The sequence below is a fragment of the Dactylosporangium sp. CS-047395 genome (genome assembly GCF_050942185.1).
Classification (GTDB): Bacteria; Actinomycetota; Actinomycetes; order Mycobacteriales; family Micromonosporaceae; genus Dactylosporangium.
Genome location: NZ_CP192015.1, coordinates 1,990,722 through 2,047,616, shown reverse-complemented (window position 1 = coordinate 2,047,616; position 56,895 = coordinate 1,990,722). Strand labels below are relative to the sequence as shown.

Genomic DNA, 56,895 nt, shown 5'->3' with positions numbered 1-56,895 from the left:
CCAGGTGCGCAGCTTCGGCGCCTCGCCGTCGATGGCCGTCTTGGCCGTGCGCAGGAAGTTGGCCACGGACACGCCGGGGACCTCGACCGGGTACTGCATCGCCAGGAACAGCCCGGCCCGCGCCCGCTCGTCGACGGTCATGGCCAGCACGTCCTGCCCGTCGAGGGTCACCGAGCCGCCGGTGACCTCGTAGCGGGGGTGGCCGGCGATGGAGTACGCCAGGGTGGACTTGCCGGAGCCGTTCGGCCCCATGATGGCGTGGGTCTCCCCCGCCCGGACGGTCAGGTCGACGCCCGCGAGGATCGGCTTGAGCTCACCGTCGGGCAGCTTGACCGAGACCTGCAGGTTGCTGATCGAAAGCTCGCTCACTTCATGACTCCGTTGCTCGGGTTCAGATCGATGTAGACGTCGCCGTCGCGGACCTCGACCGGGTAGACCGGCACCGGCTCGGTGGCGGGCAGCCCGCTCGGGGCGCCGGTACGCAGGTCGAAGCGCGAGCCGTGCAGCCAGCACTCCAGGGTGCAGCCCTCGACCTCGCCCTCGCTGAGCGCGACCGCCGCGTGCGAGCACTCGTCGTAGGCGGCGTAGAAGTTGTCGTCGTCGGCGTGCACGAGCGCGATCTCGGTCCCCTCGACCGTGACCTGGACGACCTCGCCCTTGGCCACCTCGGCGGCCGAACAGACCTTGATCACGCTGCAGCCTCGCTTCGCTCGGAACCAGCGTGATCCGGATGCTGTGCTAGCTGGTGAGCGGCCTCTTCGCTCCGCTGCGAGCCGCTCACGTGCCGGCCTCTTCCAGCCGCCCGTCGATCGCGTCGCCGAGCCGGTCGCGCAGGTCCTCGACCGGGATCTTGGCCAGCAGCTCGTGGAAGAAGCCGCGCACGACCAGCTTGCGGGCCTGCTCGTCCGGGATGCCCCGGGACATCAGGTAGAACAGCTGCTCGTCGTCGAAGCGGCCGGTGGCGCTGGCGTGCCCGGCCCCCGCCACCTCGCCGGTCTCGATCTCCAGGTTCGGCACGGAGTCGGCCCGGGCGCCGTCGGTCAGCACGAGATTGCGATTGATCTCGTACGTGTCCGTGCCCGTCGCCTCCGCCCGGATCAGCACGTCGCCGACCCACACCGTGTGCGCGTCGGCGCCCTGCAGCGCGCCGCGGTAGGCGACGTAGCTGCGGCAGTCCGGCACCGAGTGGTCGACGAGGAGCCGGTGCTCGAGGTGCTGGCCGGCGTCGGCGAAGTACAGGCCGTACGCGTCGATCTCCCCGCCGCGGCCGGCGTAGTCGACGCTGGTGTACTGCCGGACCAGGTCGCCGCCGAGGGTGACCTGCACGTGCGTGACCTTGGCGTCGCGGCCGATCCGGAAGCGCACGTGCTGCGCCTGCACCGCGTCGGGCGCCCAGTCGGTGACGGTGACCAGCGTGAGCTTGGCCCCGTCGGCCACGAGCACCTCGACGTTGTCGGCCAGCGTGACCGAGCCGGTCTGCTCGAGCACCACGACGGCCTCGGCGAACCGGCCCACCTCGACCACGGTGTGCCCGAACGAGATATCCGTGTTCGAACCGACAAGCCGTACAACCGCGGCGTCTGACAGAACCGCATCGGGAGCCACCGCGATCAGCAGCGCGTCCGCGGCCGACCCGGCAGCGAGCGCGCTGATGCGATCGAACGGCGTCAGCGCAGAACCGACTCGCGGGTCGGTGCGGTCGATGGTGGCCACGGTGACGCCGTCCGGGAGATGACCCGGGTCGACCTTGGGAGCAGGAGCGCCCTCACCGAGGAAGGATTCAAGCCCACGAAGACGCTTGAGCGGGGTGAAGCGCCACTCCTCCTCCCGGCCGGTGAGGGCCGGGAAGTCGGCGACGTCGAAGGAGCGGACCTGCTGGGCGCGCGTCTTCGGGGGGACCAGGGAGGGAGCGCTCATCCGACCGCGCCCTCCATCTGCAGCTCGATGAGCCGGTTGAGCTCCAACGCGTACTCCATGGGCAGTTCCTTGGCGATCGGCTCGATGAAGCCGCGCACGATCATCGCCATGGCCTCGTCCTCGGTGAGGCCGCGCGACATGAGGTAGAAGAGCTGGTCGTCGCTGATCTTCGAGACGGTCGCCTCGTGCCCCATGGAGACGTCGTCCTCGCGGATGTCGACGTAGGGGTACGTGTCCGAGCGGGAGATCGTGTCGACGAGCAGGGCGTCGCACTTGACCGTGGACTTCGAGTGGTGCGAGCCCTCCAGCACCTGCACGAGGCCGCGGTACGAGGTGCGCCCGCCGGCCCGCGCGATCGACTTCGACACGATGGTCGAGGAGGTGTGCGGCGCGGCGTGCACCATCTTGGCGCCCGCGTCCTGGTGCTGGCCCTCGCCGGCCATGGCGACGCTGAGGACCTCGCCCTTGGCGTGCTCGCCGGTCATGTAGACGGCCGGGTACTTCATGGTGACCTTGGAGCCGAGGTTGCCGTCGATCCACTCCATGGTGGCGCCCTCGGAGCAGACCGCCCGCTTGGTGACCAGGTTGTAGACGTTGGTCGACCAGTTCTGGATGGTGGTGTACCGGCAGCGGGCGTTCTTCTTCACCACGATCTCGACGACCGCGGAGTGCAGCGAGTCCGACGAGTAGATCGGCGCGGTGCAGCCCTCGACGTAGTGCACGTAGGCGCCCTCGTCGACGATGATCAGGGTCCGCTCGAACTGGCCCATGTTCTCGGTGTTGATCCGGAAGTACGCCTGCAGCGGGATCTCCACGTGCACGCCCTTCGGCACGTAGATGAAGCTGCCGCCGGACCAGACCGAGGTGTTGAGCGCGGCGAACTTGTTGTCGCCGACCGGGATCACGGTGCCGAAGTACTCCTTGAAGAGCTCCTCGTGCTCCTTGAGCGCCGTGTCGGTGTCGAGGAAGACGACGCCCTGCTCCTCGAGGTCCTCGCGGATCTTGTGGTAGACGACCTCGGACTCGTACTGCGCGGCCACGCCCGCGATCAGCCGCTGCTTCTCGGCCTCGGGGATGCCCAGCTTGTCGTACGTGTTCTTGATGTCCTCGGGCAGCTCGTCCCAGCTGGCCGCCTGCTTCTCGGTGGAGCGGACGAAGTACTTGATGTTGTCGAAGTCGATGTGCGACAGGTCGGCGCCCCACGACGGCATCGGCTTGCGGTCGAACAGCCGCAGGCCCTTCAGCCGCAGGTCCAGCATCCACTGGGGCTCGGATTTCTTCGCCGAGATGTCGCGCACGACGTCCTCGTTGAGACCGCGGCGCGCCGAGGCACCCGCGGTGTCCGAGTCGGCCCAGCCGTACTCGTACCGGCCGAGACCGGCCAGCTGATCGGCAGTCGTCATCTCACGATCCTTTGCCTATCGGGACGGGCTCCGGGTTGGACCGGGGCCGGTATGTGGGTGGTGCAGACGCCATCGCCGTTGGCGATGGTGGCGAGCCGCTGGACGTGCGTGCCGACGAGCCGCGAGATCACCTGGGTCTCGGCCTCGCACAGCTGGGAGAATTCGGCGGCGACGTGGGCCACCGGGCAGTGGTGCTGACACAGCTGCCCGCCGGTGGCGATCGTCGTCGCGCCGGCAGCGTAACCCTCCGCGGTCAGGGCGCGGGCGAGGGCCTCGGCCCGGGCCAGCGGATCCTCGCCCGCCTCGGCCATCGCCGACTTGCAGCGCTCCTCGAGCCCCTCGACCTGGGCGGCGGCGAACGCGGCGACCTCGGCCGGGCCGCCGTGCTCGGCGATCCAGCGCAGCGCGGCGGAGGCGAGCCCGTCGTAGGTGTGCGGCAGCGTCTCGCGCGCCGCGGCGGTCAGCGTGAACACGCGCGCCGGACGGCCGCGCCCGCGGGGACCACGCTCCGTGCGCTCCCGGCCCTCGACGAGGCCCTCGGCCTGCATGGCGTCGAGGTGGCGGCGCACGCCGGCGGGGCTCAGCCCGAGGGCGAGCCCGAGTTCGGTCGCGGTGGCGGAACCCTCCTGCAGCAGCAGGTCAATGACGCGGTCACGGGTCCGCACGTCCAGCGCGGCGTCCACCCGCACTGGTGCTTCGCCGTTTTTCACAACACCAACGTTACGTAATTCACGGTGCGCGAGCAAACCACCGCCCGGGTGATCCACCGCACGGAAGGTAACCCTAACCAAACCAGGAATTCAGTACTTCACCTCGTCCCGGTGCGCCTCCAGCGCCCGCTGCAGGGCGCGGCACACCTGGCCGAACTCCGTCTCGTCGCGCGAGGCCCATAACGGCACGACCTCGCCGCGGTAGGTGCCCCAGAGCTCCCACGAGCCCGAGCGCCGCACGTCGGCCAGCTCCCGCAGGTCGTACTGCTCGCCGTGCACCGACAGATAGTCCGAGGTCACGGCCACGCCGCGGCGCATCGGATAGTAGGTCCTGCTCGAGCTACCCCTCGCGGTCATGCCGCCTCCTGCGCGCTGGACACCTCGACCTCCAGCGTCGATGGGTGCCCGCACCGTGTCAACGCGTATTGCCGCAACGCCGCGTGCGGTCCGATATGTAGCCTGGCGTAGTATCGCCCGCGTGAGCTGGGTTTTGGAGTGGCTGGACCGGCCGGCGACGCTGCGCAGGGCGGCCCTCGCGTCGCTCGTGGCCAACATCGTCATCGTGGGCACGGGCGGCCTCGTGCGCCTGACCGGCTCCGGGCTCGGCTGCCCGACCTGGCCGCGGTGCACCGACGACTCCTACGTGACCACGGCCGAGATGGGCCACCACGGGCTCATCGAGTTCGGCAACCGCACGCTGACCAGCGTGGTCAGCATCTGCGCGATCCTGGCCCTGGTGGCCGCCTGGCGGCAGCGGCGCCGGCTGCCGCGGGCGCTGCCGGCGGGGATCGGGGTGCTCCTGGGCGTGGCCGCGCAGGCCGTGCTCGGCGGCATCACGGTGCGCATGGCGCTCAACCCGTGGACGGTCATGGCGCACTTCCTGCTTTCGATGGTGCTCATCGCGCTGGCGTTCGTGCTGTACGACCGCACCCGCGAGGAGCCACCGCGCTGGACGGCGCCGCGGGCCATGCGCGCCGCCGGCGTCCTGACCACCGTGATCTCGGCGATCGTCCTGGTCCTGGGCACGATCGTCACCGGCAGCGGCCCGCACTCGGGCGACACCAAGGCCGCCCGCACCGGCTTCGACCCGGAGTCCGTGTCACAGCTGCACACCGACGCCGTCATGGTGCTCGTCGGGCTGTCCGTGGCCATGTGGTTCGGCCTGCGCGCGCTCGGGGCGCCGCTGCGGGTCACCCGGGCCGCGGCGATCCTGGTCGGCGCCGAGCTGGCGCAGGGTGCGATCGGGTTCGTGCAGTACTTCACCGGCCTGCCCTGGTACGTCGTCATCCTGCACATGCTCGGCGCCTGCCTGGTCTGGACGGCGACGCTGAACCTGCTGGCCCGGGTGACGACCCGGTCCGATCAGTCGGTGGCGAAGGCCGAGGACCACTCGCTGGCCAGCACCGCGTAGCGCAGGTCGTCGGTCCACTCGCCCTTCCACCATTGGCTCTGCAGCTCCAGGCCCTCGCGCCGGAAGCCCAGCCGCTCCAGCAGCCGGGCCGAGCGCCCGTTGCGCGCGTCGACCGAGGCGTGCACCCGGTGCAGGCCCTCCTCGGCGAGCAGGTGGTGCACCATCCGCCCGACGGCCTCGGCGGCGTACCCGCGCCCCTGGTGGGCCCGGTCGAGCGTGAAGCCGATCTCGGCCTGGCGCCCCTCGTCGTGCCGGTTCACGCCCACGTCGCCGATCATCGTGCCGGCGTCGCGCAGTTCGACGGCCCACTGGAACCAGCCCTCCGCCCGCGGATCGCGCCCGTCCAGCCCGGCCACGAACCCGAGCGCGGACGCGAGCGGATAGGGCGCGTCCCAGCCCTGGTAGCGGGCCACCTCGGGATCGGATCGATAGGCCGACAGCACGGGGGCGTCAGCGGCGCGGAACGGCCGCAGCAAGAGGCGCTCGGTCTGCAACACGCTGCGACTGTACGGCCAATGCCCCCGCCAGCAGCGCCAGCGACCCGGCGACCATGAGCCGGACGAAGAACACGTGCAGGTGCCCGACGTAGTACTGCCGGTCGTCGAGCACCCAGGTGAGCAGGAGACCGGCGGCCAGCGCGGCGGCCGTCACGCTCCAGAACCGGGCCGGGCGCACCGGCACCTCCGGCGGCGGACCGTGCCACTGGCGGAGCTTGCGGCGCTGCCCGACGTACACGATGAAAACCGGCAGCAGGAAGACGGCCGCGGTGTCGCTGGCCTCCCGGATCGGCCACCAGGCGGCGACCGGGCCGGGATGGGTGACCAGGTCCCACAGCAGATGGCTGACCGCGCCCAGCAGGGCCGAGGACGCGGTGATCCACCACCGGTGCCGGGCCGGCCCGAGCACGCCGAAGTCGCGCAGGGCGAACCACGGTGGCAGGTGCGCGGCCACCGCCGGGGCGCCCCAGCGGCACAGCTGGGCCACCACGAGCGCGGTCGGCAGGCTCCACCACAGCAGGGCCGGGATGGTGTGGCTGGGGATGCGGATGCCGGGGCCGTCCAGGGCGTACGCGAAGTCGGGTGCGCACGCCCCGGTGGCCAGGGCGACCCCGTCGAACCAGCGGGGGCGCCACAGCTTCAGCGGCAGGACGGCGAGCGGGTGCGTCGGCAAGGTCGAGGGCACGGGCCGATGCTGCCCCGCGAAGGCGGCTCCAGCGGCCGTCTCCACCGGATCATCACGAAGCCCTCACCCATCGCCACGGGTCACGCCTTCACGCGGAGCCACGGGTTACGCAGAACTCGTTTCCCTCCGGGTCGCCCAGCACCGCCCAGCCGGCGTCGGGGCCGGCGCGGTGGTCGGCGACCATGGTCGCGCCCAGCCCGAGCAGGCGCGCGACCTCCTCGTCGCGGGTGCGGTCGCCGGGCGCCAGGCAGACGTGCACCCGGTTCTTCACCGTCTTGGCCTCGGGCACGGTCTGGAAGAACAGCCGCGGCCCGCCCGGCTGTTCGATGACGACCTCCTCGTCGCCGGGCGCGCACTCCGGGTGCACCGGATGCCCGACGACGCCGCTCCAGAACTGCGCAAGTGCATATGCATCTGCGGCATCGAACGACACGTTACGGATGAACGCGACCATCAGCCCCACCCATCATTGCCAAGTTGTAAATTCATCTGCACTTTCTATGGTGCCGCTTGCCCCGTGTGCAACTCTTCTGCAATGGGGCACACGGAACCGCTCATCATGCAGATCTACTGCCGCCTGGAGGTTGCGGTCACCGATCCGGAGACCGTCGCGAAGCTGGCCGGTCAGCAACTGCGCGAGGCAGACATCGACTGGTCAAGGCGGGAGGAGGACCTCGAAGAGGCGGTCCACCAGCTTGAGTCAGACCTGAGCCAAGCATTGGCGTGTGTGATTGAACACGATCGCATGATCGAACACCTGCCGGGTGTGGAGCCGCGCGGCGGTCTCGCGTTCACGGCATTCGGCAAGCCCGATGACCGTTTCCGACCGGGATTCACCGACTTCCTCTAGCCGCACTTCCCCGGGCGCCGGCCCCACCGTCGGGGCCGGCGCCGGGGTCGTTTCAGAACGGGTACTCCGGAATCGACCCGCGCATGGTGATCCAGCGCAGATCCGTGAATGCGTCCACATTGCCCGAACCGCCGGCGCGCGCCCCCGTGCCGGAGTCGCGGACCCCGCCGAACGGGGCCACCGCCTCGTCGTTGACCGTCTGGTCGTTGATGTGCACGATCCCGGTCGGGATCCGCTCGGCCAGCGCCAGCCCGCGCATCGCGTCGCCGGTGAGGATGCCCAGCGACAGCCCCAGCTCGGAGTCGGCGGCCAGGGCGACCGCCTCGTCCTCGGTCGCGAAGCGGACCACCGGCGCCACCGGGCCGAAGATCTCGTTCGCGTACGCCGGCGCGCCCGTCGCCACGCCGTCGAGCACGGTGGGGCGGTAGAACAGCCGGTCGTACCGCCCGCCCGCGGCCAGTCGCGCCCCGCCGTCGACGGTCGCGGTGACCAGCGCGTGCACCTTGTCCCGCTGCCCCTCGTCGATCAGCGGCCCGAGCGCGACCGGTTCGGTGTGCGGGTCGCCGACGGGCAGGGCCTCGGCGTGGGCGGCGAGGCGCTCGACGTAGTCGTCCGCGATCGACTCGTGCACCAGGTGCCGCCCGGTCGTCATGCAGATCTGCCCGGCGTGCAGGTACGCGCCCCACGCCCCGGCCGAGACCGCGCGGTCCAGGTCGGCGTCGGGCAGCACGATGAGCGCCGAGTTGCCGCCCAGCTCCAGGTGCACCCGCTTGAGGTGGCGCCCGGCGAGCTCGGCGACCTTGCGCCCGGCCGCGGTCGAGCCGGTGAACGCGATCACCCGCACGAGCGGCTCCTCGACCAGGGCGGTACCGACGTCGGCGAAGCCCGGCAGCACGTGCAGCAGGCCGTCGGGCAGCCCGGCCTCCCGCAGCAGGGCCGCGATCGCGAAGCCGCCACCGACGGCGGTGCGCGGGTCCGGCTTGAGCACCACCGCGTTGCCGACCGCCAGCGCCGGCGCGACCGCGCGGATGGCGAGGATCAGCGGGAAGTTGAACGGCGCGATCACCCCGACCACCCCGACCGGCGAGCGGCGGGCCAGGCTCAGCCGCGGCAGCGCGCTGGGCAGGATGTCGCCGAGCGGCCGGGAGGCCAGGGCGGCCGCCTCGTAGCACTCCTGGGCGGCCACGTGGGTCTCGACGCCGGCCTTGGGCGGGATCGAGCCGGCCTCGCGGACCAGCCACTCCTGCACCTCCTCGGCCCGCGACTCGAACAGCGCCCCGGCCCGGCGCAGCACCCCGGCGCGCTCCTCGAACGGGGCGGCGGCCCAGGCCCGCTGCGCCTCGGCCGCCTGCCGGGCGGCCCGCGCCACGTCGCCGGGCGCGGCCAGCCCGACCGTCCCCAGCACGGCCCCGGTCGCCGGCTCGATCACGTCCCGCGTCCCGGCGCCGAGCGGCCGCTCTTCCAGCAAGCTCATCCGAACCTCCTTGTTCGTACCCCCGTGTTCGTATAGCGCACAATTGTTCGCAGACGTGGTCAGGGCCGCAAGGTTCGGCAAGGTGGCCGAGTGGGCAGTGGCGGGTCGATAGCATTACGTGCTGCACGTACAGACAGGCAGGGAGCGCATGGGACCCACTTCGAGCCTGTTCGGCGGGGTGCTGGCCCGCGGCGCCGTCGCCGCGGCGGTCGCCGACGACGCCTGGCTGACCGCGATGCTCCAGGTCGAGGCGGCGCTGGCCGAGGCTCAGGCGTTCACCGGCCTGCTGGACCAGGCCGCGGCCGACGCGATCGGGGCCGCCTGCGCCCGTCCCGAGTCCTTCGACGCCGCGGAGCTCGGCCGGGCCGCGGCGGAGAGCGGCAATCCGGTGGTACCCCTGGTGCAGGCCCTCCGCCGCGCCGTGCCCGACCACGCCGAGGCGGTCCATCGGGGCGCGACGAGCCAGGACATCCTCGACACGGCGGGCATGCTGGTCGCCGCCCGGGCGCTGCGCCCCCTGCTGGGCGATCTGCGGGCGTGCGCCGACCTCACCGCGCGCCTCGCCCGCGAGCACCGCGACACGGCCATGATCGGTCGTACCCTGCTGCAGCAGGCCGTCCCGACGACCTTCGGCCTCAAGGCGGCCGGCTGGCTGGGCGGCCTGGACGCGGCCCGGCGCCGCCTCGACCAGGTGCGGGCCGAGCGCCTGGCCGTGCAGTTCGGCGGCGCGGCGGGCACCCTGGCCCCGTTCGGCGACGCCGGCCCCGATCTCGTGGAAGGCCTGGCGACGGTACTGGGCCTGCGCGAACCGGCGCTGCCCTGGCACACCGAGCGCACCCGCATCGCCGACCTGGCGGGCGCCCTGGGCTCGGCCGCGGGCGCGGTGGCGAAGGTCGCCCGGGACCTGACCCTGCTGGCCCAGAACGAGGTCGACGAGGTCTCCGACTCCTCCCCCGGCGGCTCCTCGGCCATGCCGCACAAACGCAACCCGATCGCCGCGGTGTGCGCCCTGGGCTGCGCGGCCTCGGCGCCGGGCCTGGTCGCCAACCTGCTGGCCGCGATGGCCCACGAGCACGAGCGCGCGGCGGGCTCGTGGCACGCGGAGTGGCGCCCGCTGCGCGACCTGCTCGTCTCGACCGGCTCGGCGGCGGCGTGGCTGCGTTCGGCGCTGGAGCGGCTGGTGGTCCATCCTGACGTGATGCGTGCGAATCTCTCCCGGAGCGGCCTCACCGGCGACCTGACCGCGACGGGCCTGCTCGTGGACCGCGCCCTGCACGACTTCGGGACCAAGCGGTGACCGACTCGCTTGCCGACCGCGGGGCCGCGGTTCGCCGGGAGGTGCTGGGACCGCGGGCCGAGCAGCCGCCGACGCCGTTCGCGGAGCCGTTCCGGGAGTGGGTGCTGACCGCGGCCTGGGGCGCCGTCTGGGACCGCCCGGGCCTGGACCGGCGCACCCGCAGCTGCGTCACGCTGGCCGTGCTGGCCGCCCTGCGCTGCGAGGACGAGCTGGCCATGCACGTCGAGGCCGCGCTGCGCAACGGCGTGACCCGCGAGGAGATCGCCGAGGTCCTGCTGCACGCGTCGGTCTACGCGGGCGCCCCGGCCGGCAACGCCGCCTTCGCCGTCGCGAGCAGCGTGCTGGACCAGCTTCCGTGAGCGACCCGCGCGGTGCCGACTTCGTGCAGTCGCTGGAGCGCGGGCTGGCCGTCATCCGCGCGTTCGACGCCACCCGCCCGGAGCTGACGCTGAGCGAGGTGGCCACCCTCACCGACATGACCCGCGCGGCCGCGCGCCGGTTCCTGCTCACCCTGACCGAACTCGGCTACGTCCGCAGCGACGGCCGCCAGTTCTCCCTCACGCCGAGGGTGCTCGAGCTCGGCTACGCCTACCTGTCCGGCCTGTCCCTCCCGGCGATCGCCGAACCCCACCTGGAGGCCCTGGTCGCCGAGGTCAACGAGTCGTCCTCGGTCTCGGTCCTGGACGGCACCGACATCGTCTACGTGGCCCGGGTCCCGACCTCGCGCATCATGACCGTGATGATCTCGGTCGGCACCCGCTTCCCCGCGTACGCCACGTCGATGGGCCGCGTCCTGCTCGCCGGGCTGTCCCCGGCCGACCTCGACGCGTACCTGGCCGCGGTGAAGCCCGAGCCGCTCACCCCGCACACCGTGGCGACCCCGGCCGACCTGCGCACCGCGATCGAGCGGGCCCGGGATCAGGGCTGGGCCCTGGTCGACCAGGAGCTGGAGGAGGGCCTGCGCTCGGTCGCGGCCCCGATCCACGATCGCACGGGCCGGGTCGTCGCCGCCCTGAACCTCTCCACCGCCGCCAGCCGCCGCGACGCCGCCGCCGTCCGCCGCGATCTGGTCCCGCCCCTGCTGGCCGCGGCGGCGCGGATCGAGGCCGACCTGCCACCGGGCTCGCGCTGAGCTCAGCTCAGCAGCTTGACCAGCAACGGCGCCAGGACGGCCGGGTCCACGTCGTGGGTCTGGCCCTCCAGCACCTCGAAGCGCGCGACCGGGATCGCCCCGGCGGTGGAGCGGGCCGCGTCGACCAGGAACGCCGGGCTCGCGCCGCCGGCGATGATCGTGGTCGGCACTTCGATCGCGGCCGCCACCTCGGGCCGCACGTGGCCCGGCTGGAGCACCGCGTCGTCGTAGGCGAGCGTCGGCGCGATCCCTTCCAGCACCGCGAACCCCGGCGAGGCCCGGAACGCCGCGATCGCGCCCGGCGGCATCCCCACCTGCTTCTGGAACCGCGCCACCGCATCGCCGCGGCGGCCCTCGGCGAGCAGCTCGACCAGCTCCGCGCTGTAGCCGGGCGTGGGACCGACGAAGGGCGGCTCGTACACCGCCAGGGCCCGGACCGCGGCGGACGCGGCCGCCGCGGCGAGGCCGATCGCCCCGCCCGAGGACATCGTGTAGACGCTCGCCTCGCCGCCCGCGGCGCCGATCACCGCGAGCAGGTCCTCGACCTCGCGCGCCGGTGCGTAGGGCAGGGTGTCGGTGCTCTCGCCGCGGCCGCGGCGGTCGTAGCAGTACACCGTGAAATGGTCTTGCAGGACAGCGGCCAGCGGGCGCATCGGGCCACCGGCGCGGAAGCAGCAGGCGCCGTCCACGAGGACGACGGCGGGGCCCGAGCCGGTCGCCTCGTAGGCGATCGTCGTGCCGTCGGCGGAAGCAACAGTCGGCATGGTCACTCCAGGGTGGCGAGGTAGGTGTCGAAGCGGTCGAGGCTCGTCGCGAAGCCCGCGCGGGCCTCGGCGGTGCGGTAGGCCTCGGGCACGTCCGTCTGGTGGGTGACGACCTCGGTCCGGCCGTCGCCGAGGTCCACGAACGTGACCTCGGTGCGCATCCGGCTCTCGGCCTCGATCCAGACCAGGCGGTGCGGGCGGTCGATCTCGGCGTAGACGGCGCGCATGGTGTAGGCCGAGCCGTCCGCGCCCACCATGGTCGTCTCGAAGCGGCCGCCTGGGCGGAGCTCGACCACGATGCCGTCCAGCGGGGTCGTGGTGCCGGTCAGGCCCCAGAAGTGGGTGAGGTGCGCGGGCGTGGTCATGCAGTCGAACAGCAGCTCCGGCGAGGCCCGGTGGACCCGCGTGAAGATCACAGCTCCTCCAGGTACGACGCGAGCCGGTCGTGGCGGTCCGCCCACAGGGCCCGGTTGCGCTCGATCCAGTCGACCGCCTCCGCCAGGCGCTCGCCCTCCAGGACGCACGGGCGCGCCTGGGCGGCGCGGGTGCGCGAGATGAGCCGCGCGTTCTCCAGCACCTTCAGATGCTTCGAGATCGCCTGCTGGGTCATCGCGAAGGGCTCGGCCAGCTGGTGGACCGTGGCCTCACCGGCCGTGAGCCGCTCCAGGATGGCCCGCCGCGTCGGGTCGGCCAGGGCCGCGAAGACGAGACTGAGCTCGTCGGTGACAACCGCCATGCCTGCGACGGTACCGACAACTCAGCGGTTTAACAACCAGAAGGTTGTCTAAGCCAGCCGGTGCGTGACCCCCTCGGCCCGCGCCAGGGCCTCGAACCGCTCCGGGTCCGTGTTGGCCGCGAGCACCACCGACGCGCCCACCGACAGCGGCGCGAGCAGCCACTTCAGCGGCTGCTCCTCCGTCGCGGCGTCGACCAGCAGCCGGTCGCCGGCCCGCAGCCCGATCCGGTCGGCCAGTTCGGCGGCGATCGCCCCGAAGGCGCCGAAGCTGGTGCCGTCCGGCGTGACCGCGTCGCTGGCCCGCGTGCGCGCCGGCGAGGGCACGTGCGGCGAGTACTCGTCGAGGGCCGATTCCAGGTCGCGGTACCCCGGCGGCGGCTCCTCGGTGAACAGCGAGAACCGGTGCTTGGCGTCGGGGATGTTCTCCAGCCACGAATCGATCCGCTCCGCGGCGACGAACAGCACGTCGTAGGGCGTGTCCGCGCCCGGCTCACGCACCTCGAGCCCCGCCGTCGCCCAGCCCTGCAACGACAGCTGCAGGCCGGCCGACCAGGCACCCAGGAGCACCGCGGCGGTGATCCAGTGCGGCGGCAGCAGGACCGCGGCCCGGCCGCCCTCGGCGATCCCGCACCCCTCACGCAGCAGCCCGGCGACCTGAGCCGCGCAGCCGCCGAGTTCGGTCGCGGTCAGCGTGACGTGCTCACCGGTGGCGCCGTCGTGGAAGGTGATCAAGGACGGCTCGGCGAGCTCCGGTGCGCGGTGGGTACCCATGCCCTAGAGCATGACGGTCGCGTCGCTGCGCGCCACCTCCGGGGCGATCGGTGGCAGCGACTCGTACTTGCGCAGCCGCGCGTGCACGACGAAGACGTACGGGACGCCCGAGGTCAGGCCGGTGACGGTGGTGCTGACCCGGGTGCAGCCGGTGCCCTTGGCGACCGTCTGCCAGGTCCAGGCGGGCGGCACGCCCTGGTACAGCTCCTGCGACACGGCCGTGATCTGGTACTCGACCAGCGTCGGGTCGCCGATGTTCCACCAGCTGACCTCGGCCGAGGTGGTGCCCGGGACGACGTCGGCGCCGTTGATCACGCCCTGGCGGTAGACGCCGGTGCACTCGGTCGGGCTGTAGCTCGGGGTGGCGGTGGCGGCCGTGCGGGACGCGAACGGCGACAGCGACGCGATCGGGCCGCGCACCGGGGCGCCCGTGGTGTCCCCGGCCGAGGGGTTCACGGCGTCGCCGCGGGAGTAGACGGTGTTCTCGGGCAGCTGGACGACCTTGCCGGAGCCCTTGTCCGTGCCGCCGGTGCCGTCGTCGGTGCCGGAGCCGTCGAGCCCGGGCAGCATGCCGCATCCGGCCACCCCGGTCGTCAGGGCGGCGAACAGGGCCAGGCCCGCGCCGATGCGCCGCTTCACACCCGGAACATCGGCACGGGGAGCGGCTATGTGAGCCGGCGCGCCACGGCCGCGGCGAAGCGGTCCGCCGAGCCGTCCGCGAAGCCGAAGAACAGCGACGGCTCGGTCAGCTCGACCTCGATCACCACCGGCCCGTCCGGCGAGGGCAGCAGATCCACGCGGGTGTACAGCAACGTGCCCGCACCTCCCGGAAGCGCCGCCAGCACCCGCGCGGCGAGCGCGTGCTCCTGCGCCGACGGCTCGCGCGCCGAGATGTTCTCGTTCTGGTACAGCAACCCGCCCTCCTCGTACGGCCCGGTGAGGATGGCGCCCTTGCGGATCGCGTGGCTGAAGGCGCCGTCGATGAACAGCAGCGCCGTCTCCCCGGCCGTGTCCACCGCGTCGAGGTACGGCTGGATCATCACCACCCGCCCGTCCTCCTGCAGCCGCCGCACGTGCGCCGCGGCCGCCGGGGCCTGGGTCATGAGGTCGTACCGCCCGGTGTCGATGCTGCCGGCGCTCACCGCGGGCTTGACCACGATCTCGCCGCGGCCCTCGGGCACGAACGCGTCGCCCGGCTCGACCCACGTCGTCGGCACGACGGGGATGCCGGCCGCGGCCAGCTCGCGCAGGTACCGCTTGTCGGTGTTCCACTCGATGACCGCCGCCGGGTTGGCCAGCCGCGGCACCGAGCGGGCCCACCGCAGGAACTGCTCGCGCCGCTTGGCGTAGTCCCACGTGTCGCGCACCACGACCAGGTCGTAGCCGGCCCAGTCGACGTCGCCGGCGTCCCAGATCGCGGGCTCGGCGGCGATGCCCAGCGCGGCCAGGGCCGGCAGCAGCGCGCGGTCGTCCGGGTCCAGCTCCGGCAGGTCGGCACAGGTAACGAGAGCGACCCGGGCGGCGGCCCGGGTCGCATGGGAATGGGATGTGTCGGTCTGTGGATCTTGGCTCACGCGGCGACGATACCTGTGTGCGGGACAGGGACGCCGCTACCGCGCGTCGGCCGTAATCCGGGGCACGCTAGCGGGAGAGCGTGCGGCGCCCCATGGAGCGCCAGAGGTCGTTGCTCGGGCGCATGTGCTCGAGGAGCTCGCGCTCCCAGGCGTTCTCGATCGTGACCCCGGCCTGGGCGCAGGCGGACCGTGCGATGTCCGTGCCCTCGGCGAACTGGTCGCCCCAGACGCCGTCCTCTCCGACGAGCACGATGCGGGCACCGCGCCGGCCGACGTACTCGATGACCGCCTTCGCGCCGCCGTGGTCGTCCGCGAAGGACTTCAGGCCGGCGATCAGACCACCCGGGACCGGGCGGTTGAGGGTCATCGTCGTATCGGAACCATCTGCCATGACGGCCACACTAGAGGGACCAAAAGCCACCTGCGGGTGAACTCGGCCCCTCTTGTGATCGTTCTTACCAACGGGTTTAGCGTTGACGGCTACCGATTTGCCCGGCCGTGTCGGTAAATATCCGGATTTTCTTCGGGATTGACATCCGCCGGAAAGCGAGACTCTTGTCACGTCGGGTGAACCCTGAAGGGTGTGCCAAGAAATTCGGGCGTTTCTGGCTTAAGTTTCGCTTAGACCCCCATATCACCGGGGGTTCCGGCCCCCGGTGACGGCCGCGAAACTTACTGGATGAGCGCGTCCACCGCGACGGCGACGAACAGCAGCGTCAGGTACGTGACCGACCAGTGGAACAGCCGCATCGGCTTGAGCGGCTCCTCGCGGCGGGCCCGGCCGTGGAGGCGGTGCGCCTCGACGAGCAGCAGCGCGCCGGTGACGACGGCGACGACGCCGTAGAGCGGGGTCATGCCCATCGGCCAGAGCGCGACCGAGGCGCCGACTGTGAGCCAGCTGTAGATCACCGTCTCCAGCCCGACCCGGCGCAGGCTGCGCACCACGGGCAGCATCGGGATGCCGGCCCGGGCGTAGTCGTCCTTGAACTTGATGGCGAGCGCGTAGAAGTGCGGCGGCTGCCACAGGAAGACCACGGCGAAGAGCACCCACGCGGTCCACGAGAGCCCGCCGGTGACCGCGGCCCAGCCGATCAGCACCGGGGCCGCCCCGCACGCGCCGCCCCAGACCGTGTTCTGCGGCGTGGTTCGCTTGAGCCACATCGTGTACACGAGGTCGTAGTAGGCGATCGCGCCGACGGTCAGCAGCGTGGCCAGCAGGTTGGTGAACGTGGCCATGAGCACCGTCGACACCGCGGCCAGCGTCAGCCCGAAGATGAGCGCGCTGCGCGGCGACACGGTGTGGGTGGCCAGCGGGCGCCGCGACGTGCGCTTCATCAGCTGGTCGATGTCGCGGTCGATGTAGCAGTTCAGCGCGTTGGCCGCGCCGGCCGCGAGCGAGCCGCCCACGAGCACGACGAGCACCAGCCACAGCGACGGCAGGCCCTTGTCGGCCAGGAACATCACCGGGACGGTGGTGACCAGCAGGAGCTCGACGATGCGCGGCTTGGTCAGCGAGACGTAGGCCTTGACCACCGCGCCGAGACCGGCCCGGCGCGCGGCGTCCTCGCGCTGCTGCAACCGGGCGAGGGCAGCCGCCGTGGTCGGGCGCACCGGGGCGGACGTGAGCTGGTCAGCGACACCGGGGTCGACGAGTTGCGTCACGTCTGGTTTGCCACCTTCCCGGGGCGAGGCCATGCGGCGGAGCGGGGATCCCGCCGAGATCAGCGGGCTCCCGCATCGTAGAACAGGATCAGAGCAGGTCGGACGGCGACCCCGGGGACCCGATCGAGAGGACCGTCCCGCGATGAGAAATTTCGCTCAGGGCTGAATCGATCCAGGGCGTGTCCGGCTCGCCGGCATTGCGGCTCATCCGGCCGGGAGGCCGGATGACGCCATCGACTACCGTTGCCGCGGCAGTGTCGCCGATGTCCGAAACATGGTCGACTGCGCGTGGCGCCACCCGATCGTGGGTAGGGTCGACTTGATAACCCTTTCGCGATTTTCACAAACTCGCCGTTCGACAGGAGCAGCACCGCCGTGAGCGATGAGAAGGTCAAGGGTCCCGAGCTTTCCTGGTCCGACGTCGACCGGCGCGCCGTCGACACGGTCCGGGTGCTCGCGATGGACGCCGTCGAGAAGGCCGGCAACGGCCACCCCGGCACCGCGATGAGCCTGGCACCGGCCGCCTACCTTCTGTTCCAGAAGGTCATGAAGCACGACCCCACCGACCCGAACTGGCTCGGCCGCGACCGGTTCGTGCTCTCCTGCGGGCATTCCAGCCTGACGCTGTACATCCAGCTGTACCTGGCCGGCTACGGCCTGAGCATCGACGACCTGAAGTCGCTGCGGCAGTGGGGCTCGCTGACCCCGGGCCACCCCGAGCACGGCCACACCGCCGGTGTCGAGACCACCACCGGCCCGCTCGGCCAGGGCATCGGCAACGCGGTCGGCTTCGCCATGGCGGCCCGCCGCGAGCGCGGCCTGTTCGACCCGGAGCCGGGCATCGGGCAGAGCCTCTTCGACCACGACGTCTACGTGCTGTGCTCCGACGGCGACATCGAGGAGGGCATCAGCCACGAGGTCAGCGCGCTCGCCGGACACCAGAAGCTGGGCAACCTGACCGTCATCTACGACGACAACGAGATCTCGATCGAGGACGACACCAAGGTCGCCAAGAGCGAGGACGTGGCCAAGCGCTACGAGGCCTACGGCTTCCACGTGCAGGTCGTCGACTGGCGCAAGGGCCACGACGCCGGCGACGGGGTCTACCAGGAGGACGTCCACGCGCTGTGGGACGCGATCCAGGCCGCCAAGGCGGTGACCGACAAGCCGTCGTTCATCGCGCTGCGCACCATCATCGGCTGGCCGGCCCCGAAGAAGCAGAACACCGGCAAGATCCACGGCTCCGCCCTCGGCGCCGACGAGGTCAAGGCGACCAAGGAGGTGCTCGGCTTCGACCCAGCGCTGACCTTCGAGGTGGCCGACGACGTGCTCGCGCACGTCCGCGGCGCCATCGAGCGCGGCAAGGCCCAGCACGCCGAGTGGGACAAGGGCTTCGCGCAGTGGCGCGAGGGCGCGGGCGAGCGGGCCACGCTGCTCGACCGCCTGCTCGCCGGCGCGCTGCCGGACGGCTGGGAGAAGGCGCTGCCGGAGTTCCCGGCCAGCGAGAAGGGCGTGGCCACCCGCAAGGCGTCCGGCGACACGCTCGGCGCCCTGGCCGGGGTGCTGCCGGAGCTGTGGGGCGGCTCGGCCGACCTGGCCGAGAGCAACAACACGACGATGGAGGGCGAGCCCTCGTTCCTGCCGTCGGAATACGCGACCAAGGCGTTCCCCGGCAACGAGTACGGCCGCACCCTGCACTTCGGCATCCGCGAGCACGGCATGGGCTCGATCCTCAACGGCATCAAGCTGCACGGGCCGACCCGCCCCTACGGCGGAACGTTCCTCGTCTTCTCCGACTACATGCGCCCGGCGGTCCGGCTCGCCTCGATCATGAAGCAGCCGGTCATCTACGTGTGGACGCACGACTCGATCGGCCTCGGCGAGGACGGCCCGACGCACCAGCCGATCGAGCACCTCTCGGCGCTGCGGGCGATTCCCGGCCTCGCCGTGGTCCGCCCGGGCGACGCCAACGAGACCGCGCAGGCCTGGAAGGCGGCCCTGGAGCGCAAGGACCAGCCGGTGGCGCTCGCGCTCACCCGGCAGAACCTGCCGACCCTGGACCGCACCGTCTACGCCCCGGCCGAGAACGTGGCCAAGGGCGGCTACATCCTCAAGGACGCCGCCGACGGCCAGCCCCAGGTGATCCTCATCGCCACCGGCTCCGAGCTGCAGCTCGCGGTCGAGGCGCAGAAGCGCCTGGAGGCCGACGGCACCCCGACCCGGGTCGTGTCGATGCCGTGCCAGGAGTGGTTCGACGAGCAGGACGCGGCGTACCGCCAGCAGGTCATCCCGACCGGCGTGAAGGCCCGCGTCACCGTCGAGGCCGGCATCGCGATGTCCTGGCAGAAGTACCTCGGCGACAGCGGCGAGGCCGTGAGCATCGAGCACTACGGCGCGAGCGCCCCCTACACGGTGCTGTTCGAGCAGTTCGGCTTCACCGTGGACGCTGTCGTCGCGGCCGCGCACGCCTCCCTCGCCAAGGTCGGCGAGATCACCGGCAGCACCACCGGCAACTGAGTAAAAGGAGAACCGCGATGAGTTCCGATCGGCTGGCCGAGCTCGCCGCCGCTGGTGTGGCGATCTGGCTCGACGACCTCTCCCGGCAGCGGCTGAGCAGCGGCGGGCTGGACAAGCTCCGCCGCGAACAGCACCTCGTCGGCGTGACCAGCAATCCGACCATCTTCGCCAAGGCCCTCAGCGCCGCCGAGGACTACGCCGACCAGGTCAAGGACCTCGCCCTGCGCGACGCGCAGGTCAACGAGGCGATGCGCGCCATGATGACCTACGACGTGCGCTGGGCCTGCGACGTGATGAAGCCCGCCGCCGACGCCAGCAAGGGCGTCGACGGCCGCGTCTCGATCGAGGTGGACCCGGGCCTGGCCGCGGACACCGCCCGCACCATCGCCGAGGCCAAGGCGCTGTGGTGGCTGGTCGACCGCGACAACCTGTTCATCAAGATCCCGGCGACCAAGGAGGGCCTGCCGGCGATCACGGCGACCCTCGCCGAGGGCATCAGCGTCAACGTCACGCTGATCTTCTCGCTGGAGCGCTACGAGGCCGTGATGAACGCCTTCTTCGAGGGGCTCGAGCAGGCCAAGGCGAACGGCCACGACCTGTCCAAGATCGGCTCGGTGGCGTCGTTCTTCGTGTCCCGCGTGGACACCGAGTACGACAAGCGCCTCGACAAGATCGGCACCGACGAGGCCAAGGCGCTCAAGGGCAAGGCGGCCATCGCCAACGCGAAGCTCGCGTACAAGCTCTACGAGCAGCTGTTCTCCTCGGAGCGCTGGCAGGCGCTGGCCGACGCGGGCGCCCAGCCGCAGCGGCCGCTGTGGGCGTCGACCTCGACCAAGAACCCGGAGTACCGCGACGTCATCTACGTCGAGGAGCTCGTCGCCCCGGGCACGGTCAACACCATGCCGGAGCCGGTGATCCACGCCTTCGCCGACCACGGCGAGGTGCGCCTGGACGCCATCACGGGCAGCTACGACGAGGCCCAGCAGGTCATGGACCGGCTGGCCGCGCTGGGCATCGACTACAACGACGTGGTCGAGGTGCTCGAGCGCGAGGGCGTCGAGAAGTTCAACGTGAGCGGCAAGGAAATGATCGAGACCGTCCAGAAGGCGTTGGACTCCGCGTCCTGACGTTCACGCGTTCTTGCCGCGCCCGTCCCGTACGGGCGCCAAGATGAGGGCATGCAGGGGGTGGCGGGTGTCTGATCTGCTCGACGACGTCGTGGCGGCGGCCGGACTCACGGTGTTCGGGGTCACCGCGACCGCGCGTCCGGCGGACGCACCCGCCCCCTTTCCGTTGCTCCCCGGCCCCGAGCTGACCGACCAGATCGCCGCGGTCCGCGCGCGCGGCCTGGACCGGGTCGTGCTCTGCGGGCCGGGCACCGGGGCCGCGGCGATCGCCGCCACCCTGGGCCTCGACCTCACCGTGCTCGACACGGCCGATCCGCACCAGGTGCGCGCGGCGCTGTCCGATCGGCTGGAGCGGACGGTGGTCGTGCTGGCCGCGCCGGCACCGACGGCCGTGGTGGACGCCCATCGACGGGCGTTCCTGCAAGCGTTCGAGGACGCCGGCCTGCACGATGCGGGCCGGCGTTTCGTCGTCGTGACGGCGCCCGACTCCCCGCTCGCGACGTTCGCGCGGGAACTGGGTGCGCCGCTGTTCCTCGCCCCGCCCACCACTTCCGCGCTCAGCGCGTATTCGCTCGTCCCGGCCGGGCTGGCCGGCGCCTCCCCCGCCGCGCTCCTCGCGGAGGCCCGCGCGTTCATCGCGCCGGCACCGGCGCAGCGCAGGCCGGCGGGCTTCGGGGCGGTGGCCGAATCGGCCGACGTCTCCGACGTGCCCGTGCTGCCCGGCGTCGCGCTGGGCGAGGCCATCGCCAAGGCCGTCGGAGCGGGCCGCGACAAGCTCGCCGTGGCCCCCGACGGGACCGGCATCGACGGCCTGGGACCGTGGATCGAGCAGCTGTTCGGCGACGCGCTCACCACCGTCGCCCTGGAGAACCCGTCGTCCTGGGGCCACGAGGGCCCCGACGTGCTCGGCGTGACCGTCGGCGGCGTCCTCGGCCGCGCGATCATGCCCGGCGGCGGCATCCGCCCCGACATCTCCGTCAACGGACCGCTCGGCGCGCAGCTGCTCGCCTGGGAGCAGGCCGCGACGGTCGCCGGGGCCCGGCCGCGACCGGCACCCGAGGCCGACGACCGCCTCCTGCGCGTGCTGGAGAGCGGCCGCCCCGAGCGCGCCCCGTCCCTGGTCGAGGGCAGCATCCAGGTGTACGGCCAGACGGGCGCCACCACCCTCATCGGCGCGATCGACGCGCTCGCCGGCGCCGTCCCGCCCGGCGGCCGGATCGCGATCGAGGCGCATCTCGACCCGCGCGGCGACGTCGCGGCGGCCGGGGTGCGCGACGCCCTCGGCGGCCGGGTCGCCCGGGCCGTCACCTTCGGCTGGGGACCGCGCTCGGCCCCCGGCTCGGGCGCCACGCTGCTGATCACCGGCGCGGTGACCGGCGACGTGCGGGTGCCCGGCCGGCCGTACACGTTCGGCGAGCTGCAGGCCGCCGGCGCCGCGGCTGCGGAAACCGCCCCGGGTGACGGGCCGTGGCTGCGTTTGCATCTGACCGACCGGGCAACCGGTATTGAGGAACTGTTGGCCGCCCTCGGAGGGTGAGAACTGATGACCAATCCGCTGCGGGACCCGCAGGACCGGCGACTGCCTCGGATTCCCGAGCCGTGCGCGCTGGTCATCTTCGGCGTCACGGGTGACCTGGCCCGCAAGAAGCTCATCCCGGCCGTCTACGACCTGGCCAATCGGGGTCTGCTGCCGCCGAGCTTCGCCGTGCTCGGCTTCGCCCGGCGCGACTGGGGCGACGGCGACTTCGAGGACCTGGCGCGCAAGGCGGCCCAGAACGGCGCCCGGACCACGTGGCGGGAGGAGGTGTGGTCGCGGCTGGCCGGCAACATCAAGTTCGTGCCCGGCTCGTTCGAGGACGACCAGGCCTTCGACCACCTCGCGCAGACGCTCGACGACCTCCACGAGGAGTCCGGCATCCCGGGCAACGCGGCGTTCTACCTGTCGATCCCGCCCTCGGCCTTCCCGGTCGTGCTCAAGCAGCTCGAGCGCACCGGCATGTCGGACAACGCGAAGTCCGGCGGCTGGCGGCGGGTCGTGGTGGAGAAGCCGTTCGGCTACGACCTGGGCTCGGCCAAGCAGCTCAACGACCTCGTCGACGACGCCTTCACCGCCCAGGACGTGTTCCGCATCGACCACTACCTGGGCAAGGAGACCGTCCAGAACATCATGGCGCTGCGGTTCGCCAACAACCTGTTCGAGCCGGTGTGGAACTCCAACTATGTCGACTCGGTGCAGATCACCATGGCCGAGGACGTCGGCATCGGCACCCGGGCCGGCTTCTACGACAAGGTCGGCACCGCCCGCGACGTGCTGCAGAACCACCTGCTGCAGCTGCTGGCCCTGGTCGCGATGGAGGAGCCGACGGCGTTCGACGCGGATGCCATCCGTACCGAGAAGCTCAAGGTCCTCAACGCCATCAAGGTGCCGACCGACGTGTTCACGAACACGGTCCGGGGGCAGTACCTGACGGGCTGGGTCGCCGGGGAGCGCGTCCCGGGGTACCTGGAGGAGAAGGACGTGCCGTCGGACTCCAAGACGGAGACCTACGTGGCGACCCGCCTGGGCATCCAGAACCGCCGCTGGGCCGGGGTGCCGTTCTACATCCGGGCCGGCAAGCGCCTCCCCCGGCGCGTCACCGAGCTCGCGGTGCTGTTCAAGAAGGCGCCGCACCTGCCGTTCCACGACGCCGACGTGGAGATGTTGGGCAACAACCAGCTCGTGATCCGGGTCCAGCCGGACGAGGGCGTGATGCTGAAGTTCGGCTCGAAGGTCCCGGGCACGACGATGGAGGTCCGCGACATCGCGATGGACTTCCAGTACGGCGAGGCGTTCACCGACGCCAGCCCCGAGGCCTACGAGCGGCTCATCCTCGACGTCCTGGTCGGCGACAAGACGCTGTTCCCCGACTCGGCCGAGGTCGAGGCGAGCTGGAACGTGGTCGACCCGCTGGAGGAGGCCTGGGCCGGCTCCACCCCCGAGCCGTACCGCGCGGGCGAGTGGGGACCGCGCGCCGCCGACGAGATGCTGGCCCGCGAGGGCCGCGCCTGGCGCCGGGCCTGACCGGGGCCGAAAGGGAGACATGGACATGATTGGTTTGTGGGACACCACCGGCATCGAGGTGGTCAAGGCCCTGGCCAACGAGCGGCGCAGCGCCGGCGGGCTGACCAGCGGCCTGGCGCTGACGCTGATCTCCGTGGTCGACGAGCGGCAGGTCCGCGAGGCCGAGGCGGCGGCCACCATCGCCGCCTCCGCGCACCCGTGCCGGCTGCTCATCATTGTGCGCGCCGACGTCACCCAGCAGCGGTCCCGGCTCGACGCCGAGATCGTGGTCGGCGGGCGGCTCGGGCCGTGCGAGGCCGTCGTGATGCGCATGCAGGGCCGGCTGGCGCTGCACGCCGAGTCGGTCGTCATGCCGCTGCTCGCCCCGGACGTGCCGGTGGTGACGTGGTGGCAGTGCGCGCCGCCGGAGCGGATCGCCTACGACCCGCTGGGTGTCGTGGCCGACCGCCGCATCACCGACAGCGCGCAGGCCGCGGACCCGGTGGCCGCGCTGCGGGTGCGCTCGGACGACTACGTCCCCGGCGACACCGACCTGGCCTGGTCGCGGATCACCCCGTGGCGCACCCTGCTGGCCGGCGCGTTCGACGCCAACCGGGTCGGCGTGCGCTCGGCGACGATCGTGGCGCCCGAGCACGACCCCACCGGGCTGCTGCTCGGCGGCTGGCTGGAGGCCCGCCTCGGCGTGCACCCGACCCGCCGCTCCGGCAGCGGCAAGATCATGGAGGCCGTCGAGATGGAGCTCGAGGACGGCAACTCCATGAACCTCATCCGCGACCTCAACGCGGGCGTGGCCACGCTGCAGCGCACCGGCCAGCCGGACCGCATCCTGCCGCTCAGCCGCCGCCCGCTCGGCGACGAGCTGGCCGAGGAGCTGCGCCGGCTCGACCCCGACCAGCCCTACGCGGCCGCCCTGGCCGCCGGCACCGGCAAGCGCCGGCTGGACGAGCGCGGGGCACCCCGCGTGCACATCTGGAAGGACCCCGCGCTGGCCGAAAAGCCGGAGGCGGCCGCGACGGCACCGCTGCAGGAGGCCGTGCCTTCATGACCCAGAGCAAGGTTGTCGTACACACCGAGCCCCGGCTGCTCGCGGAGGCGGCCGCCGCGCGGCTCATCGTGCGGCTCACCGACGCCCAGGCCGAGCGGGGCGAGGCCACGGTCGTGCTGACCGGCGGCCGGATCGCCGCCCAGATCTACCAGGCGATCCGCGAGAGCCCGGCCCGCGACGCGGTCGACTGGTCGCGGGTCAACTTCTGGTGGGGCGACGAGCGGTTCCTGCCGGCCGGCGATCCGGAGCGCAACGAGACGCAGGCCCGCGCGGCCCTGCTCGACGCGCTGAAGCTCGACCCGGCCCGGGTCCACCCGATGCCGGCCGCGGACGGTCCGGACGGGGACGACGCCGAGGCGGCCGCCGCACGGTACGCCCAGGAGCTCGCCGAGTCCGCCCGCCCCGGCCACGCCGAACTCCCGCACCTCGACGTGGTGCTGCTCGGCGTGGGCGAAGACGGCCACGTGGCCTCGGTGTTCCCGGAGCACCCGGTGACCCTCGAGGCGCGGCCGGTCTCGGCGGTGCGGGGCAGCCCCAAGCCGCCACCGGTGCGCACCACGCTGACCCTCCCGGCGATCAACACCGCCGACGAGGTGTGGCTGATCGCCTCCGGGGACGGCAAGGCGCAGGCGGTGGGCCTGGCCCTGGCGTCGGCCGGGCCGCGGCAGATCCCGGCGGCCGGGGTGCACGGGCGGGAACTGACCCTGTGGCTGCTCGACTCGGCCGCGGCCCACGAACTGCCGCAGAACTTCCGCAGCCTGGTCTGAGGACGACATGAAAAGGGGCGCCGGGTTTCCACCCGGCGCCCTTTCCTTATCGCCCTGTTCGTTGGCGGAGACGCGCGAGCGCCTCCTGGAGGATGGCCTCGCCATCGGCGTCGGTGCGCCGCTCCTTCACGTAGGCCAGGTGGGTTTTGTACGGCTCGGCCCGCGGGCGTTCCGGCGGGGCCTGCTCGTTCTGTCCGGCCGGAAGGCCGCACCGAGGGCAGTCCCACGTGTCCGGGGGCTCGATCTCGGCGGCGAACGCCGGCTGGGTCAGATGCCCGTTGGCGCACCAGTAGGCCACGCTGCGCCTGGGGGCCTGTTCACCACGCTCCGCCCAGCGCACCGGGCCGGAGCCGACTCGTGTTCCGCGGATGGCATTGCCAGTTGCCACGGCTGCTCGCTCCTGTTCGTCGGGGGGTACGACGTCTTACGGAGTGCAGGAGTGTGGGCGTAAACACCTGCGCGCGGCCCGCAGCATCACGGGACCGCGCACAGGAGTCTAGTACTTGGACGAGCGCGCTTTCACGCGCCGCCGTTTTGCACGATTTTCAGCCAGAGGCCGAGGCCGACGATGCAGGCGAACCAGATGATCCCGACCAGCAGGGTGTAGCGGTCGAGGTTCTTCTCCGCCACCGAGGAGCCGGCGAGGCTGGAGGACACGCCGCCGCCGAACATGCTGGACATGCCGCCGCCCTTGCCGCGGTGCAGCAGCACGAGGAGGGTCAGCAGCACGCTGGTGATGACCAGCAGCACGATCAGGGTGTAGGCGAACGCCGTCATGGCGCGGTCGTCCTCTCAGATGGCGGTCAGGAACACGGTTTGCAACACGATCTGGAACGCGGTCTTCGGCACAGCGGGTGCCAGCTTACTAGGCGAGCCCGATCGCGCACAGATCGGGCTGGCCGAACTGCGGATGGATGAAGCCGCCGCGGATGTTGGTGCCCGCCATGCGCAGCGCCTTCATGTAGACGATCGGGATCACCACCGCCTGCTCGGCGATCTTCTGGTCCAGTTCGCCCCACAGCTTGTACTGCCGCTCCGGCACCGACTCCGCCAGCGCGGCCGAGATCTGGTCGTTGATGTCGGCGCTGTTGAGCAGCCCGTAGTTCTGGTTGTTGGTGGCGCCCGCCTTGGTCGGGATGAGCCGCCCGTCGAACAGCGGCGGGATGACCGCCGAGCCGTTCGCCCAGTCCGGGATCCAGCCCGCCCATAGCAGGTCGTTCGTGTTCGCCGGGTTGCCGATGACGTCGAAGTACGTCTCCGGGTCGATCCCGTTGATCTTGATCTGGATGCCGATCTGCTGGTACGTCTCCACGACCGTGGTGGCCAGCCGCCTTATGTCCTTCTGGTCCGGGATCGACAGCGTCAGCGTGTTCGGGCAGGCCTTGCCGGCCTTCTGCTGCTCGTCGAGCAGCTTCAGGGCGACGTCGGGCTTGCCCTCGACGTTGTTGGCGCTGTCGTACACGTCGAAGTCCTTGTGGGCCTTGAGCTGCGGCGCGATCATCGTCGTGGCGTAGTCGCCGTAGACGGACCCGCCGGCCGCGGCCCGGAACTTGCGCTTGTCGAACGCGTACACCAGGGCCTGCCGGCAGGCGAGGTTCGGGATGCGCTTGCTGTTGATCGCGAGGTACCGGATGCCGCCGTAACTGCCCTGGATGGACCGGGCCGACAGGTCGGGGTCGTTGATGACCTGCTGCACGAAGTTGGGCGCGACGTTCTTGTCCAGGTCGACCGTGTCGGCGTTGTCCCCGTCGCTGGTGATCAGGTTCGACGTGACGGTCGGCAGGTCGCCGTTGGCCTCGACGACGATCTTGTCGGGGTAGGCCTTGCGGACGCTGTCGGTCGTGCGGTTCCAGTATGAGTTGCGCACGTAGACCAGGTGCTGGTCGGTGTTCTCCTGCAGCTTGTACGGCCCGGACGAGAACGGCTTCTTGTCGTAGTCGTTCTTGGTGTCCTGCTTGGCCGGCACGGGCGCGAAGACCGACATGGCCACCGTGTACCCGAAGTCGCCGATCGGCTGGTTCAGCGTGAACCGGATGTTGCGGGTGTCGACGCACTGCACGGACGTGAGGCCCTTGCCGCCGTTGTTCCCGCCGACGAACGGGCCCGCGTAGGAGTCCGCGTCGGCCAGGTAGGTCTTGGCGTACGGCTGGGCGACCGAGAACAGGTTGGAGAAGCTGCGCTCGACGCCGTACTTCACGTCGGCGCACGTGATCGGGGTGCCGTCCTCCCAGCGCACGTCGTCCTTGAGCTGGAAGTCCCAGACCCGGTTGCCCTCGCTCGGGCGGCCGGCGTCGGTGGCCAGGTCGCCCACGATCTCGCTGGAGGCCGCGCCCGGCTCGGACTTGAACGTGGTGAGCGTCCGGGAGACCAGGCGGCTGAGGTTGGCGTCGGTGGCCGTGGCGACCCGCTGCGGGTCGAGGTGGGCCGGCTTGGCGCTCACCACGACGTGCACGGTGCCGCCGGTCTTCGGCGGCTGCGGCCCGTTCTTGGCGTCGGCGTCGCTGCATCCGGCGGTGGCCAGCAGGGCGAGTCCGGCGATGGTCGCAATGGTGGTACGACGACGGAGCATGCTGGTCCTTCACGGCGCGCCGGCGGTCCCGGCTCACCCGTTCGTGGCGGGTGAACCCTGGCCCGATGGCTTGACGCCAGGTCAAGGGGTGGTGGACGGAGCCACTTTAGGCGTCATTCAGCTCCCGCGGTACAACGGGTGGGTCACACAACACAGCGTCGCGCGGCCCGAACCGGACCGCGCGACGCTGGGTATTTGCCTTGTTACGTTGCCTACTTGCCGAGGCGGACAATCCTCGCGAAACCCTCGGCGTCGATGCTCGCACCGCCGACGAGCGCGCCGTCGATGTCGGGCTGCTCGATGATCGCCGCGACGTTGTCGTGCTTCACCGAGCCGCCGTAGAGGATGCGCACCCGGTCGGCCGTACCGCCGGTGTACTTCTCGGCCAGGCGGGTGCGGATCGCCCCGATGACCTCCTGCGCGTCCTGCGGCGTGGCCACCTTGCCGGTGCCGATCGCCCAGACCGGCTCGTACGCGATGACGATCTTCTCGACCTCGTCGGTCTTGACCTTCTCCAGGCCGGCGTCGAGCTGCGCGAGGGTGTAGCCCACGTGCTCGCCCGACTCGCGGATCTCCAGGCCCTCGCCCACGCACAGGATCGGCGCGATGCCGTTGGTCAGCGCCGCCTTGACCTTGGCGTTGACCAGTGCGTCGTCCTCGTTGTGGTACTGGCGGCGCTCGGAGTGCCCGACCACGGCGTACTGGCAGCCGAGCTTGGCCAGCATCGCCCCGGAGATCTCACCGGTGTAGGCGCCGGAGACGTGCGCGGAGATGTCCTGCGCGCCGTAGCCGATGAGCAGCTTGTCCCCGTCGACCAGCGTCTGGACGCTGCGGATGTCGACGAACGGCGGAAGGACGACCGCCTCCACGTCGTTGAGCTGCTGCTCGGTGAGCGTGAAGGCCAGCTTCTGGACCAGTGCGATCGCCTCGAGGTGGTTCAGGTTCATCTTCCAGTTGCCGGCCATGAGCGGGCGGCGTCCGGTGACCTCGGCCATCGGTTACGCCTCCAGCGCCGTGATGCCCGGCAGGGCCTTGCCCTCGAGGAACTCGAGGGAGGCGCCACCACCGGTGGAGATGTGGCTGAACCCGTCCTCCGGGATGCCCAGCGCGCGGACCGCCGCGGCCGAGTCGCCGCCGCCGACGACCGTGAAGCCGTCGACCTTGGTGATCGCCTCGGCGACGCCCCGGGTGCCGGCCGCGAACGGCGCCAGCTCGAACACGCCCATCGGGCCGTTCCAGAAGACGGTCTTCGCGCCGTCGAGGGCGGCCGCGAAGGCCGCCACCGAGTCGGGGCCGATGTCCAGGCCCAGCTCGTCGGCGGGGATCGCGTCGACGGAGACGGTCTGCGTGGCCGCGTCGGCCGCGAACTTGTCCGCGGTCACCACGTCGGTCGGCAGCACGATCTTGTCGCCGCCCCGCTCGAGCAGGTCCTTGCAGGTGTCGACCATCTCGTCCTGCAGCAGGCTCTTGCCGACCTCGTGGCCCTGGGCCTTGAGGAAGGTGAAGCACATGCCGCCGCCGATGAGCAGCTTGTCGACCTTGGGCAGCAGCGCCTCGATGACGGCGAGCTTGTCCGAGACCTTCGAGCCGCCGAGCACGACGATGTACGGCCGCTCGGCCTGGCCCGTCAGCTTGCTGAGGACCTCGAGCTCCTTGGCCACCAGGTAGCCCGCGTAGCGCGGGAGGAGGGCGGCCGTGTCGTACACGCTGGCGTGCTTGCGGTGCACGGCGCCGAACGCGTCGTCGACGTAGACGTCGCCGTGCGCGGCCAGCTCCTGCGCGAACGCCTTGCGCTCGCCCTCGTCCTTGCTGGTCTCCCCCGCGTTGAAGCGCAGGTTCTCCAGCAGCACGACGTCACCGTCGCCGCCGTTGAAGGCCACCTGGGTGCCGAGCAGCTCGCTGAGGCGGGCCGCGACGGGCGCCAGGGTGTACTTCGGGTCCGGCGCACCCTTCGGGCGGCCGAGGTGCGACATGACGGTGATCTTCGCCGCGCCGGCCTCGCGCAGGGCGTTGAGGGTCGGCAGGACGGCCCGGATGCGGCCGTCGTCGGTGATCTTGTCTCCGTCCAGCGGGACGTTCAGGTCGGCGCGCACCAGCACGCGCCGACCGGCGACGCCCTCGCTCAGGAGGTCGTCGAGCGTCTTCACAGGCCGGTGCCGACCAGGGTGACGGCGTCGACGAGACGGTTGCTGTAGCCCCACTCGTTGTCGTACCAGCCGACGACCTTGACCTGGTTGCCGATGACCTTGGTCAGGCCCGCGTCGAAGATGCACGACGCCGGGTCGGTCACGATGTCGGTGGAGACGATCGGGTCCTCGGTGTAGACCAGGATGCCGGCGAGCGGGCCGTCGGCCGCGGCCTTGAGCGCGGCGTTGACCTCCTCGACGCTGGTCTCGCGGCCGACGGTGACCGTGAGGTCGGTCGCCGAGCCGGTCGGGACCGGCACGCGCAGCGCGTAGCCGTCGAGCTTGCCCTTGAGCTCGGGGATGACCAGGCTGATCGCCTTGGCCGCACCGGTCGAGGTCGGCACGATGTTCAGGGCCGCGGCGCGGGCGCGACGCAGGTCCTTGTGCGGGCCGTCCTGCAGGTTCTGGTCCTGCGTGTACGCGTGGATCGTGGTCATGAGGCCACGCTCGATGCCGAACGTGTCGTTGATGACCTTCGCCATCGGGGCCAGGCAGTTCGTGGTGCACGACGCGTTGGAGATGATCGTGTGCTTGGCCGGGTCGTACTGGTGCTCGTTCACACCGAAGACGATCGTGAGGTCCTCGTTCTTGGCCGGGGCCGAGATGATGACCTTCTTGGCGCCGCCGGCCACGTGGACCTTGGCCTTCTCCGCGTCGGTGAAGATGCCGGTCGACTCGATGACGACGTCCGCGCCCAGGTCGCCCCAGGGCAGCTTCGACGGGTCGCGCTCGGCGAGGGCCTTGAAGGACTTGCCCGCGACCGAGATCTCGTCCGCGCTCGCCTTCACTTCCTCGCCCAGCCGGCCGAGGATGCTGTCGTACTTGAGCAGGTGCGCCAGCGTCGCGTTGTCGGTCAGGTCGTTGACCCCGACAACCTCGATGTCCGCGCCCTTGGCCAGCGCCGCACGGAAGAAGTTGCGCCCGATACGGCCGAAGCCGTTGATGCCAACCCGGATGGTCACTTCGACACATCTCCTCGTCTCTTCGCGCCCCGGCTCGCAATGATTTCCGATGCCGTGCGCCAGATGAGTGTTATTGGCTCGCCCACCCTGGTCCCGCCGGTCCGGTCCCACCCAGTTGGTGCTGGGCCCGGCCGCGTGTCGCGGCGGCGATCGAACAGCGAGGAGCGACCCGAGTCGGCCTCATCGCCGAACACGGCAAACCCTATCGTCTCGAACCGGTCACGACTGCGCGGGGGTGTCGGAGCCCACGTTCGAGAGTACGGCGCACACGGCGGCTCGGACCCCTTACCGGGCTGCCGTCCGGCTCACGGCTCTGGCTCACACTGCGCGTATTTGTGCGCATTACGGCCGCTCGCTTCGTGCACGTTTGCGACCGCTGTCCTGTGCTCGCTTCTGGCTGGTCACGCGTGCGCACTTTGAGCGCCCACGTGTGCGCGCTACGTGTGTGCTTCGACCGCTCGTTTCTGCGCGCTTCGGCCAGTCGCTCGTTTGTGCGCTTTGAGCGCTCGCTTGGGCGCATTTGATCACGATAAGTCGGGCGCTGGCGCGCCGCGACTTATCGGACTTATCCCCCGTCGGGCGATTTATACGGTACAAGCGGGATCTGGCGTTCTGCAGGTGGCACTTTGATCTTCAGCCGACCAGCATCTCCGGCGTCACGGCCGACTCGGTGTCGGGAATGCCCAGGTCACGGGCGCGCTTGTCGGCGAGGGCGAGCAGACGCCTTATACGGCCGGCGATCGCATCCTTCGTCAACGGCGGATCGGCCAGGGCGCCGAGCTCCTCGAGCGAGGCCTGGCGGTGCTCGAGGCGCAGGGTACCGGCGCTGCTGAGATGATCCGGCGCGGTGTCCGCGAGGATCTCCATGGCGCGGGCGACCCGTGCGGCGGCGGCCACCGCGGCCCGGGCCGAGCGGCGCAGGTTGGCGTCGTCGAAGTTGGCGAGCCGGTTGGCGGTGGCCCGGACCTCGCGCCGCACCCGGCGCTCCTCCCAGGTCAGCACGCTCTGGTGGGCGCCGATGCGGGTGAGCAGCGCGGCGATCGCGTCGCCGTCCTTGACCACGACCCGGTCGACCCCGCGCACCTCGCGGGCCTTGGCGGTGATCCCGATCCGCCGGGCCGCCCCGACCAGCGCGAGCGCCGCCTCGGGACCCGGGCAGGTGATCTCCAGCGCACAGCTGCGGCCGGGTTCGGTCAGCGAGCCGTGGGCCAGGAAGGCACCGCGCCACGCGGCCACCGCGCAGCACATGTTGGCCGAGACGACGTGCGGCGGGAGGCCGCGCACCGGACGTCCGCGCACGTCGAGCAGGCCGGTCTGGCGCGCGAGGGCCTCGCCGTCCTTGACCACGCGGACGATGAAGTGGCTGGCCTTGCGCAGCCCGCCCGACGCGAGGACGTGGATCTCGCTGCCGTACCCGTACACCTCCGACACCTCCCGCCGCAGCCGGCGAGCGGCGGCGTTGGTGTCCAGCTCGGCCTCGACGACCACGCGGCCGGAGACGATGTGGAGCCCTCCCGCAAAGCGCAACAGTGCGGCCATCTCGGCGCGCCGGCAGCAGGGCTTGGCCACGTCCACCCGGCTCAGCTCGTCCTTGACCGCAGCGGTCATCGCCATTCTGTCGTCACCTCGCGGTTTTCGTGTTCGCGGTCATGTCCTCGTCCGTACCGGTGCGCGCCCGGCCCCCGTTGCCGGCGTGGGCTCGCGCACCGTTCTCGTTCCGTGCACCGGTGCCCGCCGCGCCGCCCGAACGGTTCGCGCCGCTCGTCGTCGTTCCGGTGGGCCGGGCCTTGCGATGGGTCTGCAACAGCGGCTCGAGCGCCGCCGCCAGCGCCTGCGGGTCGTGCCGGGGCGCGCCATCCCCGACGGCGACCGGGGCCAGCACCAGCCGCGCACCAAGCGATTCTGCCGCACGATGGACCGGTTCGGGGTCGCCTACCGCTTTCCCGTCGGCAAGAACTACATCGACGTGCAGTCCAGGTAGGTAACGAGGCAGGGCGGCCAGGTGTTCCGGCAGCGTCAGCCCCGCCGTCTCGCTGTCGGCGGCCAGGTTGAGCGTGACCAGCCGCCGCGCGCCGCTCTCCCGGATCGCGTCGGCCAGCCCCGGCACCAGCAGGTGCGGGATCACGCTGGTGAACCACGATCCAGGCCCGAACAAAAGCCAATCCGCCTCTCGTACCGCGCGCACGGCCTCGGCACACGCCTCCGGCGCGGCCGGCGTCAGCCGCACCCGGTCGATGGTCTTGGTGGTCACCGCGACCTCGTGCTGCCCGCGCACCGTGACGACCTCGCCACCCTCCGAGAGGTCGGCCTCGATGTGCAGCGGATCACGCGACATCGGCAGCACCCGCCCACCGCACCGCAGCATGGCCGCGGCCCGGTCGAGCGCCGCCACCGGGTCGCCGGCCTGTTCCATGAGCGCCACGAGCACCAGATTCCCGACCGGATGCCCGGCGATGTCGTCCTCGCCGGTGAACCGATGCTGGAACAGCTCGGCGATCGCGGCCTCGTCGGCCAGCGCGGCCAGGGCCTGACGGAGATCACCCGGAGGCAAGATTTCTCGTGTACGCCGCAGTCTCCCGCTCGAGCCCCCGTCATCCGCCACTGTCACGACGGCGGTGATGTCGAGCGGCCGTCCACGCTGGACGACGCGCAGCGCCCGCAGGGTGGCCGACAGTCCGTGCCCGCCCCCGAACGCCACGACCCTGACCGCCTGTTCGGCCTTTTCGGGCGTTGTTGCTCCGGTTTTGGCAGTGCTTGTCTGACCCGGGCGCGTGGCCGGGTTTTGCGCGGCTCCGTTGCCGCGGGTGGTTCGGCTTGTCATTCGCGTCCCAGGTCGCGGTGCTGCGGCGAGGCCGAGAGCCGCATCTCACGCAGGCGCCGGGCCAGCTCCTCGGCGATGGCGACACTGCGATGCTTGCCGCCCGTGCACCCGACGGCGATCGTCAGGTACCGCTTGCCCTCCCGCTCGAACCCCGGCGCGGTCGCGTTGATCAGCCGCGCGTACGTCTCGACGAACGTGATCGCCCCGCGCTGCCCCAGCACGTACCGGCTGACGTCGGTCTCCCGCCCGGTGTGCTCCCGCAGCTCCGGCACCCAGTACGGGTTGGGCAGGAACCGCGCGTCGAGCACGAAGTCGGCATCGGGCGGCAGGCCGTACTTGAAGCCGAAGGACAGCACCGTGACCCTGATCTGGGTCGTGTCCTCCTCGCCGAACATCTCCTCGACGCGCCCGCGCAGCTGGTTCACGTTCAGGTGGCTCGTGTCGATCAGGACGTCGGCCTGCTCGCGCGCCTCCTGCAGCAACTTCCGCTCGGCCGCGATGCCGTCGGACAGCCGCCCGGCCCCCTGCAACGGATGCGAGCGCCGCACGCTCTCGAACCGCCGGATCAGCACCTCGTCATCGGCGTCGACGAACACCATGCGCGGGTTGAACCCCCGCTCGCGCAGCGACTTCATCGCACCGGGCAGATCGGTCGAGAACGCGTGACTGCGCACGTCCAGCACCATGGCCGTACGCCGAACCGCCCCCTGCGCCGCGTGCGCCAGCTCGGCCATGTCGAGCAGCAGCGCCTGGGGCAGGTTGTCCACGACGTAGTACCCGACGTTCTCCAACGCCCGCGCCACGGTGCTGCGCCCGCCCCCGGACACCCCGGTCACGATCACGAGGTCGGTGGTGTTGCGCCCGGGCAGCGGCCCCTCATCGGGGTCCACTTCACCGAATCCGGCACCGAGCTCGGCCCGTTCTTCGGCACTCAGGAACAGACCTTCGTCCCCCACCGCCCCACCAGGCGGTTGATCCCCGCCAACGGCCCCCGCGGCGTCTTCCGGCAAGTCGCCTTCTCTCGACACGTCGACGAGTTTATGTCGTACCGCCCCCGCCATCGGACGGTCGGTCGGTTTGCACTAGTTCGCGGTATCTCCAGCAACCCTCCTACCGGCGCCCCGTTCCAGGCCCCTGCCCTCGGATTCCCCACGCCAGACCCGCACTCGGGCGTGTCGCGACGGTCGGAACCACCGGCACGGATGTCCCCCATCCGTGTCATAGCCCACACCACGAGGCCCGCGCCAGGAGAGCCGCCGCGGCGCCCGTTCGGCCCCGATCCCCCACGAACCGGACACGCCCGCCGACACGCCGCCCCCGACTCGCCGCGTCCGCCGCCCTCGACCCGCCGCCCTCGACCCGCCGCCCTCGACCCGCCGCCCTCGACCCGCCGCCCTCGACCCGCCGCCCCTGACCCGCCGCGTCCGCCGCCCCGCCGTCGACACGCCGTCGACACGCCGCCGCCGACCTACCGCACTCGGCCCGCTGCGTCCGCCGAACCCTGTCCGGCCGCGTCCGCCGGCCCCCGACCCGGCACCCAGCACCCGAAGCGCCGGTCAGGCCGAACGCGATGGATTCACCGCAGCCGCATCCACAGCCGCATCCGCCGATTCCGCGTCCAACTCCGGCTCGTCCGCCGAGGCCGCGACCTCCGATTGCTCGACCGCAGCCAAGTCCAAGTCCGGTGCGGCCACCGCGGCTGACTCCGAGCCCGACTCTGGCGCGACCACCGCAGCCGAACCCGAGTCCGAATCCTCCGGTGCCACCACCGCAGCCGAACCCAAGTCTGACTCCGTCGCCACCACCGCAGCCGACCCCGAGTCTGAGTCTGAGTCCGGTGCAGCTACCGAGCCCGAGTCCGGTGCCGCCTCCCGGTCCGCCGGCGGGCGGGCCGAGGCCAGCGGGTCCGCGTTCAAAGCCGCCTGAATCCCCTCAGCAGTCCGCCGCCCGATCCCCGGCACCTCCGCGATCTCCTCCAAGCTCGCCGCCTTCAACCGCTTCAGCGACCCGAAGTGCCGCAACAGCGCCTTGCGGCGGATTTCGCCCAGGCCGGGGATCGAGTCGAGCGCCGAGGCCGTCATTCGCTTGGAGCGCTTCTGCCGGTGGTACGTGATCGCGAAGCGGTGGGCCTCGTCGCGGACCCGCTGCAGGAGGTAGAGGCCCTCGGAGGCGCGCGGCAGGATCACCGGGAACTCGTCGTCCGGCAGCCACACCTCCTCAAGGCGCTTGGCCAGGCCGCAGACCGTGATGTCGTCGATGCCCAGGTCGAGCAGGACCTGCGCGGCCGCGTTGACCTGGGGCTGGCCGCCGTCGACGACGACCAGCTGCGGCGGGTAGGCGAACTTGCGCGGCCGGCCGGTCGTCGGGTCGATGCCGGGGCGGGAGGGATCGATCTCGGCCGCCTCGTCGATCTCGACCTTGGCGTCGAGGTAGCGGGCGAACCGCCGGCGCAGCACCTCGGAGATCGCGGAGACGTCGTCGGTGGCGCCGTTGATCGCGAACCGCCGGTATTCGCTCTTGCGCGACAGCCCGTCCTCGAAGACGACCATGCTGGCGACCACGTCGGTGCCCTGAATCTGCGAGATGTCGTAGCACTCGATGCGCAGCGGCGCCGTGCCCATCGAGAGACCCTCGGCGATCTCCTCGAGGGCCTTGCTGCGCGTGCTCAGGTCACCGGCACGCCGGAGTTTGTGCTGCTGGAGCGCCTGCTCGGCGTTGCGGGCGACCGTTTCGGCGAGCGTTTTCTTGTCGCCTCGTTGCGGTACACGAAGGGAAACCCGACTCCCGCGCAGTTTGCTGAGCCAGTCGGCGAGCGCGTCGACGTCGGCCGGCAGCTCGGGGACCAGCAGCTCGCGCGGCAGATCGGCGGCCTCGGCCCCGGCCTCGCTGCCGTAGATCTGCGTGCAGAAGTGGTGCACCAGGTCGCCGGGGGTCAGGTCCTCGGTCTTCTCCACGATCCACCCGCGCTGGCCTCGCACCCGCCCCCCGCGCACATGGAAGACCTGCACGGCGGCCTCCAGCGGATCGTCGGCAAAAGCGACAACATCCGCATCGGTACCGTCCCCAAGCACGACAGCCTGCTTCTCCATCGCCCGCCGCATGGCCCCGAGATCGTCCCGCAGCCGCGCCGCGCGCTCGAAGTCCAGCTCGTCCGACGCCTGGTACATCTCGCGCTCGAGCTGCTTGACCATCACGTCGGTCTTGCCGGCCATGAAGTCGCAGAAGTCCTCGACGATCCGGCGGTGCTCGTCCTCGCTCACCCGATCGACGCACGGGGCCGAGCACTTCCCGATGTACCCGAGCAGGCACGGCCGCCCGATCTGCCCGGCGCGCTTGAAGACCCCGGCCGAGCACGTGCGGGCCGGAAAGACCCGCAGCAGCAGGTCGAGCACCTCGCGGATGGCCCACGCATGCGCGTAGGGACCGAAGTAGCGCACGCCCTTGCGCTTGCTCCCGCGCATCACCTGCAGCCGCGGGTAGGCCTCGTCGAGCGTGACGGCGAGGTAGGGGTAGCTCTTGTCGTCGCGGTACCGCACGTTGAACCGCGGGTCGTAGGCCTTGATCCAGTTGTACTCCAGCTGGAGGGCCTCGACCTCGGTGCCGACCGTCACCCAGTCGACCCGCGCGGCGGTCGTGACCATCTGCTGCGTGCGCGAGTGCAGGGTCCACAGGTCGGCGAAGTAGCTGCTGAGCCGCTGCCGGAGGCTCTTGGCCTTGCCCACGTAGATGACCCGCCCGGAGGGGTCGTAGAAGCGGTACACGCCGGGTGTGTCGGGAATGGTTCCGGGTGCTGGTCGATACGTGGACGGGTCTGGCACGCTTCGAGACTATCCGGGGGGTACGACAGAAAATCGAAGGCCGGCCGCCCGTCCCCGAGCGACCGGCCTTCGCGTGCGGTCAGGAAGCGACGTAGATGTCGTCGCCCTCGAACCGGAGCGTCTTCTCCTTCAGCGGCTGGTTCGCCGGCGGGTTGGTCACGCTGCCGTCCGTGGCCGAGAAGGTGCTGCCGTGGCACTTGCAGTTGATGTTGTTGTTCGCCACGTCGGTCACGATGCACTGCTGGTGGGTGCAGATGGCCGTGAACGCCTTGAAGGTCCCCGCCTCCGGCTGCGTGATGACCGTGCCGCCGTCGTCGGAGACGATCTTGCCGCCGCCCACCGGAACGTCGGCCTTCTTGGCGATCGGGCCGCCAGGGGTCGCGCCGGAGCCGGTGCTGTCCGATCCGCTGTCGTCGTCGCCGCAGGCGGCCAGCACCGTCACGGCCGTCACGCCGACCGCCCCGGCGAGCACCGCGCGGCGGGTCGTCTCACTCATCTAGCTCCTCCAATGGTCGTGTGCCCGCAGGCTGCGGCCATACACAGATCATGGAGGATACGGTTCAATGCTCAACAAAAACTGTGAGTTCGGCACCCAAACCGCAATCGAGTGATCACCTGACGTATCGGTCAGCCCTGAACGACGTACCCGTTCTTGACGCTGACCTTGATCCCCTTCAGCCCGCGCGGCGCCGGCCCGCTGATCTTGCCGCCGTCGGCCACCTTGAACTTCGAGTTGTGCCGCGGGCACATGATCACCGGGTTGCCGTCGAACGGCGGGTCGACGATCGCGCCCTCGTGCGGGCACGCCGCGTCGTACGCCTTGAACGCGCCCTTCGTCGGCTGCAGCACCAGCACCGTGTCCTTGACGATCACGCCGCCGCCGACCGGCACCTCGCCCGCGGCCACGAGCGCGTTGGACGGCACCTGGTCGCCTCCCCCGCCGCCGGTGCCGTTGTCGTCGAACGGGTTGCCGGTGGTGGGCGCAGCGGCGGGCGCACTGGAGGCGCCACCGCCCCCGGCACTCGGCGCGGAATCGTCGCCGTCGCCGCAGCCGGCCAGCACCGCGACGCCGAGCGCGCCCGCGCCGAGCAGCAGCGAGCGCCGCGCGGCGCAAAGGTTGAAGACGTCCTCTTGTGGCACGCGTTTCCTCCTGAGGTCAGCCTCGCCAGCGGCCACGGTAGCAGCGCAACCTGACGATCATGAGCGCCCCGGATCGCGCGGAGTCGGATAAAAACTGCAAACCCGATTTATACCGCGTCGGGGTATAAGTCCGATAAGTCGCGGCGCGAAGCGCCCGACTTATCGATCAACAGCCCGGCCCCGACGCACAGCAAGCGACCCGGGACCAAAGCAGGTCCCGGGTCGCCGTATAAAAATCAGCGTTTGGCCGGAGCCTTCTTCGCGGCGGTCTTCCGGGGCGCCGCCTTCTTCGCCGGAGCCGCCGTCTTGGCCGCGGCAGCGGTGGCCTTCGCGGGAGCCGCCTTGGCCGCCGCCGTCTTGCGCGGGGTCGCGGCCGGCTTCGTGCCGTTGGCCTGGGCCGCCCGGTCCCGCGCCTCCGGCGAGCCCGACGGCTCGCCCTTCAGGCCCAGCACCGGCCGCAGGAACTGCCCCGTGTAGCTCTCCGGCAGCTCCGCCACCTCCTCCGGCGTGCCCGCCGCGACCACCGTGCCGCCCTTGTGGCCGCCCTCCGGGCCCATGTCGATGATCCAGTCCGCGGCCTTGATGACGTCGAGGTTGTGCTCGATGACGATCACCGTGTTGCCCTTGTCCACCAGGCCCTGCAGCACCAGCAGGAGCTTGCGGATGTCCTCGAAGTGCAGGCCGGTGGTGGGCTCGTCGAGCACGTACACCGTCCGCCCGGTCGAGCGCTTCTGCAGCTCCGAGGCCAGCTTCACGCGCTGCGCCTCGCCGCCGGAGAGGGTCGGCGCCGGCTGGCCCAGCCGCACGTAGCCCAGGCCCACGTCGACCAGCGTCTTGAGGTGGCGGTGGATCGCCGGGATGGCCTCGAAGAAGCCCTCCGCCTCGGCGATCGGCATGTCGAGCACCTCGGCGATCGTCCGGCTCTTGTAGTGCACCTCGAGGGTCTCGCGGTTGTACCGCGCGCCCTTGCACACCTCGCACGGGACGTACACGTCGGGGAGGAAGTTCATCTCGATCTTGATCGTGCCGTCGCCCGCGCACGCCTCGCAGCGGCCGCCCTTGACGTTGAACGAGAAGCGGCCCGGCCCGTAGCCGCGCACCTTGGCCTCCGTCGTCTCCGCGAAGAGCTTACGGATGTTGTCGAAGACGCCGGTGTAGGTCGCCGGGTTGGACCGCGGCGTCCGGCCGATCGGCGACTGGTCCACGCCGACCACCTTGTCGACCTGGTCGAGCCCGGAGATGCGGGTGTGCCGCCCCGGTACGAGCCGAGCGCCGTTCACCGTGTTCGCCAGCACCGCGTGCAGGATGTCGTTGACCAGCGTGGACTTGCCGGATCCGGACACCCCGGTGACGGCCGTGAGCTGCCCGAGCGGGAACGGCACGGTCAGGTTGTGCAGGTTGTGCTCGCGCGCGCCGACGACCACGAGCTCGCGGCCCGGCGTGCGCGGCCGGCGGATCTCCGGCGTCGGGATGCTGCGCTTGCCGGACAGGTACGCCCCGGTCACCGACTCCTCGGTCTTGAGCAGCTGCTCGTAGGGCCCGCTGTGCACCACCTTGCCGCCCAGCTCGCCGGCCCCGGGCCCGATGTCGACGATCCAGTCGGCGGTGCGGATGGTGTCCTCGTCGTGCTCGACCACGATCAGCGTGTTGCCGAGCTTCTTCAGCCGCACCAGCGTCTCGATGAGCCGGTGGTTGTCCCGCTGGTGCAGGCCGATGCTGGGCTCGTCGAGCACGTACAGCACGCCGACCAGGCCGGAGCCGATCTGCGTGGCGAGCCGGATCCGCTGGGCCTCGCCGCCGGACAGCGTGCCCGAGGCCCGGTCCAGGGAAAGGTAGTCCAGGCCGACGTCGACCAGGAAGCGCAGCCGGGCGTTGATCTCCTTGAGCACCCGCTCGGCGATCATCTTCTGCCGGTCGGTGAGCTCCATCGCGCCGAGCAGCTCAGCGGCGTCGCCGACGGAGAGGTTGCAGACGTCGGCGATGCTGCGCCCGGCGATCGTCACGGCCAGGATCTCGGGCTTGAGCCGGGTGCCGCCGCAGGTGCCGCAGGGCACGTCGCGCATGTACCCCTCGTACTTGTCCCGCGACCAGTCACTGTCGGTGTCGGCGTGCCGCCGCTCGATCCACTGCACCACGCCCTCGAAGCCGGTGTAGTAGGAGCGCTCGCGGCCGTACTTGTTGCGGTACCGGACGTGGACCTGGTCCTCGCTGCCGTGCAGGATGGCCTTCTGCCCGCGCGAGGAGATGCCCTGCCACGGGGTGTCGAGGTTGAATCCCTCCTCGTCGCCGAGCGCCTCCAGCAGCCGCAGGAAGTAGTCCAGCGTGTGCCCGGTCGCCCACGGCGCGATGGCGCCCTCCCGCAGCGTGCGGTCGGGGTCCGGGATGATCAGCTCCGGGTCGACCTCCTTCTTGGTGCCGATGCCGGTGCAGTCGGGACAGGCACCGTACGGCGCGTTGAAGGAGAACGACCGCGGCTCCAGGTCCTCGATCGACAGCGGGTGCTCGTTGGGGCACGCGAGGTGCTCGGAGAACAGCCGCTCGCGGTGCTCGTCGTCCTCGGGCAGGTCGACGAACTCCAGGATCACGATGCCGGCCGCCAGCTTCAGCGCGGTCTCCACCGAGTCGGTGAGCCGCTGCTTGGCGCTCCGCTTCACCGCGAGCCGGTCGACGACCACCTCGATGGTGTGCTTCTCCTGCTTCTTGAGCTTCGGCGGCTCGGTCAGCGGGTGCACGACGCCGTCGACCCGGGCCCGCGCGTAGCCCTTGGACTGCAGCTCGGCGAACAGGTCGACGTATTCCCCCTTGCGCCCGCGCACGACCGGCGCGAGCACCTGGAAGCGGGTGCCCTCGTCCATGGCCAGCACGCGGTCGACGATCTGCTGCGGCGTCTGCTTGGTGATCAGCTCGCCGCAGACCGGGCAGTGCGGCTCGCCGACGCGCGCGTAGAGCAGCCGGAGGTAGTCGTAGACCTCGGTGATGGTGCCGACCGTCGAGCGCGGGTTGCGCGAGGTCGACTTCTGGTCGATCGAGACCGCCGGGGACAGACCCTCGATGAAGTCCACGTCGGGCTTGTCCATCTGGCCGAGGAACTGCCGCGCGTACGACGAGAGCGACTCGACGTAACGCCGCTGGCCCTCGGCGAAGATCGTGTCGAACGCCAGGCTCGACTTGCCGGAGCCGGAGAGCCCGGTGAACACGATCATCGCGTCGCGCGGCAGGTCAAGACTGACGTCGCGGAGGTTGTGCTCCCGTGCGCCACGGATGATCAAGCGGTCGGACATGCTTCCCCTTGGCAGTATTCGTCCGGTTGGAACACCGTCCTGGTGCCAGCCGACAACTCTAGCCAGGGGGTATGACATTTTTTGGCCGCCGCCCGCGCGAGGGGACCTCGAACGGGGGAAGCGGGCCTGATCAGCCCCGGGCCGGCCGGCGGCGCTCGCGGTTCTCGCGACGCTGACGACGTACCGAAGCCAGCTTCTGCTCTTTTTGCAGTTTCTGCCAACTGGCGTAGCGGCGCGGGCTCAGCTCGCCCTCCTCGACCGCCGTGCGCACGGCGCATCCGGGCTCGTCACCGTGGCCGCAGTCGTCGAACCGGCAGCCCCGGGCGAGCAGCGTCACATCGGCGAAGGCCCGGTCGAGGCCGGCCACCGTGTCGAACATGCCGACCAGCCGCACCCCCGGCGTGTCCAGCACCGCGCCGCCGTCCGGCATCGGAATCAACGCCCGATATGTGGTCGTATGGCGCCCGCGGCCGTCCGAGCGCAGTGCCCGCGTCTGCATGACGGGCGCCCCGGCGAGCGCGTTGACCAGGCTGGACTTGCCCGCCCCGGACTGCCCGAGCAGGCCGAGCGTGCGGCCGTGCGCGACGAGCGGCCGCAGCCCGTCCAGGCCGAGCCCGGTCCGCGCACTCACCGCGTGAACCGTCACGCCGGACGCGTGCCCCGGCATCTGCGCCGCCAGCGCCTCGGGGTCCGCGGCGAGATCGGCTTTTGTCAGTACCAGATGAGGCTTTGCCCCGGACTCCCAGGCCAGCGCCAGGAGGCGTTCGATCCGCCCCGGATCCGGCGACGGGTCGACCGGCTCCACGACGGCGACGGCGTCGATGTTGGCCGCCAGCACCTGGCCGAACGACTCCTCGCCGGCCGTCGCGCGGACGATCGCGGCGCGTCTGGGCAGGACGAACTCGGCGGTGATCCGGTCGTCGGGCCAGTCGCGCACGACCAGCCAGTCCCCCGCACAAGGCATCGCGCGCGGATCCTGCGCGGCCCGGGCCAGCAGCCCACCGGCCACGCTGGCGCGCACGGGTCCACCGGCCGTGAGCGCGGTGCAGACGCCCCGGTCCACGCGGCTCACCCGCGCGGGTCGCTGCCCGGGCACGTCAAAGCGCCCGAAGACCTCGGCGAAGCCGTCGTCCCAACCCAGGGCCGACAGGTCGATACTCACTGTAGTCCTTCCAATCCGAACTGGCGTTCGGAAACCCACGGTAGGTAGCGCGGCAGCGACGCGAAACCGAATATCGGGGCTATCGTCGGACGGTGCTTCCCTCGCGTGTGCTGTCCGGCGCCGTCGGACTCCGCCTCGACCGGGCCGACGTGCAGTGGCACGTGTCCCCCGGGCAGGACGACTCGCTCATGCGGTTCTGGCTGACCTTCGGCACCGCCTGCTACGGCTTCCACGTCGGCGCGGAGGACGAGATCCTGGACGTGATCGTCGAGGAGCGCGGCACCGACGCCGACATGGGCGTCTACGGCCGCCTGGAGGTCCGACCGGCGGCGGGCCCCGATCCCGCGGCGTTCGCGGTCGGCCAGCGGCTGGTCGTGGTGCATGATCTCTTCGCGGGGTACCTCGGGAAGCCCATCGGCGCCCGCCTCTGCTTCGAGACCGTCGACCTCAGCGTGGCCGACTGGGAGGATGAGCTGCACTGGGCGGCCGGCGACCTCCCGCCCGCGGTCGGCGTGCGGCAGCGATAACCTGGACCGGTGACGGCCGATCCGCTGGTCCTGAATCCCGAGCTGGAGCGCGCCACCTCCCGCCTGCTCGCCACCATCGCCTCCTTCAGCGACCCCGACCTGGCCGAGCCGACCCTGTGCGCCGGCTGGACGCGCGGCCACATGCTCAGCCACCTGGCCCGCAACGCCGACGCGTACGTCAACCTGCTCACCTGGGCCCGCACCGGCGTCCGCACCCCGGCGTACGAGTCGCCGGAGGCCCGCGACGAGGGCATCAAGGCAGGCGCCGACCGCCCGCTCGCCGCCCAGCTGGCTGACGTGGCCGCGGCCTCGACCCGCCTGGCCACCGCGATCGACGCCATGCCCCCCGAGGCCTGGTCCGTGACGGTCGCCCTGCCCTCCGGCACGCCCATCCCGGCCGCCCGCGTGGTCTGGTCCCGCCTCTGCGAGGTCGAGCTGCACCACGTCGACCTCTGCGCCGGCTACACCTCGGCCGACTGGCCCGACGCCTTCCCCCTGCGCCTCCTGCACGACCCGGCCACCCCGCACGCGGCCACCCTGGTCGACCCGGACGGCACCGTCCTGCTCACCGTCGAGAACGCCCCGACCGTCACCGGCCCGGTGCACGCCCTGGCCGCCTGGCTCACCGGCCGCGGCGACGGCACCGCCCTGACCGGCGACCTGCCCAACCTGGAGGCCTGGAAATGAGCACCGGACTCGACATCACGTCCCTGTCGGTCGGCCCGATGGACAACAACGCGTACCTGCTCCGCTGCCGGGCCACCGGCGACGCGGTGCTCATCGACGCGGCCAACGACGCCTCCCGGCTGCTGCAGTTCGTCGAACCGGGCGGCATCCGCGCGGTCGTCACCACCCACCGCCACCCGGACCACTGGATGGCCCTGCAGGACGTGGTCGACGCGACCGGCGCCCAGTCCCTGGCCCACCCGGCCGACGCCCCCGAGATCCCGGTGGTGGACGCCCACCTGAACGAGGGCGACACGCTCACGGTCGGCGACTGCGCCCTGTCGGTCATCCACCTGGTCGGGCACACGCCGGGTTCGATCGCGCTGTACTACCCGGAGGAGGGCGGCCACCTCTTCACCGGCGACTCCCTCTTCCCCGGCGGCGTGGGCAACACCCACGGCAACAAGGCCGACTTCGACTCGCTCCTCCACGACGTGACCACGAAGCTCTTCGACGTCCTGCCGGACGGGGTCACCTTCTACCCGGGCCACGGCAAGAACTCGACCATCGGCACCGAACGCCCCTCCCTCGACGAATGGCGCGCCCGCGGCTGGTGACCGCCGACTTGGTTCACGCTGAGTGATACAACGCTTGGCAGATCGTGAGGGTCGTTCGTAGGCTCCACGGTGTGCCCAAGCTGTTGCACGAAACCGTGATCGAGCTGTTCCGGGAGCGTCCCATGCTGGCGGCCGAGATCCTCGGCGGGCCGCTTCAGATGGTGCACGGAACTGATGGCCATTGGCCCGCCGTCACACCGGGCGCGTGGGCCAGGGCCGACAGCACGGCTATTCCGGCACGGCTTCAATGCCCCGCTCAACGCGAACCGTCGATGAAAACCCGCCGACCGGTGCAGACCTGGTCCTTTCCCGGCTGCCGGAGGCGGCGCGGGAGTGTCTGGAGGAGCTCATGACCAACACTGGCTTTCGGTTCCAGAGTGATCTCGCCCGCCGCAGCTACGCCGAGGGCAAAGCCCGTGCCGTGCTGAGCGTGCTCGAAACCCGCGGCGTCGAGGTCCCTGAGAACGTCCGGGCCGACATCGCCAGTTCCACGGACATCGAACAGATCGAGACCTGGCTCCGCCGCGCCGCGACCGCGGACAAGTACCAGGACCTCGATCTTCCAGTCCTGGACTGATCGGCCGGGACGGCCCGCGGGCTGATAGCTTTGCGGGCCATGCCCGTCTATCTGCTGGACTTCATGCCCGAGGACTGGCGCGCGGCGGTCACCCCGTACGTCGACCCCACGACCGTCGCGGCGCTCTCCTCGTTCGTGGTCGAGCAGTACAACTCGGGCGTCGTCTACCCGCGCAAGCAGGACATCTACGCCGCGTACAAGCTCAGCCCGCTCGCCAGCACGCGGGTCCTGATTCTCGGCCAGGACCCGTACATCAAGCCCGGCCAGGCGCACGGCCTCAGCTTCAGCGTCCCGCCCGGCGTCGCCGTCCCGCCGTCGCTGCGCAACGTGTACCAGGAGATGCGCGACGACCTCGGCGTCGAACCCCCGCCGTCCGGCGACCTGACCGCCTGGACCAGGCAGGGCGTCATGCTGCTCAACGCCGTCCTGACCGTCCGCGCCGGCACGCCGAACTCGCACAAGGGCCACGGCTGGGAGAACATCACCGACGCCACGATCCGCGCCCTGAACGACAAGGCCGAGCGGGTCGTGTTCGTCCTGTGGGGCGCCGCCGCGAAGGCCAAGGCTCCACTCATCACGAACAACCACCATGTCGTACTGCGAGCAGGCCACCCAAGCCCCATGAACCAGACCGGCTTCCTGGGCAGCCGCCCCTTCAGCCGCATCAACGCGGCCCTGACAGCGGCCGGAACCCTCCCGGTCCGCTGGTCACCGGCGATGCCGAGACACTGACCGGCGATGCCGAGGCACTGACCAGGCGAGGGTGAACGCAACTGGCTGACAGATCACACATCCATCGACCCCGGGAAGATTGACCGGCGGGGCGGCGTTGCATAACGTGCTGATCATTCGGTTTGGTCGCGGGGCGGCAAATGGTCATCACGCTGGTCATCGACACGTTCAATGTGGGCAACAACGGCACCACGATCTCGGCGACGCGCTTCGCTGCGGCCCTCATGAAGCGGGGCCACACGGTTCGCGTCGTCGCGTGCGGAAAACCCGGGGCGGAAAACCCCGAAGGGCCTCAGATGTACTGGGTGCCAGAGCTCGTCGTGCCCATCGCGAGCACGTTCGCGCATCGGCAGAACACCCTGTTCGCGAAACCCGTCCGCGGCACGCTCGTCGAGGCGATCACCGGGGCCGATGTCGTGCACATCTATCAGCCGTGGCCGCTCGGGCGGGCGGCGCAGAAAATCGCCGAGCGGCTCGGGGTGCCGGCGATCGCGGGGTTCCATATTCAGCCTGAGAACATCACGTACAACATCGGGCTGGGCTGGTTCCCTCCCGCCGCGCAGCTCGTCTACGTGCTGCTTCGAGTGCTGTTCTATCGGCGGTTCACCGACATCCACTGCCCGTCGACGTTCATTGCGGCGCAGTTGCGGCACTACGGGTACAAGAGCCGCCTGCACGTGATTTCCAACGGTGTGGGGAGCGCGTTTCGGCCCCGAACGAATACGGTGCGACCGCCCGGCGCGCCGTTTCGCATCCTGATGGTCGGGCGCCTGTCCCCCGAGAAGCGACAGGATGTGCTCATTCGCGCGGTGCGCCGGTCGCGGCACGCCGAGCGTATCGAGCTGCATTTCGCCGGGCACGGGCCGGCGGAGAAGCGGCTGCGACGGATGGCCGCGAAGTTGCCGGGGCCGGTCCATTTCGGCTGGTACTCCCAGGAAGCGCTCATCGAACTGATTCGAACGAGCGACCTGTACGTGCACGCCTCGGACGTCGAGATCGAGGGCCTTTCGTGCATGGAGGCATTCTCGTGCGGGCTGGTGCCCGTCATCTCCGACAGCCGCCGCTCGGCAACGGGGCAGTTCGCGCTCGCGCCGGGCAACCTGTTCCGGGCCGGCGACCCGCAGGATCTGGCCGAGCGCATCGACGCCTGGATCGAGGATCCGGACGCCCTCGCCGCTTCGTCGGCCGACTATGCGCGGTTCGCCGAGTTGTACACGGTCGAACGCAGCGTGAAGGCGATCGAGCGCGTGTACGACCGCGCGAACCGCGCACCCGAACAACCGGCGGGTTACGTCGGGCGCCTGTACCGCCTGCTCTCGAACGCTTTCTACTACGCGATCGCCATCCCGCTGCTGTTCATCTGGACCCGCGTCATGCTGGGCGTGCGCACCGAAGGCGACACCAGGCTTCCGCGCACCGGCGGCGCATTGACCATCTGCAATCACGTACACCTGCTGGACAGTGTGCTCGTCGGCCTGGCCGTCTTTCCGCGCCGTCCGGTGTTCACGGCCGCGCCGATGAATCTGGACAACCGGCTGTACGGCGGCCTGGTCCGAATCCTCGGCGGCGTCGCGGTGCCGCGCACTCCGGCGGGCCTGCCGGCGTTCTTCTCCGAGCTGCAACTGTTCCTGGCCCAGGGCCGGATCGTGCATTTCTTCCCGGAGGGCGAACTGCGCCCGTACGACACGAGCCTGCGCGACTTCAAGCAGGGCGCATTCCATTTGGCCGCACAGGCGCGCGTCCCGGTGATCCCGCTGTCCATTCGATTCCGGCCGCCGACCGGCCTGAGCCGTTTGTTCCGCCGCAAGCCGACAATGGTCATCGTCATCGGCGAACCGATCGTCCCGACGATGACCGACCCGCGCAGCGACCGCCGCATCCGCATGGCCCTCGCCCGGCAGACCATGCACGACCTGATCACCCGCGCCGCGTGACACCCCCGGCCGCGAGCTCCGCCGGCACCGGCCACCCCAGCCCGGTGAGCAGCGCCGCAAGCTTACGATCGAGCTCCGCCCCGACCGCGTCGATCTCCGGCACCCCGAACTGCGCGAACTGCGCACTCGGCTGATCGATCGCGAACCGTACCGTCAAGCCATTCATCTGCGTGATAACCGTGCGCAACGGCGCGTAGAGCATGACCGCCGGATCATGCCGATACATGCGCTCGGCGAGCAGATGATTGCCCATCAGGTACACCCGGCAGCGCGCTTTGTTCCCCGCCAGCCCCATGAGCGGATCGGCCGGAAACTTGAAGTAGATGAGAAACCCGTTGATCGCGATCCGCTCGGTCAGCCCGACCACATCCGCCCACGTCGCCCGCTCGGCGATCAACCGCTCGAACCGCGCGGCCGGATACTCGGGCACGGCCGCCTCATACTGCGCGACCACCTCGTCGAACGCCCCGTCGACATCAACCACCAGAGTCACCGAACGGCGCTACCCGAGCAACGACGAACCGAACCGCCCAAAGAAGATTTGGTACGCCACGCCGCCCGGCACCCACGCATCGTCCACGTCCCGCGCGCCGTACCGCCGCACGGCCGCCCCGAAGTCCACCCGCGCGTCCTCCCACGCGTCCCGGCCCTGCGCCACGATCCACAGGCACAGGTCCTCGGTGTCGTCCTCGGAGTACTGCACCCCGTCGACCAGCGGCCCGTCCCAGTAGTCGGCCAACTCCCCGGCCGCCTCCTCGTACGCCACCTGAAACGCCACCACCTGATCCCGCGGCGCACTGCGCAACCACGCGACAAGACCGTCCATGTCACGCGCGTGCGTCTCCAGAACCGACCAGAACCACTCAGTCGCCATCGGGGTGAATGTACTTCGTCGCTCCCGGCGTCCGCCCTGACGGAGACCACCGGCACCCCGACCGGCACGGCCTCGTTCGACCCGCCCGTCGCGGCTTCGCCAACGCCGTCCGGTTTCCGGCCCGCCGGAGCCGAAGGGCACGACCGCGGCGTGCCACTAATCACCGAACGGGCTTGCATGATTATGCAGTCCTTCGTATATGCTTGTACCCGTGTCCAAGGTTCTGAACTCCCTGCCTGTCGGTGAGCGCGTCGGTATCGCCTTCTCCGGTGGTCTCGACACCTCGGTAGCCGTTGCCTGGATGCGCGAAAAGGGCGCCATCCCGTGCACGTACACGGCCGACATCGGCCAGTACGACGAGCCCGACATCGCTTCGGTGCCGAGCCGGGCCACCGCGTACGGTGCGGAGATCGCCCGTCTCGTCGACTGCCGGGCCAGCCTGGTCGAGGAGGGCTTCGCGGCGCTCGCGTGCGGCGCGTTCCACATCCGCTCCGGCGGCCGCGCCTACTTCAACACGACGCCGCTCGGCCGGGCCGTGGCCGGCACGCTGCTGGTGCGCGCGATGCTCGAGGACGACGTGCAGATCTGGGGCGACGGGTCGACGTTCAAAGGCAACGACATCGAGCGTTTCTACCGGTACGGTCTGCTCGCCAACCCCGCCCTGCGCATCTACAAGCCGTGGCTCGACGCCGCGTTCGTCGGCGAGCTCGGTGGCCGCAAGGAGATGTCGGAGTGGCTGCTGGCCCACCAGCTGCCCTACCGCGACAGCACCGAGAAGGCGTACTCGACCGACGCCAACATCTGGGGCGCCACGCACGAGGCCAAGTCGCTGGAGCACCTCGACGCGCACCTGGAGATCGTCGACCCGATCATGGGCGTCCGCTTCTGGGACCCGGCGGTCGAGATCCCGGCCGAGGACGTGACCGTCGGCTTCGCACAGGGCCGCCCGGTCAGCATCAACGGCAAGGAGTTCGCCAGCGCCGTCGACCTGGTCCTGGAGGCCAACGTCATCGGCGGGCGGCACGGCCTGGGCATGTCCGACCAGATCGAGAACCGCATCATCGAGGCCAAGAGCCGCGGCATCTACGAGGCGCCGGGCATGGCCCTGTTGCACACCGCTTACGAGCGCCTCGTGAACGCGATCCACAACGAGGACACCGTCGCGGCGTACCACAACGAGGGTCGCAAGCTCGGCCGCCTGCTGTACGAGGGACGCTGGCTCGACCCTCAGGCCCTCATGCTGCGCGAGGCCCTGCAGCGCTGGGTCGGCTCGGCCGTGACCGGCGAGGTGACCCTCCGCCTGCGCCGCGGCGAGGACTACTCGGTCCTCGACACGACCGGCCCGTCCCTGTCCTACCACCCGGACAAGCTGTCGATGGAGCGCACCGAGGACGCCGCGTTCGGCCCGGTCGACCGCATCGGCCAGCTGACCATGCGCAACCTGGACATCGCCGACTCCCGCGCGAAGCTGGAGCAGTACGTCACGCTGAACGTGATCGGCAGCCCGCATCCGATGCTGATCGGCGCCAACCAGACCCCGTCGGCCGACCTGCTGGGCGCCATGCCGGCGGGCGGCGCGGCCGCGATCACCGCGCGCGGCCCGGCCCCGTCCGACGCCGACGACGAACTCCTCGACAGCGCCGCGATGGAGTTCGGCACCGACTGACCCACCCACCGCAACGTCCCCGGCCCGGTGCGATCTCGCACCGGGCCGCTTTGTGTCCGGAGCGCACCGGCGAGCGCCACCAGACCTCTCGCACGCATGTGACAGGGGTGTCACAAACGGGGAGCGCGGATTCAACAGTTTCAAACAGGTTCTACCAAAGACGATCGCAGTTACGCATAATGAAGCATCGATCGCCATGGTCGCCGCCAATCGGCCGTGGTGAGCGCTCCCGCGGTACGCGCGGAAAACCCCCGAAGAAAGAGGTCCTCCCGTGGTCGATCGATCACGACCGGGCCGGCGCTGGAGATTGCTGCTCTCCACCGCCGCGAGCCTGGCCCTCACCGCCGGTGTCATCGTCGGGCTCAGCGGGACGGCGCAGGCCGCCGGGCCCCTGCCCTGTGACATCTACGCCTCGAACGGCACGGCGTGCGTCGCCGCGCACAGCACGACCCGCGCGCTGTTCGCGGCGTACAACGGGCCGCTCTACACCGTGCAGCGCGCGGACAACGGTGCCACGCACAACGTCGGGCTGCTCGCCGCGGGCGGGTACGCCAACGCCGGCGATCAGGACGCGTTCTGCAACGGGACGACGTGCCGGATCACGCGCATTTTCGACCAGACGAGCAACCACAGCGACCTGACCATCGCGCCGGACGGCGGGGCCGGCTCGGGTGACCGCGGCGCGGACGCGAGCGAGATCGCCGTGACGGCGGGCGGACACAAGGTGTACGGCCTGTGGGTCTCCCCCGGCGTCGGGTACCGCTTCAACGGGCGGGCCCCGGGCGTCGCCGTCAACGGCCAGCCCGAGGGCGTCTACATGGTCGCCAGCGGCACGCACGTCGGCTCGGACTGCTGCTTCGACTACGGCAACGCCGAGGCCACGCCGTACGACATCGGCAACGGGCACATGGACGCCATCAGCATCGCCACCACCTGCTTCTTCCCGCCGTGCCAGGGCTCCGGCCCGTGGATCGAGGCGGACATGGAGAACGGCATGTTCCAGGGCGGCAACGGCTCCAACCCGAACCCGGGCAACAACTCGGCGTACGTGACGGCCGTGCTGAAGAACAACGGGCAGACCACGTACGCGCTCAAGGGCGGCAACTCGCAGTCCGGCGGGCTCACGACGTGGTGGAACGGCGCGCTGCCGACCGACAAGCCGGGGTACCGCCCGATGCACCAGGAGGGCGGCATCATCCTGGGCATCGGCGGCGACAACTCCAACCGCAACCGGGGCACCTGGTTCGAGGGCGCGATGGTCTACGGCTACCCCTCCGACGCCGCCGAGAACGCCGTGCAGGCCAACGTGGTCAGCGTCGGCTACAGCGGCCAGACCAACGTCCCCAACGGCCCGGCGGGCACCGTCGCCGGACCGGGCGGCAAGTGCGTGGACGTGGCCGCCGACGACACCGGATCCAACGGTACGGGCGTGCAGCTCTGGGACTGCCAGAACTACGCCGAGGACCAGCGCTGGACCCACTTCGCCGACAACTCGCTGCGTACCATCAACCGGTGCCTTGACATCAACGGCAACGGCACGGCCAACGGCACGCAGGTCGAGCTGTGGGACTGCAACGGCGTCGGCGGGCAGAAGTGGATCCAGCAGGCGGACGGCTCGCTGCGCAACCCGCAGTCCGGGCGCTGCCTCGACTCGCCCAACGGCAGCACCGGCAACGGCACGCGCCTGCAGATCTGGGATTGCAACGGATCCGCGGCGCAGAAGTTCGCGGTGAACGGCGGCGGGACGAACGTCGGCCCCGGCGGCAAGTGCGTCGACGTGGCCGCGGACGACTCCGGCACCAACGGCACGGCCGTGCAGCTGTGGGACTGTCAGTCCTACGCCGTGGACCAGCACTGGTTCCACCAGTCCAACGGCTCGCTGCGCACCCTCGGCCGCTGCCTGGACATCGTCGGCAACGGCACCGCCAACGGCGCCCAGGTCGAGCTCTGGGACTGCAACGGCGTCGGCGGCCAGGTCTTCCAGCAGCAGGCCGACGGCTCCCTGCGCAACCCGCAGTCCGGCCGCTGCCTCGACTCCCCGAACGGGGCGACCGGCAACGGCACGCGCCTGCAGATCTGGGACTGCAACGGTTCCGCCGCACAGAAGTTCGCGCTCAACTAGGTCGCAAGAACCAAAAGGCGCGGCGGGTGTACTGCACCCGCCGCGCTTCGGCATTCACAGGTACGCGGGCAACCCGGAGCGCAGGCAGGCCAGCATGGCCGCGCTCTCGGCCGGCGGCATCGGGGCGGCGGCCCGGCCCACGGCCGCGAGCACGTCCTCGAGCGTGATGGAGGCGTCCGCCCCGACCGCGTGGTGGCGCACCTGCGCGGTCAGGTCGGCCACGTACGGTACGACATCGTCAGTCGCACTGTCCCAGAGCCAGGCGAGCACCCGGCCGAACGCCTCGCCCGCGTGCAGGGTCGTGCCCCGGGCCCGCTGGGCGAGCAGCGCGGCGGCGGACTCGCAGATCAGCGCGCCGATCAGTTTCTCGAAGATGTGGTCTGGCACCTCGCGCGTTCGCACCATGTGCACACTCCCGCCGATCGATGTCACGACCGGTGATCCTATCGCTTCAAGCCGTTATCTTCGACAGTTCATAAACTGTTTTGGCAACAGCGATCGTCCGCCGGAAGTTTCCCGGCGTATCGGCCGTCGTCGAAGGACTTTTACGGTCCTGCGCCATGAAGAGAGCGGCGGCCGCACTCGCGGCGCTCACCACTGTGCTGATCGGGGCGCCGGCCTACGCCGATGTCCAGATCGAGCCCACCGGCACCATCCAGAACGAGGGCTCGGCGAACGCGGTCGCCGGCCGATACATCGTCACCCTCCGCGACACCGGCGGAAGCGACACTGGCAAAAGGGACACGCTCATCCAGCAGTACGGCGGGCAGGTCCGGCACACCTTCGCCGGCGGCTACTCGACGGCGATGTCGGCGAGCCAGGCGAAACGTCTGGCCGCCGACCCGGGCGTGGCGGCGGTCGAGGCGGTCCAGCGGATCACCGTGCAGGACGTCCAGAGCAGCCCGCCGAACTGGGGCGACGACCGCATCGACCAGGCCTCCCTGCCGCTGAACCAGCGCTACGAGTACCCGGCGAGCGCGGGCCAGGGCGCCACCGTGTACGTGCTCGACACCGGCCTGAACGCGAGCCACGTCGACTTCAGCGGCCGGGTGCGCCAGGGTATCGACATCGTCGACGGGGACAGCAACCCGGCCGACTGCCACGGCCACGGCACGCACGTCGCGGGCACGGCGGTCGGCAGCTCGTACGGCGTGGCCAAGAAGGCGAACCTGGTCTCCGTGCGGGTGCTCAACTGCCAGGGCACCGGCACCAACGACGACCTGATCGCCGGCATCGACTGGGTGCGCACCAACGCCCAGAAGCCGGCCGTGGCCAACTACAGCATCGGCTGCGGCAGCCGGTGCAGCAGCCAGGCCATGGACTCGGCGGTGCAGCGGCTGATCGACTCCGGGGTGCAGTTCGTGCAGGCGGCCGGCAACAACGGCGACGACGCCTGCTACTACAGCCCGCAGGGGGTCGCGGCCGCGCTGACCGTCGGCAACAGCACCAGCGCCGACGCGCGCAACTCGACCAGCAACTACGGCAGCTGCCTGGACCTGTTCGCGCCGGGCACGAGCATCGTGTCGGCGTCGTACTCCAGCAACACCGGCAGCGCCACCATGACCGGCACCTCGATGGCCTCCCCGCACGTGACCGGCGCGGCGGCCCTCTACCTCGGCGCGAACCCGTCGGCGACCCCGGCCCAGGTCCGCTCCGCGCTGGTGTCGAACGGCACCACCGGCAAGATCAGCGGGGCGGGGAGCGGATCGCCCAACGTCCTGCTGAACGTCGGGTTCCTCAACGGCGGGACGACACCCCCGCCGGATCCCGGCCAGCCGGTCGGGAACCCGGGCTTCGAGAGCGGCACGTCACCGTGGACGGCGACGGCGAACGTGATCGGGACCTGGTCGCAGTACCCGGCCCGGACCGGCACCCGCAACGCCTGGCTCAACGGGGGCGGCAAGGTGCAGACCGACACCCTGGCCCAGCAGGTGACGATCCCGGCCGGCTCGTCCGCCACCCTGCACTTCTGGGTGCGCATCACCACCGCCGAGTACGAGAACACCGTCTACGATCGGCTGACCCTGACCGCCGACGGCACCACCGTCGGGTCGTGGTCGAACCTCGACAAGACCAGCGGGTACGTCGAGAAGACGGTGAACCTCAACGCCTACGCCGGACGGAGCGTGGCGCTGAAGTTCACCGGCGTCGAGGACTGGTCGCTGCAGACCAGCTTCGTCATCGACGACGTGACGATCACGACCTGATCACTCCCACTCCCAGCGCATCCCCACGATCCCGGGGGGCACATCCGACGCGATCAGGTGTGCCCCGCCGGTGGAGCCGATCCAGGCCTCCCCCACGCCCTGCTCGGGTGCCTCCAGCGCGCGCCGCTCGAAGCGGTGACACCTGGCCGGCACCGCCGCCGCGTCGAACTGGACCTGCATCACGTACTCGACCACGGGCACGGCGAACCCGCGGTAGTAGTGCCTGGTCGGCGGCGGTTGGCGGGAGGTGCTGCGGTACTCGTACTCGAGCACGACGGTCTCGCCCTGGGCCAGCATGCGATCGAAGATGATCTCGGCCGCGACCAGCCCGGTCGCCTCCTCGGTGCGGACGCGCCCGAGCCGGCAGTTGCGCACCGCCAGCACCGTCACGTGGGCCGCGGGGTCGTCACTGGCGAAGATGGCCACGGTACGGGAGACGCGGTCGATGTTGGCCCGCAGCACCTGGCGCACGGCCAGCCCGACCTCCTCCCGGTGCGGGCCGACGCGGTACAGGTCGTGCAGGCTGAGCCGGGTCAGCTCGTGATACATCCAGCGGTCGAGGTCGCCGAGCATCTTCGTGACGCTGGTGCCGTCGGTGAACAGGCGGTCGATCTCGATGGTCCCCGGTGGCCGCCCCAGCCACCGCCCGCGCGGCCGGCGCGGCCCCAGCTGGACGGTCAGCGAGCCCTCGGGCAGGGCCAGGATGCCCTCCAGCAGCCGTACCGCGCGCAACGAGTCGGGCCGCTCGGGCCGCGACCGCCCGCGCCGCCAGTGGCTGAGCGTGGTGAGGCTGACGTGCACGCCCTCGGCCGCGAGCCGCTCCTGCAGCTCGTCGAGGCGCACCCCGCGATCCTCGATGGCCAGGTGCAGCACGGCCGAGAACGGCCCGGTGCGCAGCGCATGCGCGAGATCCCGGCCGATCGCACCCTCCATGGCGCATCAGACTATGCCGATTGATCGCTTATTCGTAGATGACGATCCCCGCCGGAGGCACGGTCAGCTGGACCGCCTTGCCGTTGCGGGCCGAGACCGAGACCTTGCCACCCGCGAAGGCCGGCTCCGTGGAGTACCGGCAGGTCAGCAGCTCACCCTCGTGATGCAGGTCGTTGTCGACGGTGACCCAGACCGTGCGCACCCGGTCCGGGTCGGTGTTGACCGCGACGAGCACCTCGTGGTCGGCGAAGATCCGCGACCAGGGCAGCACGCCGCGCGGGGCGGGCGGGGCGAACACGACGCCGTCGGTGGAGACCGGCCGCAGGTACTGCCGGCCGCGGCGCAGCGCCGGAATCCGCCGCCGGGCCGCGAGGATCTGCTGGAGCTCCCGGTACGTCGCGTGCTCCTCGTCGAACGCGTGCCCGCCGCGGCTGCGGAACGGGCCGAACGCCCCGCCGAACATGGCCTCGCGAAGGTACCGGTCGTGCCCGCCCGCGCCGTCGAACTCCTGCTCGGAGCCGTAGTAGATGCACGGGATGCCGAGCGTCACGGCGTTGAACGCGAGCGCCACCAGGGCCAGGCGCCGGCCCGCGCCGTCGGCCGCGAACCGCGCCTTCCACGGCCCCTTGCGCACCTGGTCGTGGTCGTCGTAGCTGGTCACGACCTTGTTGCGGAACCAGGCGTGGGTATCCTGGCCGAGC

General features: G+C 70.9%; 55 protein-coding genes and 2 pseudogenes (2 of these 57 running past the window's edge). 20 read left to right on the top strand and 37 right to left on the bottom strand.

The window, feature by feature from the left end:
- From sufC to ACQP00_RS09455, 6 genes are all read right to left on the bottom strand, one after another.
- On the bottom strand, positions 1-369 hold the beginning of the coding sequence (gene sufC / locus ACQP00_RS09480) for a Fe-S cluster assembly ATPase SufC (RefSeq protein ID WP_433217339.1). It extends 405 nt beyond the left edge of the window; 369 of the gene's 774 nt are visible here — the first part of the coding sequence; its start codon is at positions 367-369; its stop codon lies beyond the left edge, outside the window.
- Entirely contained in the window at positions 366-692 is a 327-nt protein-coding gene (locus tag ACQP00_RS09475) for a non-heme iron oxygenase ferredoxin subunit (protein WP_433217336.1), read from the bottom strand. Before ACQP00_RS09475 ends, sufC begins: the two co-directional genes overlap by 4 nt.
- A gap of 85 nt (positions 693-777) precedes the next feature.
- Positions 778-1,917 carry a Fe-S cluster assembly protein SufD gene (gene sufD, locus ACQP00_RS09470; RefSeq protein ID WP_433217333.1) on the bottom strand — a complete coding sequence of 380 codons (1,140 nt, stop codon included), beginning with the start codon at positions 1,915-1,917 and terminating at the stop codon, positions 778-780.
- On the bottom strand, positions 1,914-3,320 hold the full coding sequence (gene sufB / locus ACQP00_RS09465; RefSeq protein ID WP_433217330.1) for a Fe-S cluster assembly protein SufB: 1,407 nt from the start codon (positions 3,318-3,320) through the stop codon (positions 1,914-1,916). The genes sufD and sufB overlap by 4 nt, the downstream gene beginning before the upstream one ends.
- Entirely contained in the window at positions 3,317-4,030 is a 714-nt protein-coding gene (locus tag ACQP00_RS09460; RefSeq protein ID WP_433217327.1) for a helix-turn-helix transcriptional regulator, read from the bottom strand. The genes sufB and ACQP00_RS09460 overlap by 4 nt, the downstream gene beginning before the upstream one ends.
- A gap of 90 nt (positions 4,031-4,120) precedes the next feature.
- On the bottom strand, positions 4,121-4,387 hold the full coding sequence (locus tag ACQP00_RS09455; RefSeq protein ID WP_433217324.1) for a DUF6232 family protein: 267 nt from the start codon (positions 4,385-4,387) through the stop codon (positions 4,121-4,123).
- A 121-nt stretch (positions 4,388-4,508) separates the two neighbouring features.
- On the opposite strand from ACQP00_RS09455, the gene ACQP00_RS09450 reads away from it, so the two are divergent.
- Positions 4,509-5,441: a COX15/CtaA family protein gene (locus ACQP00_RS09450; protein WP_433217321.1), complete on the top strand. Its 933-nt coding sequence runs from the start codon at positions 4,509-4,511 to the stop codon at positions 5,439-5,441.
- Here ACQP00_RS09450 and ACQP00_RS09445 read toward each other — a convergent pair.
- From ACQP00_RS09445 to ACQP00_RS09435, 3 genes are all read right to left on the bottom strand, one after another.
- A complete protein-coding gene (locus tag ACQP00_RS09445; protein ID WP_433217318.1) occupies positions 5,393-5,938 on the bottom strand; it encodes a GNAT family N-acetyltransferase in 546 nt (181 codons plus the stop codon). The two genes, ACQP00_RS09450 and ACQP00_RS09445, sit on opposite strands and share 49 nt — an antisense overlap.
- Entirely contained in the window at positions 5,892-6,623 is a 732-nt protein-coding gene (locus tag ACQP00_RS09440; RefSeq protein WP_433217315.1) for a DUF4184 family protein, read from the bottom strand. Before ACQP00_RS09440 ends, ACQP00_RS09445 begins: the two co-directional genes overlap by 47 nt.
- An 88-nt stretch (positions 6,624-6,711) precedes the next feature.
- The gene (locus tag ACQP00_RS09435; protein ID WP_433217313.1) at positions 6,712-7,077 is read right to left on the bottom strand and encodes a VOC family protein; all 366 of its coding nucleotides are present in this window, start codon (positions 7,075-7,077) and stop codon (positions 6,712-6,714) included.
- 105 nt (positions 7,078-7,182) lie between these two features.
- Between ACQP00_RS09435 and ACQP00_RS09430 the strand changes: the two genes are divergently transcribed.
- A complete protein-coding gene (locus ACQP00_RS09430; RefSeq protein WP_433217310.1) occupies positions 7,183-7,473 on the top strand; it encodes a hypothetical protein in 291 nt (96 codons plus the stop codon).
- A gap of 52 nt (positions 7,474-7,525) precedes the next feature.
- On the opposite strand, the gene ACQP00_RS09425 is transcribed toward ACQP00_RS09430, so the two are convergent.
- Positions 7,526-8,947, bottom strand: a complete 1,422-nt coding sequence (locus tag ACQP00_RS09425; RefSeq protein ID WP_433217307.1) for a benzaldehyde dehydrogenase — start codon at positions 8,945-8,947, stop codon at positions 7,526-7,528.
- 148 nt (positions 8,948-9,095) lie between these two features.
- Between ACQP00_RS09425 and pcaB the strand changes: the two genes are divergently transcribed.
- From pcaB to ACQP00_RS09410, 3 genes are read left to right on the top strand one after another with little or no spacing between them, the layout of a single operon-like run.
- Positions 9,096-10,244, top strand: coding sequence for a 3-carboxy-cis,cis-muconate cycloisomerase (gene pcaB / locus ACQP00_RS09420; protein WP_433217304.1), 1,149 nt, complete (start codon positions 9,096-9,098; stop codon positions 10,242-10,244).
- Positions 10,241-10,603, top strand: coding sequence for a carboxymuconolactone decarboxylase family protein (locus tag ACQP00_RS09415; RefSeq protein ID WP_433217301.1), 363 nt, complete (start codon positions 10,241-10,243; stop codon positions 10,601-10,603). The genes pcaB and ACQP00_RS09415 overlap by 4 nt, the downstream gene beginning before the upstream one ends.
- The gene (locus tag ACQP00_RS09410) at positions 10,600-11,376 is read left to right on the top strand and encodes an IclR family transcriptional regulator domain-containing protein (protein ID WP_433217298.1); all 777 of its coding nucleotides are present in this window, start codon (positions 10,600-10,602) and stop codon (positions 11,374-11,376) included. The genes ACQP00_RS09415 and ACQP00_RS09410 overlap by 4 nt, the downstream gene beginning before the upstream one ends.
- Before the next feature lie 2 nt (positions 11,377-11,378).
- Here the strand turns inward: ACQP00_RS09410 and ACQP00_RS09405 are convergent, their stop codons facing one another.
- From ACQP00_RS09405 to ACQP00_RS09370, 8 genes are all read right to left on the bottom strand, one after another.
- Positions 11,379-12,140, bottom strand: a complete 762-nt coding sequence (locus ACQP00_RS09405; protein WP_433217296.1) for an alpha/beta fold hydrolase — start codon at positions 12,138-12,140, stop codon at positions 11,379-11,381.
- A 2-nt stretch (positions 12,141-12,142) separates the two neighbouring features.
- Positions 12,143-12,556 carry an SRPBCC family protein gene (locus tag ACQP00_RS09400; RefSeq protein ID WP_433217293.1) on the bottom strand — a complete coding sequence of 138 codons (414 nt, stop codon included), beginning with the start codon at positions 12,554-12,556 and terminating at the stop codon, positions 12,143-12,145.
- Positions 12,553-12,876 carry an ArsR/SmtB family transcription factor gene (locus ACQP00_RS09395; RefSeq protein WP_433217290.1) on the bottom strand — a complete coding sequence of 108 codons (324 nt, stop codon included), beginning with the start codon at positions 12,874-12,876 and terminating at the stop codon, positions 12,553-12,555. Before ACQP00_RS09395 ends, ACQP00_RS09400 begins: the two co-directional genes overlap by 4 nt.
- Positions 12,877-12,924: 48 nt before the next feature.
- The gene (locus ACQP00_RS09390) at positions 12,925-13,647 is read right to left on the bottom strand and encodes a TIGR03089 family protein (protein WP_433217287.1); all 723 of its coding nucleotides are present in this window, start codon (positions 13,645-13,647) and stop codon (positions 12,925-12,927) included.
- 3 nt (positions 13,648-13,650) lie between these two features.
- The gene (locus ACQP00_RS09385; RefSeq protein ID WP_433217284.1) at positions 13,651-14,286 is read right to left on the bottom strand and encodes a hypothetical protein; all 636 of its coding nucleotides are present in this window, start codon (positions 14,284-14,286) and stop codon (positions 13,651-13,653) included.
- 26 nt (positions 14,287-14,312) lie between these two features.
- Positions 14,313-15,221, bottom strand: a complete 909-nt coding sequence (locus ACQP00_RS09380) for an ATP-grasp domain-containing protein (RefSeq protein ID WP_433217281.1) — start codon at positions 15,219-15,221, stop codon at positions 14,313-14,315.
- 67 nt (positions 15,222-15,288) lie between these two features.
- Complete coding sequence (locus ACQP00_RS09375) at positions 15,289-15,612, bottom strand: hypothetical protein (RefSeq protein WP_433057939.1); 324 nt, start codon at positions 15,610-15,612, stop codon at positions 15,289-15,291.
- Positions 15,613-15,893: 281 nt separating this feature from the next.
- On the bottom strand, positions 15,894-16,883 hold the full coding sequence (locus ACQP00_RS09370; RefSeq protein ID WP_433217278.1) for a heme o synthase: 990 nt from the start codon (positions 16,881-16,883) through the stop codon (positions 15,894-15,896).
- 459 nt (positions 16,884-17,342) lie between these two features.
- Here ACQP00_RS09370 and tkt point away from each other — a divergent pair, with 459 nt between their 5' ends.
- The 6 genes from tkt (at position 17,343) to pgl (ending at position 25,400) form a co-directional block, all read left to right on the top strand.
- Positions 17,343-19,400, top strand: a complete 2,058-nt coding sequence (gene tkt, locus ACQP00_RS09365) for a transketolase (RefSeq protein ID WP_433223788.1) — start codon at positions 17,343-17,345, stop codon at positions 19,398-19,400.
- A 17-nt stretch (positions 19,401-19,417) separates the two neighbouring features.
- On the top strand, positions 19,418-20,527 hold the full coding sequence (gene tal, locus ACQP00_RS09360) for a transaldolase (protein ID WP_433217275.1): 1,110 nt from the start codon (positions 19,418-19,420) through the stop codon (positions 20,525-20,527).
- Between the two features lie 67 nt (positions 20,528-20,594).
- A complete protein-coding gene (locus ACQP00_RS09355) occupies positions 20,595-22,064 on the top strand; it encodes a glucose-6-phosphate isomerase (protein ID WP_433217272.1) in 1,470 nt (489 codons plus the stop codon).
- 6 nt (positions 22,065-22,070) lie between these two features.
- Positions 22,071-23,588 carry a glucose-6-phosphate dehydrogenase gene (zwf, locus tag ACQP00_RS09350; RefSeq protein ID WP_433217269.1) on the top strand — a complete coding sequence of 506 codons (1,518 nt, stop codon included), beginning with the start codon at positions 22,071-22,073 and terminating at the stop codon, positions 23,586-23,588.
- A gap of 25 nt (positions 23,589-23,613) precedes the next feature.
- Positions 23,614-24,633: a glucose-6-phosphate dehydrogenase assembly protein OpcA gene (locus ACQP00_RS09345; RefSeq protein WP_433217266.1), complete on the top strand. Its 1,020-nt coding sequence runs from the start codon at positions 23,614-23,616 to the stop codon at positions 24,631-24,633.
- Positions 24,630-25,400, top strand: a complete 771-nt coding sequence (gene pgl / locus ACQP00_RS09340) for a 6-phosphogluconolactonase (protein WP_433217263.1) — start codon at positions 24,630-24,632, stop codon at positions 25,398-25,400. Before ACQP00_RS09345 ends, pgl begins: the two co-directional genes overlap by 4 nt.
- A 46-nt stretch (positions 25,401-25,446) precedes the next feature.
- On the opposite strand, the gene ACQP00_RS09335 is transcribed toward pgl, so the two are convergent.
- The 14 genes and pseudogenes from ACQP00_RS09335 to rsgA form a co-directional block, all read right to left on the bottom strand.
- On the bottom strand, positions 25,447-25,788 hold the full coding sequence (locus ACQP00_RS09335; RefSeq protein WP_433217260.1) for an RNA polymerase-binding protein RbpA: 342 nt from the start codon (positions 25,786-25,788) through the stop codon (positions 25,447-25,449).
- A 131-nt stretch (positions 25,789-25,919) separates the two neighbouring features.
- Positions 25,920-26,177: a preprotein translocase subunit SecG gene (secG, locus tag ACQP00_RS09330; protein WP_344614412.1), complete on the bottom strand. Its 258-nt coding sequence runs from the start codon at positions 26,175-26,177 to the stop codon at positions 25,920-25,922.
- Positions 26,178-26,265: 88 nt separating this feature from the next.
- Positions 26,266-27,969, bottom strand: a complete 1,704-nt coding sequence (locus ACQP00_RS09325; RefSeq protein ID WP_433217257.1) for an ABC transporter substrate-binding protein — start codon at positions 27,967-27,969, stop codon at positions 26,266-26,268.
- Positions 27,970-28,181: 212 nt separating this feature from the next.
- A complete protein-coding gene (tpiA, locus tag ACQP00_RS09320; protein ID WP_433217254.1) occupies positions 28,182-28,964 on the bottom strand; it encodes a triose-phosphate isomerase in 783 nt (260 codons plus the stop codon).
- A 3-nt stretch (positions 28,965-28,967) separates the two neighbouring features.
- Positions 28,968-30,116, bottom strand: a complete 1,149-nt coding sequence (locus tag ACQP00_RS09315; protein WP_433217251.1) for a phosphoglycerate kinase — start codon at positions 30,114-30,116, stop codon at positions 28,968-28,970.
- Positions 30,113-31,117 carry a type I glyceraldehyde-3-phosphate dehydrogenase gene (gene gap / locus ACQP00_RS09310; protein WP_433217248.1) on the bottom strand — a complete coding sequence of 335 codons (1,005 nt, stop codon included), beginning with the start codon at positions 31,115-31,117 and terminating at the stop codon, positions 30,113-30,115. Before gap ends, ACQP00_RS09315 begins: the two co-directional genes overlap by 4 nt.
- A gap of 633 nt (positions 31,118-31,750) precedes the next feature.
- Positions 31,751-32,731: a DNA-binding protein WhiA gene (gene whiA / locus ACQP00_RS09305; protein WP_223102186.1), complete on the bottom strand. Its 981-nt coding sequence runs from the start codon at positions 32,729-32,731 to the stop codon at positions 31,751-31,753.
- 175 nt (positions 32,732-32,906) lie between these two features.
- Positions 32,907-33,815 (bottom strand): annotated as a pseudogene (locus ACQP00_RS09300) (gluconeogenesis factor YvcK family protein); the annotation flags it as partial.
- A 119-nt stretch (positions 33,816-33,934) separates the two neighbouring features.
- Positions 33,935-34,828 (bottom strand): RNase adapter RapZ, encoded by an 894-nt coding sequence (gene rapZ / locus ACQP00_RS09295; protein WP_433223786.1) that lies wholly within the window; start codon positions 34,826-34,828, stop codon positions 33,935-33,937.
- A 987-nt stretch (positions 34,829-35,815) separates the two neighbouring features.
- Positions 35,816-37,756 (bottom strand): annotated as a pseudogene (gene uvrC / locus ACQP00_RS09290) (excinuclease ABC subunit UvrC); the annotation flags it as partial.
- A 79-nt stretch (positions 37,757-37,835) separates the two neighbouring features.
- Positions 37,836-38,252 (bottom strand): Rieske 2Fe-2S domain-containing protein, encoded by a 417-nt coding sequence (locus ACQP00_RS09285; protein ID WP_433217245.1) that lies wholly within the window; start codon positions 38,250-38,252, stop codon positions 37,836-37,838.
- Positions 38,253-38,383: 131 nt separating this feature from the next.
- Positions 38,384-38,896, bottom strand: a complete 513-nt coding sequence (locus ACQP00_RS09280) for a Rieske (2Fe-2S) protein (protein WP_433217242.1) — start codon at positions 38,894-38,896, stop codon at positions 38,384-38,386.
- 236 nt (positions 38,897-39,132) lie between these two features.
- Complete coding sequence (gene uvrA, locus ACQP00_RS09275) at positions 39,133-42,177, bottom strand: excinuclease ABC subunit UvrA (RefSeq protein WP_433217239.1); 3,045 nt, start codon at positions 42,175-42,177, stop codon at positions 39,133-39,135.
- 130 nt (positions 42,178-42,307) lie between these two features.
- Positions 42,308-43,339: a ribosome small subunit-dependent GTPase A gene (gene rsgA, locus ACQP00_RS09270; protein WP_433217236.1), complete on the bottom strand. Its 1,032-nt coding sequence runs from the start codon at positions 43,337-43,339 to the stop codon at positions 42,308-42,310.
- A 92-nt stretch (positions 43,340-43,431) separates the two neighbouring features.
- Here rsgA and ACQP00_RS09265 point away from each other — a divergent pair, with 92 nt between their 5' ends.
- The 6 genes from ACQP00_RS09265 to ACQP00_RS09240 all read left to right on the top strand — a co-directional run bounded on the left by ACQP00_RS09265 (position 43,432) and on the right by ACQP00_RS09240 (position 48,392).
- Positions 43,432-43,866 (top strand): hypothetical protein, encoded by a 435-nt coding sequence (locus ACQP00_RS09265; protein ID WP_433217233.1) that lies wholly within the window; start codon positions 43,432-43,434, stop codon positions 43,864-43,866.
- 9 nt (positions 43,867-43,875) lie between these two features.
- Entirely contained in the window at positions 43,876-44,553 is a 678-nt protein-coding gene (locus ACQP00_RS09260; protein ID WP_433217230.1) for a maleylpyruvate isomerase family mycothiol-dependent enzyme, read from the top strand.
- Complete coding sequence (locus ACQP00_RS09255) at positions 44,550-45,149, top strand: MBL fold metallo-hydrolase (protein WP_433217227.1); 600 nt, start codon at positions 44,550-44,552, stop codon at positions 45,147-45,149. Before ACQP00_RS09260 ends, ACQP00_RS09255 begins: the two co-directional genes overlap by 4 nt.
- Before the next feature lie 205 nt (positions 45,150-45,354).
- Positions 45,355-45,726: a hypothetical protein gene (locus ACQP00_RS09250; protein WP_433217224.1), complete on the top strand. Its 372-nt coding sequence runs from the start codon at positions 45,355-45,357 to the stop codon at positions 45,724-45,726.
- A 39-nt stretch (positions 45,727-45,765) separates the two neighbouring features.
- Positions 45,766-46,458: a uracil-DNA glycosylase gene (locus ACQP00_RS09245; protein WP_433217221.1), complete on the top strand. Its 693-nt coding sequence runs from the start codon at positions 45,766-45,768 to the stop codon at positions 46,456-46,458.
- Between the two features lie 140 nt (positions 46,459-46,598).
- Positions 46,599-48,392: a glycosyltransferase gene (locus ACQP00_RS09240; RefSeq protein ID WP_433217218.1), complete on the top strand. Its 1,794-nt coding sequence runs from the start codon at positions 46,599-46,601 to the stop codon at positions 48,390-48,392.
- On the opposite strand, the gene ACQP00_RS09235 is transcribed toward ACQP00_RS09240, so the two are convergent.
- Positions 48,376-48,876 (bottom strand): DUF302 domain-containing protein, encoded by a 501-nt coding sequence (locus tag ACQP00_RS09235; protein WP_433217215.1) that lies wholly within the window; start codon positions 48,874-48,876, stop codon positions 48,376-48,378. The genes ACQP00_RS09240 and ACQP00_RS09235 overlap by 17 nt on opposite strands.
- 18 nt (positions 48,877-48,894) lie before the next feature.
- Positions 48,895-49,266: a hypothetical protein gene (locus tag ACQP00_RS09230; protein ID WP_433217212.1), complete on the bottom strand. Its 372-nt coding sequence runs from the start codon at positions 49,264-49,266 to the stop codon at positions 48,895-48,897.
- A gap of 211 nt (positions 49,267-49,477) precedes the next feature.
- On the opposite strand from ACQP00_RS09230, the gene argG reads away from it, so the two are divergent.
- Complete coding sequence (gene argG, locus ACQP00_RS09225) at positions 49,478-50,932, top strand: argininosuccinate synthase (protein WP_433217209.1); 1,455 nt, start codon at positions 49,478-49,480, stop codon at positions 50,930-50,932.
- A gap of 271 nt (positions 50,933-51,203) precedes the next feature.
- Positions 51,204-53,054 (top strand): arabinofuranosidase catalytic domain-containing protein, encoded by a 1,851-nt coding sequence (locus tag ACQP00_RS09220; protein ID WP_433217206.1) that lies wholly within the window; start codon positions 51,204-51,206, stop codon positions 53,052-53,054.
- A 54-nt stretch (positions 53,055-53,108) separates the two neighbouring features.
- Here ACQP00_RS09220 and ACQP00_RS09215 read toward each other — a convergent pair whose 3' ends face one another.
- Positions 53,109-53,459, bottom strand: a complete 351-nt coding sequence (locus tag ACQP00_RS09215) for a hypothetical protein (protein ID WP_433217203.1) — start codon at positions 53,457-53,459, stop codon at positions 53,109-53,111.
- 155 nt (positions 53,460-53,614) lie between these two features.
- Between ACQP00_RS09215 and ACQP00_RS09210 the strand changes: the two genes are divergently transcribed.
- Positions 53,615-55,261: a S8 family serine peptidase gene (locus ACQP00_RS09210; protein ID WP_433217200.1), complete on the top strand. Its 1,647-nt coding sequence runs from the start codon at positions 53,615-53,617 to the stop codon at positions 55,259-55,261.
- On the opposite strand, the gene ACQP00_RS09205 is transcribed toward ACQP00_RS09210, so the two are convergent.
- Positions 55,262-56,194, bottom strand: coding sequence for a hypothetical protein (locus ACQP00_RS09205; RefSeq protein WP_433217197.1), 933 nt, complete (start codon positions 56,192-56,194; stop codon positions 55,262-55,264).
- A gap of 28 nt (positions 56,195-56,222) precedes the next feature.
- Positions 56,223-56,895, bottom strand: the 3' end of a protein-coding gene (locus tag ACQP00_RS09200) for an alpha-amylase family glycosyl hydrolase (RefSeq protein WP_433217194.1). The gene runs 1,142 nt beyond the window's last position; 673 of the gene's 1,815 nt are visible here — the last part of the coding sequence; its start codon lies off the right edge, out of view — the gene reads right to left on this strand; the stop codon is at positions 56,223-56,225.

What these genes read in the sequence shown, in the direction of transcription:
- tal (WP_433217275.1), top strand. Translation starts at nt 19,418, where the DNA reads ATGAGTTCCGATCGGCTGGCCGAGCTCGCCGCCGCTGGTGTGGCGATC.
- uvrA (WP_433217239.1), bottom strand. Translation starts at nt 42,177, where the DNA reads ATGTCCGACCGCTTGATCATCCGTGGCGCACGGGAGCACAACCTCCGC.
- ACQP00_RS09325 (WP_433217257.1), bottom strand. Translation starts at nt 27,969, where the DNA reads ATGCTCCGTCGTCGTACCACCATTGCGACCATCGCCGGACTCGCCCTG.
- ACQP00_RS09405 (WP_433217296.1), bottom strand. Translation starts at nt 12,140, where the DNA reads ATGCCGACTGTTGCTTCCGCCGACGGCACGACGATCGCCTACGAGGCG.
- secG (WP_344614412.1), bottom strand. Translation starts at nt 26,177, where the DNA reads ATGACGGCGTTCGCCTACACCCTGATCGTGCTGCTGGTCATCACCAGC.
- ACQP00_RS09430 (WP_433217310.1), top strand. Translation starts at nt 7,183, where the DNA reads ATGCAGATCTACTGCCGCCTGGAGGTTGCGGTCACCGATCCGGAGACC.
- ACQP00_RS09215 (WP_433217203.1), bottom strand. Translation starts at nt 53,459, where the DNA reads ATGGTGCGAACGCGCGAGGTGCCAGACCACATCTTCGAGAAACTGATC.
- tkt (WP_433223788.1), top strand. Translation starts at nt 17,343, where the DNA reads ATGGACGCCGTCGAGAAGGCCGGCAACGGCCACCCCGGCACCGCGATG.
- ACQP00_RS09230 (WP_433217212.1), bottom strand. Translation starts at nt 49,266, where the DNA reads ATGGCGACTGAGTGGTTCTGGTCGGTTCTGGAGACGCACGCGCGTGAC.
- pcaB (WP_433217304.1), top strand. Translation starts at nt 9,096, where the DNA reads ATGGGACCCACTTCGAGCCTGTTCGGCGGGGTGCTGGCCCGCGGCGCC.
- ACQP00_RS09345 (WP_433217266.1), top strand. Translation starts at nt 23,614, where the DNA reads ATGATTGGTTTGTGGGACACCACCGGCATCGAGGTGGTCAAGGCCCTG.
- tpiA (WP_433217254.1), bottom strand. Translation starts at nt 28,964, where the DNA reads ATGGCCGAGGTCACCGGACGCCGCCCGCTCATGGCCGGCAACTGGAAG.
- sufB (WP_433217330.1), bottom strand. Translation starts at nt 3,320, where the DNA reads ATGACGACTGCCGATCAGCTGGCCGGTCTCGGCCGGTACGAGTACGGC.
- pgl (WP_433217263.1), top strand. Translation starts at nt 24,630, where the DNA reads ATGACCCAGAGCAAGGTTGTCGTACACACCGAGCCCCGGCTGCTCGCG.
- ACQP00_RS09240 (WP_433217218.1), top strand. Translation starts at nt 46,599, where the DNA reads ATGGTCATCACGCTGGTCATCGACACGTTCAATGTGGGCAACAACGGC.
- whiA (WP_223102186.1), bottom strand. Translation starts at nt 32,731, where the DNA reads ATGGCGATGACCGCTGCGGTCAAGGACGAGCTGAGCCGGGTGGACGTG.
- sufD (WP_433217333.1), bottom strand. Translation starts at nt 1,917, where the DNA reads ATGAGCGCTCCCTCCCTGGTCCCCCCGAAGACGCGCGCCCAGCAGGTC.
- ACQP00_RS09455 (WP_433217324.1), bottom strand. Translation starts at nt 4,387, where the DNA reads ATGACCGCGAGGGGTAGCTCGAGCAGGACCTACTATCCGATGCGCCGC.
- ACQP00_RS09245 (WP_433217221.1), top strand. Translation starts at nt 45,766, where the DNA reads ATGCCCGTCTATCTGCTGGACTTCATGCCCGAGGACTGGCGCGCGGCG.
- ACQP00_RS09390 (WP_433217287.1), bottom strand. Translation starts at nt 13,647, where the DNA reads ATGGGTACCCACCGCGCACCGGAGCTCGCCGAGCCGTCCTTGATCACC.
- ACQP00_RS09425 (WP_433217307.1), bottom strand. Translation starts at nt 8,947, where the DNA reads ATGAGCTTGCTGGAAGAGCGGCCGCTCGGCGCCGGGACGCGGGACGTG.
- ACQP00_RS09285 (WP_433217245.1), bottom strand. Translation starts at nt 38,252, where the DNA reads ATGAGTGAGACGACCCGCCGCGCGGTGCTCGCCGGGGCGGTCGGCGTG.
- ACQP00_RS09210 (WP_433217200.1), top strand. Translation starts at nt 53,615, where the DNA reads ATGAAGAGAGCGGCGGCCGCACTCGCGGCGCTCACCACTGTGCTGATC.
- ACQP00_RS09205 (WP_433217197.1), bottom strand. Translation starts at nt 56,194, where the DNA reads ATGGAGGGTGCGATCGGCCGGGATCTCGCGCATGCGCTGCGCACCGGG.
- ACQP00_RS09435 (WP_433217313.1), bottom strand. Translation starts at nt 7,077, where the DNA reads ATGGTCGCGTTCATCCGTAACGTGTCGTTCGATGCCGCAGATGCATAT.
- ACQP00_RS09395 (WP_433217290.1), bottom strand. Translation starts at nt 12,876, where the DNA reads ATGGCGGTTGTCACCGACGAGCTCAGTCTCGTCTTCGCGGCCCTGGCC.
- ACQP00_RS09375 (WP_433057939.1), bottom strand. Translation starts at nt 15,612, where the DNA reads ATGGCAGATGGTTCCGATACGACGATGACCCTCAACCGCCCGGTCCCG.
- zwf (WP_433217269.1), top strand. Translation starts at nt 22,071, where the DNA reads ATGACCAATCCGCTGCGGGACCCGCAGGACCGGCGACTGCCTCGGATT.
- ACQP00_RS09255 (WP_433217227.1), top strand. Translation starts at nt 44,550, where the DNA reads ATGAGCACCGGACTCGACATCACGTCCCTGTCGGTCGGCCCGATGGAC.